This window comes from Microcystis wesenbergii FACHB-1317 (genome assembly GCF_014696875.1).
GTDB lineage: Bacteria > Cyanobacteriota > Cyanobacteriia > Cyanobacteriales > Microcystaceae > Microcystis > Microcystis wesenbergii_A.
The window spans coordinates 1-53965 of the sequence record NZ_JACJQV010000097.1 but is presented as its reverse complement, the minus strand read 5'-3'; the positions used below and the strand labels follow the sequence as shown (position 1 = coordinate 53965).

General features: G+C 42.7%; 71 protein-coding genes and 2 pseudogenes (1 of these 73 cut by a window edge). 37 read left to right on the top strand and 36 right to left on the bottom strand.

Features of this window, described 5'->3' with window-relative positions:
- Positions 1 to 89 carry the 5' end (the start) of an RDD family protein gene (locus tag H6F92_RS06575; RefSeq protein ID WP_190357217.1) on the bottom strand. Its footprint begins 460 nt before the window's first position, so only the first 89 of its 549 coding nucleotides appear in the window; its start codon is at positions 87 to 89; its stop codon lies off the left edge, out of view.
- A 414-nt stretch (positions 90 to 503) separates the two neighbouring features.
- Here H6F92_RS06575 and H6F92_RS06570 point away from each other — a divergent pair, with 414 nt between their 5' ends.
- Positions 504 to 863 carry a DUF6464 family protein gene (locus tag H6F92_RS06570; protein WP_002763426.1) on the top strand — a complete coding sequence of 120 codons (360 nt, stop codon included), beginning with the start codon at positions 504 to 506 and terminating at the stop codon, positions 861 to 863.
- A 67-nt stretch (positions 864 to 930) separates the two neighbouring features.
- A complete protein-coding gene (gene bioF / locus H6F92_RS06565) occupies positions 931 to 2088 on the top strand; it encodes an 8-amino-7-oxononanoate synthase (protein ID WP_190357216.1) in 1158 nt (385 codons plus the stop codon).
- A 127-nt stretch (positions 2089 to 2215) separates the two neighbouring features.
- Here bioF and H6F92_RS06560 read toward each other — a convergent pair whose 3' ends face one another.
- The gene (locus H6F92_RS06560) at positions 2216 to 2695 is read right to left on the bottom strand and encodes a type II toxin-antitoxin system VapC family toxin (protein ID WP_002738680.1); all 480 of its coding nucleotides are present in this window, start codon (positions 2693 to 2695) and stop codon (positions 2216 to 2218) included.
- A 351-nt stretch (positions 2696 to 3046) separates the two neighbouring features.
- Here H6F92_RS06560 and H6F92_RS06555 point away from each other — a divergent pair, with 351 nt between their 5' ends.
- The 3 genes from H6F92_RS06555 to H6F92_RS06545 all read left to right on the top strand — a co-directional run bounded on the left by H6F92_RS06555 (position 3047) and on the right by H6F92_RS06545 (position 4088).
- Complete coding sequence (locus H6F92_RS06555; protein ID WP_016514827.1) at positions 3047 to 3292, top strand: type II toxin-antitoxin system Phd/YefM family antitoxin; 246 nt, start codon at positions 3047 to 3049, stop codon at positions 3290 to 3292.
- Positions 3289 to 3687, top strand: a complete 399-nt coding sequence (locus H6F92_RS06550; RefSeq protein WP_190357215.1) for a type II toxin-antitoxin system VapC family toxin — start codon at positions 3289 to 3291, stop codon at positions 3685 to 3687. Before H6F92_RS06555 ends, H6F92_RS06550 begins: the two co-directional genes overlap by 4 nt.
- A gap of 152 nt (positions 3688 to 3839) precedes the next feature.
- Entirely contained in the window at positions 3840 to 4088 is a 249-nt protein-coding gene (locus H6F92_RS06545; protein ID WP_242030029.1) for a hypothetical protein, read from the top strand.
- A gap of 25 nt (positions 4089 to 4113) precedes the next feature.
- Here H6F92_RS06545 and H6F92_RS06540 read toward each other — a convergent pair whose 3' ends face one another.
- From H6F92_RS06540 to H6F92_RS06530, 3 genes are all read right to left on the bottom strand, one after another.
- On the bottom strand, positions 4114 to 4599 hold the full coding sequence (locus H6F92_RS06540) for a PIN domain-containing protein (RefSeq protein ID WP_190357214.1): 486 nt from the start codon (positions 4597 to 4599) through the stop codon (positions 4114 to 4116).
- Positions 4596 to 4841, bottom strand: a complete 246-nt coding sequence (locus H6F92_RS06535) for a UPF0175 family protein (RefSeq protein WP_002770883.1) — start codon at positions 4839 to 4841, stop codon at positions 4596 to 4598. Before H6F92_RS06535 ends, H6F92_RS06540 begins: the two co-directional genes overlap by 4 nt.
- 190 nt (positions 4842 to 5031) lie before the next feature.
- Positions 5032 to 5178 (bottom strand): PEP-CTERM sorting domain-containing protein, encoded by a 147-nt coding sequence (locus H6F92_RS06530; RefSeq protein ID WP_002738886.1) that lies wholly within the window; start codon positions 5176 to 5178, stop codon positions 5032 to 5034.
- A gap of 210 nt (positions 5179 to 5388) precedes the next feature.
- Here H6F92_RS06530 and H6F92_RS06525 point away from each other — a divergent pair.
- Positions 5389 to 6453, top strand: a pseudogene (locus tag H6F92_RS06525) (IS4 family transposase).
- Here H6F92_RS06525 and H6F92_RS06520 read toward each other — a convergent pair.
- The 12 genes from H6F92_RS06520 to H6F92_RS06465 all read right to left on the bottom strand — a co-directional run bounded on the left by H6F92_RS06520 (position 6430) and on the right by H6F92_RS06465 (position 14778).
- A complete protein-coding gene (locus H6F92_RS06520) occupies positions 6430 to 6753 on the bottom strand; it encodes a DUF5615 family PIN-like protein (protein WP_190357213.1) in 324 nt (107 codons plus the stop codon). The pseudogene H6F92_RS06525 and the gene H6F92_RS06520 sit on opposite strands and share 24 nt — an antisense overlap.
- Positions 6754 to 6756: 3 nt before the next feature.
- Positions 6757 to 6987 carry a DUF433 domain-containing protein gene (locus H6F92_RS06515; RefSeq protein WP_002779924.1) on the bottom strand — a complete coding sequence of 77 codons (231 nt, stop codon included), beginning with the start codon at positions 6985 to 6987 and terminating at the stop codon, positions 6757 to 6759.
- Between the two features lie 271 nt (positions 6988 to 7258).
- Positions 7259 to 7672 (bottom strand): hypothetical protein, encoded by a 414-nt coding sequence (locus tag H6F92_RS06510; protein ID WP_190357212.1) that lies wholly within the window; start codon positions 7670 to 7672, stop codon positions 7259 to 7261.
- 895 nt (positions 7673 to 8567) lie between these two features.
- On the bottom strand, positions 8568 to 8876 hold the full coding sequence (locus H6F92_RS06505; RefSeq protein WP_190357210.1) for a DUF2442 domain-containing protein: 309 nt from the start codon (positions 8874 to 8876) through the stop codon (positions 8568 to 8570).
- Entirely contained in the window at positions 8857 to 9093 is a 237-nt protein-coding gene (locus H6F92_RS06500; protein ID WP_190357209.1) for a DUF4160 domain-containing protein, read from the bottom strand. Before H6F92_RS06500 ends, H6F92_RS06505 begins: the two co-directional genes overlap by 20 nt.
- A 58-nt stretch (positions 9094 to 9151) precedes the next feature.
- Positions 9152 to 9286, bottom strand: coding sequence for a hypothetical protein (locus H6F92_RS25780; RefSeq protein WP_242030031.1), 135 nt, complete (start codon positions 9284 to 9286; stop codon positions 9152 to 9154).
- A 190-nt stretch (positions 9287 to 9476) separates the two neighbouring features.
- The gene (locus tag H6F92_RS06490) at positions 9477 to 9845 is read right to left on the bottom strand and encodes a clan AA aspartic protease (RefSeq protein WP_190357208.1); all 369 of its coding nucleotides are present in this window, start codon (positions 9843 to 9845) and stop codon (positions 9477 to 9479) included.
- The gene (locus tag H6F92_RS06485; protein WP_002752924.1) at positions 9842 to 10117 is read right to left on the bottom strand and encodes a hypothetical protein; all 276 of its coding nucleotides are present in this window, start codon (positions 10115 to 10117) and stop codon (positions 9842 to 9844) included. The genes H6F92_RS06490 and H6F92_RS06485 overlap by 4 nt, the downstream gene beginning before the upstream one ends.
- A 249-nt stretch (positions 10118 to 10366) precedes the next feature.
- On the bottom strand, positions 10367 to 10717 hold the full coding sequence (locus H6F92_RS06480; protein WP_223210736.1) for a clan AA aspartic protease: 351 nt from the start codon (positions 10715 to 10717) through the stop codon (positions 10367 to 10369).
- An 11-nt stretch (positions 10718 to 10728) separates the two neighbouring features.
- Positions 10729 to 11004 carry a hypothetical protein gene (locus tag H6F92_RS06475; RefSeq protein ID WP_045362926.1) on the bottom strand — a complete coding sequence of 92 codons (276 nt, stop codon included), beginning with the start codon at positions 11002 to 11004 and terminating at the stop codon, positions 10729 to 10731.
- Positions 11005 to 11569: 565 nt separating this feature from the next.
- Entirely contained in the window at positions 11570 to 11851 is a 282-nt protein-coding gene (locus H6F92_RS25425; RefSeq protein WP_199308146.1) for a hypothetical protein, read from the bottom strand.
- Between the two features lie 1475 nt (positions 11852 to 13326).
- Positions 13327 to 14778 carry a RecQ family ATP-dependent DNA helicase gene (locus H6F92_RS06465; protein ID WP_190357207.1) on the bottom strand — a complete coding sequence of 484 codons (1452 nt, stop codon included), beginning with the start codon at positions 14776 to 14778 and terminating at the stop codon, positions 13327 to 13329.
- 153 nt (positions 14779 to 14931) lie between these two features.
- Between H6F92_RS06465 and H6F92_RS06460 the strand changes: the two genes are divergently transcribed.
- The 5 genes from H6F92_RS06460 (at position 14932) to H6F92_RS06440 (ending at position 17216) form a co-directional block, all read left to right on the top strand.
- On the top strand, positions 14932 to 15117 hold the full coding sequence (locus tag H6F92_RS06460) for a DUF3285 domain-containing protein (RefSeq protein WP_190357206.1): 186 nt from the start codon (positions 14932 to 14934) through the stop codon (positions 15115 to 15117).
- A gap of 11 nt (positions 15118 to 15128) precedes the next feature.
- The gene (ybeY, locus tag H6F92_RS06455; protein WP_190357204.1) at positions 15129 to 15641 is read left to right on the top strand and encodes an rRNA maturation RNase YbeY; all 513 of its coding nucleotides are present in this window, start codon (positions 15129 to 15131) and stop codon (positions 15639 to 15641) included.
- Between the two features lie 28 nt (positions 15642 to 15669).
- Positions 15670 to 16158, top strand: a complete 489-nt coding sequence (locus H6F92_RS06450; protein ID WP_190357203.1) for a diacylglycerol kinase — start codon at positions 15670 to 15672, stop codon at positions 16156 to 16158.
- Between the two features lie 685 nt (positions 16159 to 16843).
- Positions 16844 to 17083 (top strand): DUF4327 family protein, encoded by a 240-nt coding sequence (locus H6F92_RS06445; protein ID WP_190357202.1) that lies wholly within the window; start codon positions 16844 to 16846, stop codon positions 17081 to 17083.
- Positions 17076 to 17216, top strand: coding sequence for a hypothetical protein (locus H6F92_RS06440; protein ID WP_190357200.1), 141 nt, complete (start codon positions 17076 to 17078; stop codon positions 17214 to 17216). The genes H6F92_RS06445 and H6F92_RS06440 overlap by 8 nt, the downstream gene beginning before the upstream one ends.
- Before the next feature lie 97 nt (positions 17217 to 17313).
- Here the strand turns inward: H6F92_RS06440 and H6F92_RS06435 are convergent, their stop codons facing one another.
- Positions 17314 to 18504, bottom strand: a complete 1191-nt coding sequence (locus H6F92_RS06435; RefSeq protein ID WP_190357199.1) for a class I SAM-dependent methyltransferase — start codon at positions 18502 to 18504, stop codon at positions 17314 to 17316.
- 270 nt (positions 18505 to 18774) lie between these two features.
- On the opposite strand from H6F92_RS06435, the gene H6F92_RS06430 reads away from it, so the two are divergent.
- The 3 genes from H6F92_RS06430 (at position 18775) to H6F92_RS06420 (ending at position 21004) form a co-directional block, all read left to right on the top strand.
- The gene (locus H6F92_RS06430; protein WP_190357197.1) at positions 18775 to 20061 is read left to right on the top strand and encodes an AAA family ATPase; all 1287 of its coding nucleotides are present in this window, start codon (positions 18775 to 18777) and stop codon (positions 20059 to 20061) included.
- On the top strand, positions 20058 to 20678 hold the full coding sequence (locus H6F92_RS06425; protein WP_190357195.1) for a retron system putative HNH endonuclease: 621 nt from the start codon (positions 20058 to 20060) through the stop codon (positions 20676 to 20678). The genes H6F92_RS06430 and H6F92_RS06425 overlap by 4 nt, the downstream gene beginning before the upstream one ends.
- Before the next feature lie 176 nt (positions 20679 to 20854).
- Positions 20855 to 21004, top strand: a complete 150-nt coding sequence (locus H6F92_RS06420) for a hypothetical protein (protein ID WP_002752187.1) — start codon at positions 20855 to 20857, stop codon at positions 21002 to 21004.
- A gap of 76 nt (positions 21005 to 21080) precedes the next feature.
- Here H6F92_RS06420 and H6F92_RS06415 read toward each other — a convergent pair whose 3' ends face one another.
- Positions 21081 to 21461: a hypothetical protein gene (locus H6F92_RS06415; RefSeq protein WP_185239760.1), complete on the bottom strand. Its 381-nt coding sequence runs from the start codon at positions 21459 to 21461 to the stop codon at positions 21081 to 21083.
- Positions 21462 to 21520: 59 nt separating this feature from the next.
- Positions 21521 to 21886: a phasin family protein gene (locus H6F92_RS06410; protein WP_151697234.1), complete on the bottom strand. Its 366-nt coding sequence runs from the start codon at positions 21884 to 21886 to the stop codon at positions 21521 to 21523.
- A 504-nt stretch (positions 21887 to 22390) separates the two neighbouring features.
- On the opposite strand from H6F92_RS06410, the gene hemB reads away from it, so the two are divergent.
- On the top strand, positions 22391 to 23377 hold the full coding sequence (gene hemB, locus H6F92_RS06405; RefSeq protein ID WP_147068762.1) for a porphobilinogen synthase: 987 nt from the start codon (positions 22391 to 22393) through the stop codon (positions 23375 to 23377).
- Between the two features lie 117 nt (positions 23378 to 23494).
- Here hemB and H6F92_RS06400 read toward each other — a convergent pair whose 3' ends face one another.
- From H6F92_RS06400 to H6F92_RS06390, 4 genes and pseudogenes are all read right to left on the bottom strand, one after another.
- The gene (locus H6F92_RS06400; RefSeq protein WP_190357194.1) at positions 23495 to 26140 is read right to left on the bottom strand and encodes a cation-translocating P-type ATPase; all 2646 of its coding nucleotides are present in this window, start codon (positions 26138 to 26140) and stop codon (positions 23495 to 23497) included.
- Between the two features lie 388 nt (positions 26141 to 26528).
- Positions 26529 to 26651, bottom strand: a pseudogene (locus tag H6F92_RS25775) (DUF4164 domain-containing protein); the annotation flags it as partial.
- A 142-nt stretch (positions 26652 to 26793) separates the two neighbouring features.
- Complete coding sequence (locus H6F92_RS06395) at positions 26794 to 27114, bottom strand: DUF4164 family protein (RefSeq protein WP_190357192.1); 321 nt, start codon at positions 27112 to 27114, stop codon at positions 26794 to 26796.
- 58 nt (positions 27115 to 27172) lie between these two features.
- Positions 27173 to 27376 (bottom strand): hypothetical protein, encoded by a 204-nt coding sequence (locus H6F92_RS06390; RefSeq protein WP_190357245.1) that lies wholly within the window; start codon positions 27374 to 27376, stop codon positions 27173 to 27175.
- A 352-nt stretch (positions 27377 to 27728) separates the two neighbouring features.
- Between H6F92_RS06390 and H6F92_RS06385 the strand changes: the two genes are divergently transcribed.
- The 6 genes from H6F92_RS06385 (at position 27729) to H6F92_RS06360 (ending at position 39325) form a co-directional block, all read left to right on the top strand.
- Complete coding sequence (locus H6F92_RS06385) at positions 27729 to 29438, top strand: serine protease (RefSeq protein ID WP_190357190.1); 1710 nt, start codon at positions 27729 to 27731, stop codon at positions 29436 to 29438.
- Positions 29439 to 29636: 198 nt separating this feature from the next.
- Positions 29637 to 30743, top strand: a complete 1107-nt coding sequence (gene gcvT / locus H6F92_RS06380; RefSeq protein ID WP_190357189.1) for a glycine cleavage system aminomethyltransferase GcvT — start codon at positions 29637 to 29639, stop codon at positions 30741 to 30743.
- Positions 30744 to 30886: 143 nt separating this feature from the next.
- Entirely contained in the window at positions 30887 to 32617 is a 1731-nt protein-coding gene (locus H6F92_RS06375) for an Rqc2 family fibronectin-binding protein (protein ID WP_190357186.1), read from the top strand.
- A 407-nt stretch (positions 32618 to 33024) separates the two neighbouring features.
- Positions 33025 to 34578, top strand: coding sequence for a TIGR04222 domain-containing membrane protein (locus H6F92_RS06370; protein WP_190357184.1), 1554 nt, complete (start codon positions 33025 to 33027; stop codon positions 34576 to 34578).
- 538 nt (positions 34579 to 35116) lie between these two features.
- Positions 35117 to 36826, top strand: a complete 1710-nt coding sequence (locus H6F92_RS06365; RefSeq protein WP_242030028.1) for a diaminopimelate decarboxylase family protein — start codon at positions 35117 to 35119, stop codon at positions 36824 to 36826.
- A gap of 687 nt (positions 36827 to 37513) precedes the next feature.
- Positions 37514 to 39325: a proline--tRNA ligase gene (locus H6F92_RS06360; RefSeq protein WP_190357183.1), complete on the top strand. Its 1812-nt coding sequence runs from the start codon at positions 37514 to 37516 to the stop codon at positions 39323 to 39325.
- Between the two features lie 390 nt (positions 39326 to 39715).
- On the opposite strand, the gene H6F92_RS06355 is transcribed toward H6F92_RS06360, so the two are convergent.
- The 5 genes from H6F92_RS06355 to H6F92_RS06335 all read right to left on the bottom strand — a co-directional run bounded on the left by H6F92_RS06355 (position 39716) and on the right by H6F92_RS06335 (position 41154).
- Positions 39716 to 39955 carry a hypothetical protein gene (locus H6F92_RS06355; RefSeq protein WP_190357182.1) on the bottom strand — a complete coding sequence of 80 codons (240 nt, stop codon included), beginning with the start codon at positions 39953 to 39955 and terminating at the stop codon, positions 39716 to 39718.
- An 85-nt stretch (positions 39956 to 40040) separates the two neighbouring features.
- Positions 40041 to 40316, bottom strand: a complete 276-nt coding sequence (locus H6F92_RS06350; protein ID WP_045356069.1) for a BrnA antitoxin family protein — start codon at positions 40314 to 40316, stop codon at positions 40041 to 40043.
- A complete protein-coding gene (locus H6F92_RS06345; protein ID WP_190357180.1) occupies positions 40279 to 40554 on the bottom strand; it encodes a BrnT family toxin in 276 nt (91 codons plus the stop codon). The genes H6F92_RS06350 and H6F92_RS06345 overlap by 38 nt, the downstream gene beginning before the upstream one ends.
- 109 nt (positions 40555 to 40663) lie before the next feature.
- Complete coding sequence (locus tag H6F92_RS06340) at positions 40664 to 40945, bottom strand: type II toxin-antitoxin system RelE/ParE family toxin (protein WP_004163793.1); 282 nt, start codon at positions 40943 to 40945, stop codon at positions 40664 to 40666.
- A complete protein-coding gene (locus H6F92_RS06335) occupies positions 40942 to 41154 on the bottom strand; it encodes a hypothetical protein (RefSeq protein ID WP_004163792.1) in 213 nt (70 codons plus the stop codon). Before H6F92_RS06335 ends, H6F92_RS06340 begins: the two co-directional genes overlap by 4 nt.
- 335 nt (positions 41155 to 41489) lie before the next feature.
- Between H6F92_RS06335 and H6F92_RS06330 the strand changes: the two genes are divergently transcribed.
- The 4 genes from H6F92_RS06330 (at position 41490) to H6F92_RS06315 (ending at position 42932) form a co-directional block, all read left to right on the top strand.
- Positions 41490 to 41816 carry a hypothetical protein gene (locus H6F92_RS06330; protein ID WP_190357178.1) on the top strand — a complete coding sequence of 109 codons (327 nt, stop codon included), beginning with the start codon at positions 41490 to 41492 and terminating at the stop codon, positions 41814 to 41816.
- Positions 41801 to 42034 carry a DUF2283 domain-containing protein gene (locus tag H6F92_RS06325; RefSeq protein WP_041803605.1) on the top strand — a complete coding sequence of 78 codons (234 nt, stop codon included), beginning with the start codon at positions 41801 to 41803 and terminating at the stop codon, positions 42032 to 42034. Before H6F92_RS06330 ends, H6F92_RS06325 begins: the two co-directional genes overlap by 16 nt.
- A 375-nt stretch (positions 42035 to 42409) precedes the next feature.
- Complete coding sequence (locus H6F92_RS06320; RefSeq protein ID WP_002760310.1) at positions 42410 to 42616, top strand: hypothetical protein; 207 nt, start codon at positions 42410 to 42412, stop codon at positions 42614 to 42616.
- A complete protein-coding gene (locus H6F92_RS06315; RefSeq protein WP_190357176.1) occupies positions 42603 to 42932 on the top strand; it encodes a type II toxin-antitoxin system PemK/MazF family toxin in 330 nt (109 codons plus the stop codon). The genes H6F92_RS06320 and H6F92_RS06315 overlap by 14 nt, the downstream gene beginning before the upstream one ends.
- 260 nt (positions 42933 to 43192) lie before the next feature.
- Here H6F92_RS06315 and H6F92_RS06310 read toward each other — a convergent pair whose 3' ends face one another.
- From H6F92_RS06310 to H6F92_RS26495, 6 genes are all read right to left on the bottom strand, one after another.
- Complete coding sequence (locus H6F92_RS06310; RefSeq protein ID WP_002769327.1) at positions 43193 to 43411, bottom strand: DUF2283 domain-containing protein; 219 nt, start codon at positions 43409 to 43411, stop codon at positions 43193 to 43195.
- 451 nt (positions 43412 to 43862) lie between these two features.
- Complete coding sequence (locus tag H6F92_RS06305; RefSeq protein WP_004163786.1) at positions 43863 to 44186, bottom strand: type II toxin-antitoxin system PemK/MazF family toxin; 324 nt, start codon at positions 44184 to 44186, stop codon at positions 43863 to 43865.
- Positions 44161 to 44364 carry a hypothetical protein gene (locus H6F92_RS06300; RefSeq protein WP_002797544.1) on the bottom strand — a complete coding sequence of 68 codons (204 nt, stop codon included), beginning with the start codon at positions 44362 to 44364 and terminating at the stop codon, positions 44161 to 44163. Before H6F92_RS06300 ends, H6F92_RS06305 begins: the two co-directional genes overlap by 26 nt.
- A gap of 178 nt (positions 44365 to 44542) precedes the next feature.
- The gene (locus tag H6F92_RS06295; RefSeq protein ID WP_190357174.1) at positions 44543 to 44761 is read right to left on the bottom strand and encodes a type II toxin-antitoxin system HicB family antitoxin; all 219 of its coding nucleotides are present in this window, start codon (positions 44759 to 44761) and stop codon (positions 44543 to 44545) included.
- Entirely contained in the window at positions 44761 to 45012 is a 252-nt protein-coding gene (locus H6F92_RS06290; protein ID WP_190357173.1) for a type II toxin-antitoxin system HicA family toxin, read from the bottom strand. The genes H6F92_RS06295 and H6F92_RS06290 overlap by 1 nt, the downstream gene beginning before the upstream one ends.
- A gap of 102 nt (positions 45013 to 45114) precedes the next feature.
- On the bottom strand, positions 45115 to 45240 hold the full coding sequence (locus H6F92_RS26495) for a hypothetical protein (protein ID WP_265795816.1): 126 nt from the start codon (positions 45238 to 45240) through the stop codon (positions 45115 to 45117).
- A 211-nt stretch (positions 45241 to 45451) separates the two neighbouring features.
- Between H6F92_RS26495 and H6F92_RS06285 the strand changes: the two genes are divergently transcribed.
- The 3 genes from H6F92_RS06285 to H6F92_RS26490 all read left to right on the top strand — a co-directional run bounded on the left by H6F92_RS06285 (position 45452) and on the right by H6F92_RS26490 (position 46263).
- Positions 45452 to 45769, top strand: coding sequence for a DUF433 domain-containing protein (locus tag H6F92_RS06285; protein WP_002769338.1), 318 nt, complete (start codon positions 45452 to 45454; stop codon positions 45767 to 45769).
- Positions 45759 to 46013 (top strand): DUF5615 family PIN-like protein, encoded by a 255-nt coding sequence (locus tag H6F92_RS06280; protein ID WP_190357244.1) that lies wholly within the window; start codon positions 45759 to 45761, stop codon positions 46011 to 46013. Before H6F92_RS06285 ends, H6F92_RS06280 begins: the two co-directional genes overlap by 11 nt.
- Positions 46014 to 46128: 115 nt before the next feature.
- Positions 46129 to 46263, top strand: coding sequence for a hypothetical protein (locus H6F92_RS26490; RefSeq protein WP_277882298.1), 135 nt, complete (start codon positions 46129 to 46131; stop codon positions 46261 to 46263).
- Between the two features lie 709 nt (positions 46264 to 46972).
- Here the strand turns inward: H6F92_RS26490 and H6F92_RS06270 are convergent.
- Complete coding sequence (locus H6F92_RS06270) at positions 46973 to 50485, bottom strand: LamG-like jellyroll fold domain-containing protein (protein ID WP_190357171.1); 3513 nt, start codon at positions 50483 to 50485, stop codon at positions 46973 to 46975.
- A 446-nt stretch (positions 50486 to 50931) separates the two neighbouring features.
- Between H6F92_RS06270 and H6F92_RS25770 the strand changes: the two genes are divergently transcribed.
- The 9 genes from H6F92_RS25770 (at position 50932) to H6F92_RS06225 (ending at position 53872) form a co-directional block, all read left to right on the top strand.
- On the top strand, positions 50932 to 51153 hold the full coding sequence (locus tag H6F92_RS25770; protein WP_242030027.1) for a ribbon-helix-helix domain-containing protein: 222 nt from the start codon (positions 50932 to 50934) through the stop codon (positions 51151 to 51153).
- Positions 51154 to 51275: 122 nt separating this feature from the next.
- The gene (locus H6F92_RS06260) at positions 51276 to 51554 is read left to right on the top strand and encodes a hypothetical protein (RefSeq protein WP_190357242.1); all 279 of its coding nucleotides are present in this window, start codon (positions 51276 to 51278) and stop codon (positions 51552 to 51554) included.
- Positions 51554 to 51817, top strand: a complete 264-nt coding sequence (locus H6F92_RS06255) for a type II toxin-antitoxin system RelE family toxin (RefSeq protein WP_190357170.1) — start codon at positions 51554 to 51556, stop codon at positions 51815 to 51817. The genes H6F92_RS06260 and H6F92_RS06255 overlap by 1 nt, the downstream gene beginning before the upstream one ends.
- 58 nt (positions 51818 to 51875) lie before the next feature.
- Positions 51876 to 52103, top strand: a complete 228-nt coding sequence (locus H6F92_RS06250; protein WP_045356058.1) for a hypothetical protein — start codon at positions 51876 to 51878, stop codon at positions 52101 to 52103.
- Between the two features lie 31 nt (positions 52104 to 52134).
- The gene (locus H6F92_RS06245) at positions 52135 to 52539 is read left to right on the top strand and encodes a type II toxin-antitoxin system VapC family toxin (protein ID WP_190357169.1); all 405 of its coding nucleotides are present in this window, start codon (positions 52135 to 52137) and stop codon (positions 52537 to 52539) included.
- Between the two features lie 210 nt (positions 52540 to 52749).
- Complete coding sequence (locus tag H6F92_RS06240) at positions 52750 to 53037, top strand: ribbon-helix-helix domain-containing protein (RefSeq protein ID WP_242030026.1); 288 nt, start codon at positions 52750 to 52752, stop codon at positions 53035 to 53037.
- A gap of 6 nt (positions 53038 to 53043) precedes the next feature.
- Positions 53044 to 53343, top strand: a complete 300-nt coding sequence (locus H6F92_RS06235) for a type II toxin-antitoxin system RelE/ParE family toxin (protein WP_190357168.1) — start codon at positions 53044 to 53046, stop codon at positions 53341 to 53343.
- Positions 53344 to 53424: 81 nt separating this feature from the next.
- Positions 53425 to 53652, top strand: a complete 228-nt coding sequence (locus H6F92_RS06230) for a hypothetical protein (protein WP_002797529.1) — start codon at positions 53425 to 53427, stop codon at positions 53650 to 53652.
- Between the two features lie 31 nt (positions 53653 to 53683).
- A complete protein-coding gene (locus tag H6F92_RS06225) occupies positions 53684 to 53872 on the top strand; it encodes a hypothetical protein (RefSeq protein WP_190357167.1) in 189 nt (62 codons plus the stop codon).
- Positions 53873 to 53965: the final 93 nt, after the last annotated feature.

Genomic DNA, 53965 nt, shown 5'->3' with positions numbered 1-53965 from the left:
TCGATCAGGAAAGCATAGGCGCGACGATCTAAGGGAATTTTCGGAAATTTTTGCGGTAGATTATCTTCAGGCGGGATCGGGTAAACCATAAAAGATCTGTTGTAAAAATCAAAAATTGTTGTTAGGGTTAGGAGTCAGTAGCCAGTAGTCAGGAGTCAGGAGAATTAAGAATGAATAATAATCAGTTAAATGGTCTATTTACAGACTTTATGCCATTTAATTCTTATTTTTGCAGTTTTTGAACCCTGAAAAATTAATTATGCAAGAGGTTTAAAGTCAATTCTCGGAAAAATCCTGCGGTTTATCTTCTACTCTAATCGGGAAATTGGCAATTCTAGGATAGTTGTCCCTTGTCTTTTTTCTCCCCCTGTCTCGGAGTCTTCTGTCTGGGAGTCTGCTTACCTAACCGAAGATTTTTGATTTTTGCAGGAGATATAATTATTAATCGACTCGGAGATCTAAGCTACCATTGAGCAAAGGTAGCCCAGAATACAGGGATAATCATGGAGCAAGATTCATTAACAACGGAGGTTATTCTAACCCATCCGCGGCAAAGTTTGGGAGAGATCCAATTGGATTGGATGCCACAACCGGGTAATTATTTGGCCTTAAAAGGACAAACCTACGCAGTTTTGGAACGTCACCACCAGTATCAATACAAGATTGGTGGCTATTGTTTACGCAAAATTTCCCTTTATGTACAAACTGCTCCCACTCCTAACGAAAAAAGTTTGATTGAAGGACGTTGGGTGATGGGGGATGCTAGTTGTCGTTTTAACGCCAGATCTGAACTGTTGCGCTGTGCGATTAACCCCCCCGGTCCCTGTCAAGATTGTCGTTTTTACGAAACTATTAACCCTTAAAAGAGCCTTTTTTCGGCAACAATCTGGCTATTTTCCCCTAGCTAACCGCTATATTGATCAATCGCCTATGAATCATCCTTATTCTTGGATCGAGGATAGCTTAAAAACCCTCCATCGGGCCAATTGGTATCGAAGGGTTAAAACCATTCAAGGCCGGGGCGGAGCCGTTATAGAATTAGAGGGTCGATCGCTGATTAATTTTGCCAGTAATGATTATCTGGGATTAGCAGCCGATGAAAGAATGATCGCAGCAGCCATAGCAGCCACACAACGCTATGGAACCGGAAGCACCGGCTCGCGTCTATTAAGTGGACACCGAGATCTTCATCGAGACTTAGAATTAGCGATCGCATCTTTTAAAAATAGCGAAGACGCGATCGTTTTTAGTTCGGGATATTTAGCCAATTTGGGGACAATTACCTGTTTAGTGGGGCAGAAAGACCTGATTTTAGGCGATCAATACAATCACTCTAGCCTCAAAAATGGAGCCAAGTTAAGCGGTGCCACGGTGAAAGAATACCAGCACAATAGTCTCGAAGATTTAGAAAATCAGTTATTAGCCCACCGTCATCACTATCGTCATTGTTTACTGCTCACCGATACAGTGTTTAGTATGGATGGGGATATCTGTCCCCTAGCGGGAATTCTCGCTCTAGCCGAGATTTATAATTGCATGGTTTTGGTGGATGAGGCCCACGCTACCGGGGTTATGGGGGAAAATGGCACAGGTTGCGTGGAATATTGTGGTTGTCAAGGACGGGAATTAATTCAGATGGGGACCCTGAGTAAAGCTTTAGGCAGTTTAGGGGGATATGTGACTGGAAACGCCAAAATTATCGATTTTATCCGCAATCGCGCCGCCACCTGGATTTATACTACCGGTTTATCCCCCGCCGACACCGCCGCCGCTAGAATGGCTTTAGAGATTATTCGTCTGGAGCCGGAACGTCGCCAACGCCTACACCAAAATGTTAATTTTGTCAAGAGTAACTTAAATAATTTTAATATATTGCCTTCGGAAGCGGCGATTTTATGTTTACCGGTAGCCAATCCGGGTCAAGCCCTAGAATTATCGCAAAAACTGCTAGAAAAAGGGATTTTTGCCCCCGCCATTCGTCCTCCTACCGTTCCCACCAGTCGTCTGCGGTTTACTGCTATGGCCACCCATAGCCTCGCCCATCTAGAGGTTCTTGTCCAGTCTATTGGCGAATCTTTCCCCACATAGAGAAAAAGTTTTTCGTGGGAAGTGGGGAACAACTAAGTTGAGCGGCGGTTAGCATCCTTGATCCCATCATCAAGCTCTCTAGCCTGGCCGCTCCAACGACTTGTTAGACTGGGCTTTCGCAATAAGTTTACGACTTCTCTGCCGCTTGCTGCCTCCTTTTTGCGTAGGTCTGCAAAGATTGCATCCAAGTCATACTAATTTGGGATAGCTTTCTTTGGATTTGAGCGTTTGCCATCTGCTTACAATTCCATGTTAGTAGATAGTCTAAGCCATAAACGGTTGCTAGTGCCATGTGTAAGGCATCATTAGACGCTTTGGGGGGTAGGTTGCTTTGTTGCAGGAATTCTTGTGCTAGAGCGATCGCTTCTTCGGTTAGATCGAGAAAAATCAAGGACTGTAGCAAGTTCTGTCTTTGAGTAGCAATTGTTGAATCTTCTCTCGATGCTTCATCTTCAACAATTTCCGAAACATACAGAACTAATAAACTACTATACTCATCCCACCAGTCTTGTGTAATCTTAATGTTGGCCGCAAGAATCAGGTTTTCTGTTGGTCTTGCGGTTAGATGACCCAAAATACTGGTTTCAATATAGACGGTTTCGCTCACGGCAATAAGAGAAAATCTATCCCACGTCTATCCTACTGCATTTAATCTTGGTTTTGAGGGAGTTGGGTTTCCTACCTACAAGATCAGCGATCTGCTACGCAGTGCCTTCGGCATCGCATTTAAACCCACAGTTTCAATTAATGTGCTATGCCACTTCCAGAGAGCTAACGGCTTAGCTGAGCGGCGATAGACAACCTCTGCATCACCGCTAAGATCTCTCAATTGTCCGCTGCTCCAGCGTGTTGTTATGCCGTGTTGCTTGTCAGTTACCCACAACTCTAAATTAACTTGCCCTTGCAGAATTGCCGTGACTAGATTAAACTTAGTTTATAGACTTAGTTCTTTTAGACTATGGAAACAGTAAACATTCATCAGGCTAAAACAAACCTTTCTCGGCTATTGTCTCGTGTGGAACTCGGAGAAGTAATCGTTATTTCAAACCGAGGTATCCCAATTGCTAAGCTTGTTCCATTTCGGACATCTTTAGATCGACGGTCTAGTTTAGGACAAGATCGAGGGATGTTGACCATACCAGATGATTTTAATGCTCCTTTACCAGAAGATATTTTGGGAGCATTTGAGGGTGGTGCGGAGTGAGACTTTTACTGGATACACAATGCTGGCTGTGGTGGTTTGTCCAACCAGACAAGTTAAGTGAGAATGTAATTGAACAAATTGCCAACGAAAGCAATGAAGTGTGGTTTTCTGTTGCCAGTGTTTGGGAGATGGGAATTAAAGTTTCAATCGGTAAATTACCACTGCCAGAGCAAATAGATAATTATGTCTCTACTCGAATGACCCAACTAGGAGCTAGATCGTTAGAGATCAATGCTTCTCATGCTTTGCGGGCGGCTGCATTGCCTTTACATCATCGTGATCCTTTTGACCGAATGCTGATTGCACAAGCTCAGGTAGAAGATATGACACTTGTGAGTGCGGATTCAACATTTAATCAGTATGAAGTGTCTTTGCTTTGGGCAGCTAGTTCTTAGTCATAAACACAGAATTTCACCTGCCTTCTAGATGCTCGTGAATCAAACTCTGTAACGCTTAAATGATTTTTGACTTTCTTCTTGGGGCAAGCTTTTGACTCTCCTAAATTTTAGTTTAGCAGATCCCCTATCCAGATCAGGAGTAAGGCTTTATGAGAAAAAGCACTAATCTCGAAAACCCTATAACCCAGTATAGTACCCTAAATCAACTCCTCCAACCCCATCTAGGGGTGTTACCCAATGCCTTCGGTATCGCATTTAAACCCACAGCTGCAATCAATGTGCATGGTGCGTTCCCCCAAAAATCGATCGCTGGAGCAGTAGGAGTCAGATTAGGGAACGCACCCTACAAGATCGGCGATCGTACTGCTACGCAGTGCCTTCGGCATCGCACTTTGTAAAATGGGTTGAAATATTGCAATAGAATCATTCTCCCGCAATGGTCAAAACTTTTCTGTAGAGTGTTTCGCTAATTCGGAATTCTGCCTTTAAGATTAGCTGATCAACAATCGGTTTAATATTCATAATCAATTCCTTTTGCTTGGCTTCGAGTAAAACGCCCAATATTCCAGTAATATTTAGCCCAAGAGATCGTGCAACTTTGCGTCCTTTTCTTTCATCCAAAATTAATATATCTGCGCCTAATTCTAGCGCTAAAATAATCCCTTCTGATTCTCCTCGGTCTAATTTATTGAGTAGTTGATTAACTTGGTTTTGCTGGGTGACGGGCCGTGTTTCTATCCAAGATAAGGTCATGATTTCAATCGTGCCAGGAACGGCGTAACCTAAACTCGCCATTTCCTCATAAACGGCTTGAGGAATGATAATTGTTCCATAGAGTTGATGCAAAAGGGTTAACTGGTTAACGGTGGCTAGGTTGGTAATGGGTGAGGTGTCACTCACGACGATCATAGTCTGCCCAGTTTTTGTAAGGTTTGGATATCTTCTTCTAATTCTTCAAGGTCATAATGGACACAAATCTCTCTTAGATTAAGTTCGTGTTGAAATTGGAGGAGGTTCATGCCTGCAAGATGACGGGCTTTGCCGATGCTGATTTTGTCTTGTTTAAAGAGCATGATGGCGATTTCTAGTTTTAGCTCGTCTTCGGAGAGTCCTGATGCGGTCAGTATGTCATTAGGAATAACTACGCTCATAATTTTTAGGGGTTGGCGATTGTCAAATCAGCGATGGTTTTATGATAGCTCGCTTGTGTCTAGTGCCTTGAGGAAGGTTTATGATTTCTCCAATCTCCATTAAAAAGAAGCAAATATCAAATAATCCTCTTTTAAATAGCAAAAAAAGAGACCATTGCGGCTCTCCTGTTGTAATCCCTTCAACTAACGCTTAGTTTTTGTCTGCTTGGGTGTGGCGGCGCTTGAAGCCAGCCCCCAGACCGACGACAGCCCCCAGACCGACGAGGGCAGAGGGTTCCGGGGTTTGAGCGGGAGGAGCGGCATCGCATTTAAACCCACAGCTGCAATCAATGTGCATGGTGCGTTCCCCCAAAATCGATCGGTGGAGCAGTAGGAGTCACATTAGGGAACGCACCCTACGGTGATCGCACCGTTAAGTCTCTCATTCTAATTTTGTCTTCTTCAATAACTGTAAAGTGTCCATACCAGTCCTAAGTACAGGACAAAAAGCTTGAAAAGTAGGCGGGAGTAGGGTTTTATGAGAAATAGCACTAATCTCGAAAACCCTATGAATCAGTATAGCGCCTTAAAGCAAGCCCTTCAACCCCATCTAGGATGGCATGGTGCCAGAATTTCCTTTCTCGCACTGTTTTTACTCGCCTTGCTCAAAGTCAAAACCGTCAATCTGAGCGAGTTAGCGGTAGGATTTGGAGGTAAAGCCCTCAAAGAGTCTAACTACAAAAGATTACAACGCTTTTTCCGAAATTTCGAGCTTGATTACCTTGAGATCGCCAAAATTGTCGTCGGTTGGGTGAATATCCCCCAACCTTGGGTATTGAGTCTTGACCGGACAACTTGGGAGTAGGTCCCGCATTGCTACAACATCTTGACTGTAGGCATAGTCCACGAGGGGGTGGCCATTCCCTTACTGTGGTGGATGCTCCCGAAAAAAGGAAACTCCAACAGTGATGAGCGTATGCGTTTCCTTGAGGAGATGCTAAAAATTTTTCCCGCCGCTGAGATTCGTTGTCTGTGTGCCGACCGGGAGTTTGTCGGTCAAGCTTGGTTACGTTACCTTCTTTTAGAACCTGACCTGCCTTTCCGCATCCGGATTCGGGCTACTGACAAGATTAAGCGGGGCGGAAAAACCTTGGCTGCCAAAGTTGTTTTCGCTCATCTGGCTATCGGAGAATCTCAACAACTCAAAGGGGATTGTCGAGTTTGGGGTAATCAGGTTTCCGTTGAAGCCTTGCGTTTGGATGACGGGGACCTCTTGGTCGTGATCGCTCCCCCCCATACGGTCGGACTCGTTCGCGACTATGCTCTCCGCTGGGGGATTGAAACTCTGTTTGGGATTCTCAAGACTCGTGGTTTTTGCTTGGAATCAACCCACTTTACTGACCCCGAGCGCCTGCGTAAACTTTTTGCCCTGTTAACTTTAGCCTTAGTCTGGTCTCTCAAGACTGGCTTGTGGCTTCATCAGCTTCATCCAATTCCCCTCAAGAAACACGGTCGTCGTGCTAAGAGTCTTTTTCGCTTAGGTTTTGACCATCTTCGTCATCTGATTCTTAACCCTTCTTTGCCTAATCATCGGGATTTTCTTCATTCCCTACAATTTTTGTCCTGTACTTAGATACCAGTCATCCCGCAATGAGATAACCTTGGCAACTTTCTCAGCGACTACAGATGCAGAAGGTACTCTTATTCTAAACAAAATAATACCAACACTGGCCGGCGACCTTGAACGAAAGGCGAGTTCTCCAAAATCTTGATCAAATGTCAAGAGAATACGATTTTCTGCCTGGGCGCGACTTAAAACTTCCCGGTCCGAGATTCCGGGGGATTCCACCCTAATCCACAGGACATCATGGCCATTTTGTCCTAGGGCTTCAACCGCATCAAGGGGGAAATTTTCGTTCGCTAGAAAACGCATCAGTTAAGCAGGAATAGCATAGACTTTCTCAGATTTGAGCATTACACTAGCATAGCTAAGACAAGCTTGAATATCTTCTACTGTAATACCTGGGTAGTTTCGCAGAATTTCATCAATACTCCAACCTTGGGCGAGAAGATCGATGATAAATTCAACCGCAATCCTTGTTCCTTTAATGATAGGTTTTCCCACCAAAATATCGGGATTTAGTGTAATTCGAGTTTCCCAGTCCATAGCTACATCATTGAAAGTGTTTTCAAAAAGGTAAAGGCTGCGTGGGACGCACCCTATATCTCGTTTTATTATAACAGGATTTGGTATCACAGTTTCAATCAATGTGCATGGTGCGTTCCCCAAAAATCAATCGCTGGAGCAGTGGGAGCCACATTAGGGAACGCACCCTACGGCGATTGCGATCGCACTACAAGATTGGCGATCGCTTAAAAGTCATCAAAAAATCACGTTAAAATGCTCGAAACCGATCCCTCATATTTGGTCGATCCTGTCAATGCGTAAGTCCTAGAGAATTACGTTTTTCTTCTTTAAGATACTTTTCTAATATAACCCGCTCTTTAAACCAGCCAATCTGGAAAAATCTAATAATACGAATAATTGATATACATGAGATAAATAAACAAAGAGACATAGGAAATAGCTCATTTGGAATCTTATTGAAGAAATTCCAACTTAGAAGAAGAGTGAGTAAGAATATAAAGAAATAATATAGGGCATCAGCTATGAAAATACCTTTCCAATCTTCAAAAATTAATATCTTGTTTTCGAGAGTATAAGTCGATTTAGCATCAAGAATTTTATCTCTCATCTCATTCAAATACTTACCAGTTTCTGTTGCAGGTCTAAAAAATGCCCATATAACAAAAAATATTGGTAAGAAATTTTCAAGAACATCTATTTTCATTGTTTTGAAAGTACCTCAAAAATTAAAACTATAGTCCTTGTAATTTTTAATGGCCGCAATTCCTGCAGGTACATATATTACAGGCTAACTACATATTATAGGTCAACTTTCTGTATAACACTCTCCAGAGTAACGATATAGTTCAACTTTCGGACTATCACCCCATTTAGGCGCAATTGCCAAAACTTTTCCCCATATCACGCCCAAAAGCGTGTTAGCCAGATTAGCTTACTGCAAACAGCCTCCTTTTAAGGAGACTTATCACAGAAGCCTTCTAGGAATCTAGCAAAGATTCTTGTATCTGGCTGCACTTTGTTGCAAAATTTCACTATTATTTCGGGTAAGGTATGGTAAATCCCTTGATAGATTCAATCGGGACTAACTTCTGTGAAAACCGCTATAGATCTCCTGCAAAAATCAAAAATCTGACCTTAGCTGAGGAGAATCCGAGACAGGAGGAGAAAAAAGACAGGAAAATTTAGTACAAAAGCTCTGCTCTCCCTGCTCTGGCGCTCCCTAGCTTACCAGAGGTCGATTATTCACTAAATGGTATCAAAAAATCGGGTCTAAAACCTCGTCTTTACTCGTTTTATTATAACAGGATTTGGTATCACAGCTGCAATCAATGTGCATGGTGCGTTCCCCAAAAATCGATCGCTGGAGCAGTAGGAGCCACATGAGGGAACGTACCCTACAAGATCGGCGATCGTACTGGTGTTTTTCAAAAAAAGCGTGAGATTTGCCATCTGGCAGGGTTGATCGCAGAGCGTCAAGAAAAGCGCGATCGCTCGTTGTTAAGCCTCTGCCTCATTGTCAAGGTTTAAGTAAATTTTGATATAAATTACAGGGCAAGAATGGAGGAGTTGGGGTGGCACAACAGAAACATTGTCCCCATTTACTCGGTTACAGTTTGTCTGCGAGTTGTTAACCATCGATTCAGGGAGCGTGAACTCTCGCTACTGCGCCGACCAGCTAATAGTCCTTCGATACCAATATGCTCATCTAGAGCGAGCCATTCGATAGCACATCCATCCGCTAAGAGTTGCCAATTTTGACGCTCGGCGGGGGAGGCGTGCAGTAAACGAGGGTACCATGTTAGCGGAACGGTGATGCTGCGACCGTCGGCTAGGTCGATTATTAATTTATCGTCGGTTAGGGTCACTTGATGGGCAATTGGCTCGGTTTCAAGGGTCAAAGTAATCATGCCATGGGGTTAGGATTGCGGGTTGATGTTCTGTTATTAGTTTAGCAATCTGGTTTAATTCATGTTCTTTGAATCCTCGGTTTTTCTCTAAGGTAATGGGATCAAGCCAATATTTAGCGAGTTTGCGATTGCGTTTGACATGGATAGGGGCTGGCTCTTGTTGATCTGAACTAAAAAAGATAAAACTGTAAGGCCCAACTTGAAGGAAGGTAGGCATGAGAAAAGCTATTTTAAAGGTATATTTAGCTCTATGCTCTTATTATATGTCAATTTCTCTAATTCACAATTACCCACAAAAAAAGAGACCCTTGCAGATATCCTGTTGTAATACCTTCAATTAAAGCTGAGTTTTTGTCTGCCTGGGTGTGGCGGCGCTTGAAGCCAACTCCCAGAGCGACGACAGCCCCCAGACCAACGAGAGCAGATGGTTCCGGGGTGGTGGCGGGAGGAGCAGCATCGCACTTTAACCCACAGCTTCAATAAATGTGCATGGTGCGTTCCCCAAAAATCGATCGGTGGAGCAGTAGGAGCCACATTAGGGAACGCACCCTACGGCTGCGTTGTTAGACCGCGCCTCACCGAATCTCTTCTAGCACTGGCTCATAAGGCTTCAATCTTGACCTTACCGCCCTCAATGTTATCGACCTGCAACCGATATCTGTAAAGCAGCGCCATTCCTAGTAGAGGCTCTGTTTCTGATTCTGCAATATCAATCTCTTGGTACTGCCCATCCCATATCACAGTCCCAGTGTACAGATCAAAATAAGTTTCACTGCCATCACCCAGCGTGACAAAATCAGAACCACTCCAAGGTAAATTTAATGTAGCGATGATTGTAGAGGGCAAAGATAAAAATCCATTGAACCCGGTATCAATCACCGCGTCAACCGCTTGCAGTTGCCGATTTGAGTTTCCGACTACAATCGTTAGCGTGGCTTCACGCCGCCAATTGACAACACCTTCCATCATGGATTTTTCTTCAAACTCCGTGCCCCGAAATGATAAACAGCGCGATGTCCGATACGAATGATCCAAGGTTGGGCATCGGGGTGACGTTCAAAGAGCCGATTAGTTGCAGGCACAACGTTTTCATCGACTTCAAACTCTCCAGTTTCAATGTCGATCGCTACAATCTTACCTTCATTACCGGCTTCGACTTGCTGCCGAATGCCAGATTCGTAGAGTTTTTGCCCTCGCTCGGCTAACTCATCTTTGGGATAACGCCGTTGACGAACTGCCATCTGGTTGACCTCAACTCAGTATTTTGCCTTAATTATACTTTGATTTATTCTAACGAAGTGCTCCCGCTCTACTACTGATGAGCCGCCTCATCGGAAGCCCCCCAGTGGTGCACTTCAAATTTGAATCGGCGCTTCAATCAATGTGCATGGTGCGTTCCCCAAAAATCGATCGCTGGAGCAGTAGGAGTCACATTAGGGAACGCACCCTACAAGATCGGCGTGCTGCTACGCAGTGCCTTCGGCATCGCACTACAAATCATCAATCGTTACCAACCCACCTTCCGTAAACTGAATCACAAGTTCATGGCTATCTAATAAAGCAGTTCCAACCAGGGGTCGCCGCCCTGTGGCAAATACACGAGTTTCTCGCTCCTCACCATTCCAGATAATAATTGCTTTGTGAAGAGGCAGCATTACTTGGCTGTTGTCTGCTAAATTCGCACGCATATCGTACCTGAAAGGAAGATTCAGTAATGCTACTGCTTCGGGTGGTAAACAAAGCTCATCTGTAAATCCTGTATCTACTACAAACTCAATCGGAAAGTCAGCGCGATTTGGAATCCGAAATGGGATAGTGATGAGCGGGTGTCCATTAGCCACAATACCTGAAATCACTTAACTACACGCGACCTGATACCCCCACCAAAAGCGGCAGCAACGTTGTAGCCAATTTTGATCCCAAAGAGCCGAGCATGGGGGTGTTTCTCGCTCAATAAGTCAGCAGCGTGTAAGCCATTTTCATCAACTTTGTAGTCACCTGTTTCAATGTCAATGATGACCATCTTGCCAATGTTTTCTTCAACTTCCACCTCTTGGCGGATTCTGCTTTCGTACAGTTTCTCCGCACGTTGAGCAACTTCTTCACGGCTTAAAAGGATTGCTTGCATATACTAACTCCCGATTACGGCTTTTCTATTTAATTAATATCCCCAGCGAGTGGGGACTAATGGGACTTAGGCATTTTCGGGCAGCAAAAAAGGCTCAAACCATTACGGGACAAAGGGTTAACCTCGATTTATGATTTTCCTTGATCTATCTGGGTTTCAGCGATTTTGGGCTTCTCGAAGTAAATCCCAAGCAGGGATTGGGGTTGAGGCTTTTCTCGATTTGTTTTTTGTCTAAGTCCCACTAAAACAATTATCTTTATTAATTCTAAAGGGATATGTGTTTCCATGCAATTAAGGTCCCCAGCGAGTGGAACGGTGGATCGAATCTAAACGTCGGTGGGATTCTAAGTGGTTTCCATTCAATTAAGGTCCCCAGCGAGTGGGAACTCCTATGGGTAGTATGATTGAAGATAAAGATAGCTTCAAATGTTTCCATTCAATTAAGGTCCCCAGCGAGTGGGAACAAAGCCATTAATCAACAATTACCCAATAAACAGATGGTTTCCATTCAATTAAAGTCCCCAGCGAGTGGGAACTTTACATTTCTTCAAATAATCAAAAAGGATTACTGATTAGATAGACTTAAAGTACAAACTCGTCGCAACATATTCTGACTAGCAATACTATCAGCGGGAACTAGAAAATATTGAGGCCAATAATCTATAAAAGTAGTGTAGGTTTTCCAGCTAGGATTAGCACTTAATTTACCATGATTACAGGACTTGGTATAAGCATTTCTTGTTCTGCCACCAATACTGTATTCAAAGATAACAACTTTTACCTTTGGGTATGTATCATTCTCGCTATAAAATCCATCTTCATTATTGAGAGTATCGTCAGCTAACATAATTTCAAATTTGACACTACGCTCATTTAATTTTATGATTTCACCGTTATTAGTTTGACCAAAATCTACCCACTTTTCTTGTTTATTTTGAGCTAATACAGGTGTTGTGAATATAGGTAGACAAGAAATTGCGATCGCTGTAGTGTATTTGATTAGTTGCATAATTTTAGAACCTCACAATGAATTAAATATAGTTTCCATTCAATTAAGGTCCCCAGCGAGTGGGAACTCAAATCACCTCAGTCTAAAAATAAGGGGGAATTAGTTGATGTTTCCATTCAATTAAGGTCCCCAGCGCGTGGGACGCACCCTACCAGATCGGCGATCGCACTACTTTTCAAGCTTTTTGTCCTTTACTTAGGTCTCAGACATGAGCTTTATTTTTACATGATCTAATCTTTCTGAAAGATTACCTTTCCTTATCCTTGCTTTATTATCAATTTCGTCTAAGTAGTCATGCAAAATAAATTTCCTAGTGAAGACAGGCAAGAGGCAATAGGCAAGAGGCAAAAGCTTTATCGAAATGTGTAATTAATTTTGCTTAGGTACTTATTTCTCCAGCCCATAATAAATAAACCTCAGCGTCACGGTATACACACCACTGCGATTGATGAGACCCTTTTGCCCTTGGGGCGGATCTGAAGCCAGCAAGTAGAGTCGGCCGCCCCGTATTCGTAGAAGCGCCCCGTCTCCCTGTCAGCAATGGCAGGCAGCCCGTAAAGAGAACGCATCTTATCCAACGGATCCCCCGGGCATAGCTGCATTGGGGTGCACCCTGCTGGATTGTCGCTATACAGCTGGGCGACCACATTTTCACTAAACCAGACTTGCACTTGAGGATAGTAATAGTGGGGACTCAGATACCCTAATTCTTCTACCTTGCGTAACGGTAAGCCAAGTTTATTTGTGACCTCGCTTGGCGAATCCCCGATCGCGATCCCACCTAGCGAAATTTCGCTCTCAAGCACAGTGCCCTCACACGCTAACGTAAGGGGAGTGGCAAGAGATAGGAGTAGGACGAGTGATAGTGCTTTCATGCCGCCTAACCACATATTATAGGTCAACTTTCTGTATAAAACTCTCTGGGGTAACGATATGGGTCAACTTCCGGTATATCGCTCCATTTAGGCGCAATCGCCCGAACTTTTCCCTATATTACGCCCAAAAGCGTGTTAGCCAGATTAGCTTACTGCAAACAATCTCTTTTTAAGGAGACTTATCACAGAAGCTTTCTAGAAATCTAGCAAAGATTCTTATATCTGGCTGCACTTTGTCACAGAATTTCACTATTATTTCGGGTAAGGTATGGTAAATCCCTTGATAGATTCAATCGGGACTAACTTCTGGGAAACCCGCTATAGATCTTCTGCAAAAATCAAAAATCTGACCTTAAGTGAGGAGAATCCGAGACAGGAGGAGAAAAAAGACATAGAAAATTTAGTACAAACGCTCTGTTCTCCCTGCTCTGGCGCTCCCTAGCTTACCAGAGGTCGATTGCGACGACAATTATCGCAATGACCACAGCGAAAATTATCGGCATTTTCCTGAAAACCAAAGGCATTTAAGAGAAAGTGCCAACGACAGCGACGGGTATAGAGGTAGGGAAATATCTCATTTTTGGGTTTAAAAGTCATCTTGGCTGAATTATGGCGATAAATAAGCCGATAATGAAAAGGATCGAGCCATTCTAGGCGATCGAGACTGTGTAAAAGGGAGAGAATGAGCGCACCATCGGGAAATTCGGCACTAATCGCCTCTACTTTGCCCTCTAGGGGAATTTGGGCTAAAATTTGCCAAGCTTGTCGGTATTGGCGTTCCTGTTGGGAGTTAAAAAATTTTTGCTGGTTTTTATCGCTATTATCTAACCATCCCGTCGGTTCACTAATTAAGGTGAGAGCCTGCATTTTACCGCCATCGCGACCACCGCGGCCGATTTCCTGTAGGTATTCCGATAGTAAAGCTGGGGGTTGGTAGTGGACAACCCAACGCACATCGGGTTTATTGATACCCATGCCAAAAGCTGAGGTACAGACAACAAAAGTTAAATCCCCCCGCAGCCAATTTTGTTCTATGTCCCGACGCTGAAAGGGCGATAAACCGGCATGGTAGGCACTGGTGCGATAATGGAGAGATTGCAACCATGTCGCTAAATTTTCACTATGGCGACGGGAACGAGTATAGATCAGGCCGGATTGTCGAGGTTGACTGGTGAGGAAGTTTAATAGTTGATGACGACGACAACCGGGGCTAATACATATTTTGGTGCTTAAGTCAAGGTTTTGACGGTAAGGATTTATTAAGAAAAGCTGCGGTTTTTCTAGTTGTAAGATGCGGGTGAGAGTCCCACGGGTGGCAGGGTTAGCGGTGGCGGTAAAAGCAGCGATCGCTATTTGGCTGCCGGTCGGTTTTGATTGCAGCAGAGCGGGACGGACAGCACCGAGACGACGGTAGGCAGGACGAAAATTATCGCCCCACTGGGTTAAACAATGGGCCTCGTCGAGGATGAGAGCGTTAATTTTAACGTGGGGAAGGGTTAATTTTGACCAGAGGGGCGGACTTAAGAGGGTTTCTGGGGAAAGATAGAGAAGTCGCAGGGTTTGATCTGCGATCGCGGTTAAGGTTTTCTTTCTCTGTTGTCGGGGGATTTCATTATGAATCAGGGCAACGGGTAATTTTTTGGCTAATAATTCCTCCACCTGATTTTCCATCAGGGCAACTAAGGGGGAAATCACTAGGGTTAAGCCGGTTTTTAATAAAGCGGGCAATTGAAAACAGATAGATTTACCGAATCCCGTGGGCATGACAATCAGGGCATCTTTTGCCGCTAAAATTGTCTCGATAATCTCCTGTTGGGGAAAGCGAAAGCTATCATAGCCCCAAATTTTCTGAAAAATAGTCTGGATGCTTTCGGTATCGTGGGAAGACATGGGTTAACTGCTGGGGTGTGGGGTGTGGGGTGTGGGGGAGTTGAGCGGTTTTGACTATCCCGGAAGGGTAACAATTCAAACTTTAATTTTTTTTGCACTTTTTTAATAATCTGTTACACTTATAGCGATCAATCCTTGTCTGGGGAATTACTGATGACTGAACCTGTTAGTGCCACCGACCCCGCAGTAGAAACCGCCACCGAAGCGCAACCCAGTTACGTTAAGCTGGCGATGCGGAATATGGTCAAGAAAAAAGGCGTCTCGTTAAAACACTTTTTTTTGACTACAGCAGCCCTATTAGGCTTTTTTGTCGGTATTTCCTATCTGACGCGTCCCTAGGATGAAATCTGGTGAGTGAGACTTTGCCCCTAGGGGTGGATTTATGCCTACAGGATAATTATTTTGATCCCGGAAATAGTCCTGTGGATGGGGAAACTTGGCACTATTGGTTGGAGACATGGTTAGGCTATCTATCGGATTATCTCCCCGTTGCCGCCGGTTATGAACTAAGTTTGCGTTTAACAGACGATCGAGAAATTCAGACCTATAATTGCCAATATCGCCACAAAGATCAACCGACGGATGTTCTCGCTTTTGCCACTCTCGAAGTGGATTTCCCAGTCGATGAGCGCATTTTAGAGACAGAACCTTTATATTTGGGGGATATTATCATCTCTGTGGAGACAGCACAACAACAGGCTTTAACACAAAATCATTCTTTGGTGCGAGAATTGGCCTGGTTAACTGCCCACGCTTGTTTACATCTTTTGGGTTGGGATCATCCCGATGAAACAAGTCTGTTAGAAATGCTATCTTTACAGGAAACTTTGTTAAAAACCGTCGAAATGCCGATACATAGTTAGTTATTTTTGTCAAGCATTATTGAGGAATATGAAGACAAACTATCATAAAGCCAACCAATCTACCAGCCTATCTAATCCCTATCTCAACAATAATTTTATCCCTCGATCGGGACAGGTGAGTGAGGGCAACAATTCGACTCAAAGAGAATACGCTTGGCAAGTCGCCTCGAATCTGTTAGTCAGTTTTCGCTACGCTTGGGCAGGAGTCCGTTATGCTTTTGTCAGTCAAAGAAATTTTCGCATTCACACCCTGATTACCCTAGTAGCGATTAGTTGGGGCTTATTTTTGCGGGTTGATGCCATGGAAATGGCGATTGTCACCCTTACCTGCGCTTTGGTGATGGTCTTAGAATTAATCAACACCGCCCTAGAATCAGTGGTAGATCTGACGGTGGGGCAATCCTACCATGATTTAGCCAAAATAGCGAAAGATTGTGCCGCTGGTGCCGTTTTAATCGCCTCGATCGCCGCTTTACTCGTAGCGGCTTTTATTTTTATTCCCCATTTATTAGTTTAAGTGGGAAGCTTTTTTCAGTGTTGCCAAAGGCACGGCGTAGCCGTCCAGTAAACAGTAAACAGTGAACAGTGAACTGAAAACTCAAATCTGATCACTGATAAGCTGTACTGATTTTAAAATGCGTAGGGGAAAATTAAGTACAAATGCTCTGACTTCCTCTCCCTGCTGCCAACTCCGGCACTGCGGTGCAGTCTTAACCAGTAATATTAGATAGGGTTTGCGGCAAAAAGTACGGGCGAAGCATTCGGATAGAAAATCTCCGGTTTCAGCGATAGGTTATTGCCCGAATGCTTCGCCCCTACAGGACACGGGCCGATGAAGATGCAAGGTTTTGAACCACGATTCTCTCAAAATTTTGCACCTGTTTCGCAAGAAAAGCCCCAAAACCCTTACCTTGCCTACATTTCACATTTATTCAGCAAACTCTAGATAGTCAACAGCTTAACTGATCACTGATAACTGATAACTGATCACTGATCACTGATTCGGTATAAGGGGACTCGACAGCTTTTAGCCGATAAATTTAACTTTTCTTAACCTAAGCCTAAACTGGCGAGGGGAGAGGGTTTCGCTATATATAAAAAATTGTAATCGTCGATACAGCAAAAAATCTCTTTTGTTTCCATATAGGTTAGAATATAGTTAGTGATAAGACTTCTTTTGTAGATCTTGCAGGAAATCTCCCATGAGTGCCATAACTTTCTCCACCGCTCCCACCGCTTATTCTATCAGGATGATTAAGGACGAAGTCCGTCAGATGGTAGAACGGGGGGTAGTGAGCAGACACCAACCGATCTACACCCTCTGTCAGTTCATTCCCCCCCGGGAGTGGGTTTGTGTTGAATGTGAACTAGAACGATGTGACTACCTTCTTAGAGATCAAATTGGTGACTTAATCGCCTCGGAATCTTGGGATAATGATTAAATTCTCCCGTTTGCCGATCCGGGGAAAAATCGGACTGATCAGAAATTTAGCAGCCTTGTCCACTTTCTTAAACTATTATAATTCAGCCCCGGTTAATTCTGGGGCTGAAACCATGGGGACAGGAGGGGGATAATTGTTGAGAAAAAAGAAGTTTTTGTAAGATTTAGCCAAGTTAGTTTAAAAGTTACCCATTGCCAAGGGACGCTATCTCTAACATCCCCGAATTTTCCCTAACTTAAAATCAGTAGTTGGCGCTGTTGTAAAGAACGCACAGCAGTTAATCCTAAAGCAACTTGAGCGTCGATTTCTCCCACGGTTAAACGACCATCACAAGCTTGTAAAAAAGCAAATTCTCTCTCCGAGAGATTAACCGGCCGATAATCGTAATCTAGAACACTTGCACTAGGCCAACCGTAAAGACAGGGATGAACTTCGGCCACTGCATTCTCTAGGACTTGATCCCGAGACCAATCGGCAGTCAAAATCGGTGGTTTAGCAAGGAAAAATTCATAGTGGGTGATTTCGGGGTCTAATAATTCCGTCAAGCGATAACGTTCCCTTTCCCCTAAATTTTGCGCTCTAGCCATCAATTCGGGGGATTTACCCAATAAACGGTCTAATTGCCAGTAGGAAGGGTTAGAAAAGCCAATAAAGGCTAATCCTGACGCATCAATCAGTTGAAAGAGGGTATCGATATTGTAGTCCACTTCCCGGGGGTGAACGTACATATCAGCGAAGGATTCATCGCGATGATTTTCCATTGACCAACGCTCTTTTTCCCGTTTCAAAATGCGATTATTTTCTGGTAGAGAGGCAAAAATCTCTCGGCCGACAGCGACCCCATCTTTATAATCCCCGCGTCGGTCTCCCTGCAAAAGTGCGATCGCAGATTGCATTAACTGGATTTCCCAGCGTCCCAATTGTGCATAGACGAAAATGTGCAGCAGACCACCGGGGGCCAGTTTTTGCGCGAGGGATTGAATACCTTTAATCGGGTCCGGGAGATGGTGCAGCACCCCGACGCAGTTAATTAAGTCAAATTCTCCGGGGAGATTAGTGGCCGATTCAAGGGGTAAATGGTGAAAATCGAGAGAACCTCGGTGCTTTGCTGCGACTCCCGAACGATTACAGCGTTCTTTGGCAATTTCTAGAGCTTTTTCACTGATATCTATCGCAACTACATGAGCGAAAGGGTTGAGCGCGAGCAGATATTCGGTTCCCGCACCAGTACCACAACCCGCATCGAGAATCCGGATATCCTCTCGTTCGGGTTTACGGTGAGAACAAAAGTTATAGGCAGCAATCCAATTCCAGCGCCAATTGTAACCCGGAGGAGGTTCATCTAGGAGCGGTTCGGGGGGGAAAGGATAGGTATTGTAGAGACGTTGTACAGCAGTGCGAATAGTAGCGTCGTCGGACATGAAAATTGGCGGAGTTTAGGATAACACTCGATCGATTGTCTCACAGAGGGCAGCGATCGGGAAAGTCAGCCGGGGTTTTTTTGAGTTAGTCGAGGGTAAATGATAAATAATCATTATGAATACCCGGTTCTGTGCCAAAACTAGATATTATTTTTTCTATTCCTTGTCCTACTGTCTCTTAACCCTATCTAAGTTTTACTGGCAGTTATTCGAGAGTCATTCTCTAACAATTATCTCAAATATAAGCAAATCTTGCCGATACAAAAAACCATGAAAATTAAGTCTATAAAGCTTATTAATTATCGAGGTGCAGTCAGTTTAAACATCGACTTTCATCGGCAATTAAACGTATTTATAGGAGTTAATGGGGCGGGAAAATCTACCATTTTAGACAGTTTGGCTATTATGCTTTCATGGTTAGTTAATCGCCTAAAAAATAATAATGCCAGTGGACAACAGATTAGCAAAACCGAGATTAATAATGGTCAGGGTACGGCTATAATTGAAATCACTGGGGTGACGGAAGATAGTCAAGAGATTACTTGGAAAATAGTAAAAACTAGGACTGGATATATCCACGCTGGAGAACGGAGTAATTTTAGCCAATTAAATGAATACACTCAACAAATACAACGACAAATTACTGAACATCAAGGACAAATTAACTTACCTTTATTTGTTTATTATTCTGTTAATCGAGCAGTGCTGGATATACCAATGAACTTAAAAATTAAAACAAAACATCAATTTGATTCTCTAAGTGCCTACGAAAATGCTTTAACCAGTGGGTCAGATTTTCGCACTTTTTTTGAATGGTTTCGCGAACGTGAAGATTTAGAAAATGAAAATAGAAAATATCAGTATGATCTAATTAAACCGGAAGGTTTTTGTTTTCCCGATCCCCAATTGGAAGCGGTTCGGGAAACGATCGAACGTTTTCTACCCGATTTTACTAATCTTAGTGTCCGTCGTAATCCCTTGAGAATGGAAGTAACAAAAAAGAATAAAATAGTTACTGTTAATCAACTTTCTGATGGAGAAAAATGTCTGATTGCTATGCTTGGAGATTTAGCTCGAAGAATGGCGATTGCTAATCCTCAAAATCCTTATCCCTTAACGGGTACTGGCGTTATTATCATTGACGAAATTGATTTACATTTACATCCTCAATGGCAAAGATTTGTAGTACCTAAATTACTAGAAGTTTTTCCTAACTGTCAATTTTTTATTTCCACCCATTCTCCTAATATTATCACTCATGTTCAACCAGAAAGTTTACACTTCATGGAACAAACAGAAATGGGAATAAAAGTTCATCCCGTGCAGGAGTCCTACGGCAAAAATGTTGATCGAATTTTAGAAGATTTGATGGGATTAGAGACAACTCGTCCCAAGGAAATCGCTGAAGCTTTGAAAGATATATATGAACAAATTTCTCAAAATCAATTAGAGGCAGCTAAAAAGAAAATCAATGATCTCAGAGCTAAAATTCAAAATGATCCAGAATTAATTAAAGCTGAAGTTATTATTCGACGCAAGGAAATTATCGGAAAATGAAGTATATTAGGAAAAGACAAGAACCACCGGAGTTTAAGAATTGGAAAGAGCAAGCTAACTCAGATTGGCAGCCCGACTTTAGAAATTTAGCGGGAAAACCAAAAGAAATACTAATTAAAGCTTTGATGACAGAACAGGGGGAAATATGTTGTTATTGTGAAAATCGATTGATTGATGGTGAATACCATATAGAACATTTTAAACCTCAAAGTGATCCCACTGTTGATCCCTTAGATTATGCCAATTTGCTATGTTCCTGTCAGGCAAATCTTAGGACTGGTGAACCTCGGCGCTGTGGTAATCTAAAAAATAGCTGGTTTGATGAAAATCTCTTAATCTCTCCACTTAATCCCGATTGTGAGTCTCACTTTGCTTTTAACTATGATGGCACAATTAAACCTGCACAAGAAGATGATCAAAAAGCAATTAATACTATCGAAAAGTTGGGATTAAACCTCAATAAAATCAAAGCACTTCGTAAGGCAGCCATTGATCCTTTTTGTGATGAGGAGATAGATAATGCTCAATTAACAGTTTTTGTCAATGAATATTTATGCTTAGATGATCAACAAAGATACGGTGTTTTATTTAACAGGCCTTTTAGTTTACAAAAATAGAAGAATTATTATAAAAGTTTAAATAAACAAGAAAAAATATAAAGTCTTATGAAGATTATTCAAGAATTATCTCAAAAGTCAACAATTGATGAGATTCTGGCCAGATAATGGGGATGGAGGGGTGAATTAACCTGATCCGAAAAAGAGATTATTGTCGAGAGTCGGAGAGAAAAGCAATGAATATCAAGGATACATTACACAATTTTGTCCAGTACCTAACAGAAGCTTTCGCTCGCATTTTTAGTCCCAACAATGATGAATATCCCGATGTGGGGATGCAGCCTTTTGATTCTGAACCTTACCATGCTCCCAAGGGTAATTCTTAACTAAAAATGACAGATAATTGCTTTGAAATAAAATCAGGTAGGGTTATTATCCCTACCTAATTTTCTGGAAAAATAATTAATCCTCTGCTTGCCAATCGGGACAACTATCACTATCCCAACCGTAGGGATGGAAACCGCAGACGAGAAGATTGCCTCCGTAGATATAACCGTGATAATTACGGCAACCGATACAAGCAGGATGGGTGTTAGGATCGGGGTTAACTTTAGGAGTGAGGGTAAAATCCGAGGGTTCATCTAATTCCGAAAATAGGGATTCATCGAGGTTAAAAAATTCCTCTAATTCCTGGGGTAAAACCTCTTGAATAAACTGTTCCAGATCGATGATAATTTCCTCATTGATTTCTTCGATAGTTTGGGTAACTTCTTGGAAAAAATTTTCAATTCCTAGCGCCACAGTTTCGATCACTTCCCAAAAATCCTTCTGCCAATCGTCCATGTTTATACTTGCATCCCTTGTCTGGTAATAATTAATTATTTGTCGCTAAAATCTAGGTTTTAATCCTGTTGCAGTTTCCGTAATTCCTCCTGAAGACGTTCCACCTTTTGCCGCAATTCATCTACTTTGGGATCGGCTGCTTTGGTGTCCTCCTCATCTTCAATAATTTCTATCCGTCGGGGTTCATGGGGAATATTAGATTCGTTAGCTGCCACCGCTTGCTGTTGTGCCTGTTTCACCAACTCATCAACGTATTTCCTCGCTTCTTCCGCATTTATTTCGCCGCGAGCAATCATCTCATCGGCTAATTTTTGGGCTTGATTTCTTAATTCTTGTAAATTTACTTCAGCTTTTTCGGCGGCATAAGCGGCAATGCCTACACCCAAATAAACTGCTTTTTTGACTAAATCACCTAAGTTGACCATAGCAAAAATCCTGAATTGATCGCTCTTACTTCCTAGAATAAACGATCCTTCTCCCAAATGGAGATGGGTTTTGGGAGTCAGTGAACAGTGAACAGTAATCAGTAATCAGTGAACGCTTGCGCCGCTAATGTAACACTGTGAACATTTTTCAGCCAATATCCAAGAGAGCCATCGGTGAACTGAAAACTCACATCTGATAACTGATAACTGATAACTGGTAACTGATAACTGATCAGGTAAAGTTTTGTAAAGAGATGGGGTGGTGGCGACAGCAAAAGTGATCGGTATAAAGATTAAATTTTAGTCAAATTGCTGGTTTTTCGCCCTCAAAATGATGATAAAGCCTCATTAGGTCATTTTTGACCTAAATAGGTTGATTAAGCTCAAAATAACTAAATCTTGCGGATAGCTGCTGGCAGCCCGCAGCCGGCTGAATCGATTTGTGTTCATACTCAGCAAAGATTTAAACTAAAGACCAGATTCCCGATTTAATCACAAAAAACTATGTTTCCTATTCATCGCCCCCGTCGTCTGCGTCAAACCCCTCAAATGCGCCGTCTGGTGAGTGAAACCGTCTTGACAGCCAATGACTTTATCTATCCTCTTTTCGCCACGGCGGGGGAAGGTATTGCCTTAGAAGTCAAATCGATGCCGGGGGTGTACCAATTATCAATCGATAAAATTGTTGACGAAGCCAAGGAAGTGCGGGATTTAGGAATCCCAGCGATTATTTTATTCGGGCTGCCGGAAAGTAAAGACACAGAGGCGACGGGAGCATGGCACGATCATGGTATTGTGCAGAAAGCGGCCACAGCAATTAAAGAGGCAGTTCCCGATCTACTCATTGTCGCCGATACTTGTTTGTGTGAATATACCAACCACGGTCATTGTGGTTATCTACAAACGGGAGATTTAACCGGCAGGGTGTTAAACGATCCTACTCTGGGATTATTGCAAAAAACCGCCGTTTCTCAGGTAAAAGCGGGAGTGGATATCATTGCACCGTCGGGAATGATGGATGGTTTTGTGCAGGCAATTCGTCAAGGATTGGATGAGGCGGGTTATAGTGATACACCGATTCTTTCCTATACGGCTAAATATGCTTCTGCCTATTATGGTCCGTTTCGGGATGCGGCTGATTCTACCCCCCAATTCGGCGATCGCAGAACCTACCAAATGGATCCGGGTAATGCCAGGGAAGCCTTAAAAGAGGTGGAATTAGACGTATTAGAGGGAGCAGATATGTTAATGGTAAAACCTGCTCTATCTTACCTGGATATTATCTGGAGAATCAAGGAAATGACTAATTTACCCGTGGCTGCCTACAATGTGTCGGGGGAATATTCAATGATTAAAGCGGCGGCGTTAAATGGCTGGATTGACGAAAAACGAGTGACTTTAGAGACTTTAACCAGCTTTAAACGGGCGGGTGCCGATATTATCTTAACCTACCACGCTAAGGATGCCGTGCGCTGGTTAGCAGAGGGTTAAACTTGATGATTTAACCCACCATGCCGATTATTAAGTAGGTAGGCACAATTCATTCAAGCAACTACATAGCGCACTGCTGCAACAATTTGTAACCGATCGTGGAATCTATGATGCCTTTTATTTTTGGATGTTCAAGTGCCGACGGTTCCACAGTTTTAGTCCTTCAAACCAGAAAATACTGACAACTCCAGAAACTAAGCTGACCAGCAAATCATCAGTATGTAGAAATGAAAAGCTGAACAGGTGTCGTAGCAGGGGAACATAGAGAACTAATCCCAAAAACAGGAGTCCACCGCCGATCACCCACCACAAAGCCTGATTAGGAGCTTGGAGCATTTCTGGAATCGTTCGGGACCAGGAACGATTGGTTAAGATCATAGCGAGGTTGGAGATAATCAATGTCGTAAATGCTAAGGCACGAGCATCAAATTCACTATTGCCGTTGTTATAGGCGATCGCGAATACAATAAGCAGTACCACTAAAACGCTGATCCCTTGAAGCAAGGCCAATCGCAACGTCCGACGACTGAACAAGGGTTCTTTGGGATTACGGGGGGGGCGACGCATAATATCGCTTTCTGCCGGTTCAGCTTCAAACACAACCGTGCAGGCTGGATCGATAATCAAGTGCAGAAAGGCAATGTGGATGGGGAGTAGCACCAAGGGCCAGCCAAACATGACTGGAATCAACGACATACCCGCGATCGGAACGTGAACGGCCAAGGTATAGGCCATCCCCTTTTTCAGGTTGTCAAAGATACGTCTTCCTAGTTTGACCGATTCGACGATGGATGAAAAATCATCTTTCAACAGGACCAAATCGGCAGACTCGCGCGCTACATCGGTCCCCCGTTCACCCATGGCAATGCCGATATGAGCAGACTTAAGAGCCGGGGCATCGTTGACACCATCACCGGTCATGGCCACAATTTCCCCGGAGCGTTTCAGTGCATTGACAATCAATAGTTTTTGTTCGGGGACGACACGGGCAAAGATGTTGGTGCTTTGAATGCGATCGCGCAGTTCCGACTCACCCATTTGCTCCAGTTCCCTACCGGTGATCACCTTGTCTAAAGGCCTGAGTCCAATCTGACGGGCAATATTCTGGGCTGTTACGGGATAATCACCCGTAATCATGACAACGCGAATTCCCGCACCATAGCATTCAGCGATCGCAGGTGCCACAGTAGGACGCACGGGGTCTTCCAGGCCGATGAGTCCGACAAATTCAAACTCAAAGTCGTGTTGTTGAACAGGTAAGCGATCGTCAGATTCTAAGTAGGCTGGAGGCCCGGATGACTCAAGAGCGTGGGTTTTGGGTAATGTTCCTATTTTGCGTCCTTGGGCAACTCCCAGAACTCGCAAACCTTCTCTGGCCATTGCCTGGATCTGTTCGACCAGATCCTGTTGTTGAATCGGGCTGAAATGGCAGAGATCGGCGATCGCTTCTGGGGCTCCTTTTGCCGCAACGGTAAGCTCCCCCGTCAGGGATTCCCAGACACAGGACATGGCCAAGAGATCGGTGGACAGGGGATATTCGTGCAGTAGTTGCCAATCGCTATGCAGGTGTTCAGTCTTGGCTAGGTAATCCCAACCAATTTGCTGCAACGCTTTCTCCATCGGGTCAAAGGGATCTTTGCGACTCGCTAGAATGCCAAACTCGATCAGGGGATGAAGGACTTCGGGCAAGGGTTCGCGCTCGTGGAGCGTCACATCGTACAGATAAGCATTGGAGCCGCTGTAAACCAACAATTGTTTGACGGCCATTTGGTTCAATGTCAGGGTTCCAGTCTTATCGACACAAAGAACGGTGACAGAACCCAGGGTTTCAACCACTGGAATGCGACGAGTTAGTACCTGTTTTTGCGAGAATCGCCACGCTCCCAGAGCCAGAAAGATGGCCAGCACCACCGGAATTTCATTGGGCAAAATTGCCATTGCCAGCGCTAATCCTGCCAAAAAGCCCTGTAACCAATCGGCCCGGGTTAATCCATAAATCACGACCACCGCCGCACAAATGGCAAGGGCGATCATCGTCAATTTACCGACAATGCGACGGGTTTCTTTTTGTAAGACCGTGTCTTCCGGTTCAACCGTTTGCAGAGCCTTGCCAATTTTTCCCATTTCAGTGCCTATACCCGTTGCTTGCACCTGGGCAATGCCCTGCCCTTGTACCGCCAGAGTACCAGAATAGACGGTGGGTAAGTCGTCTCCACCCGGTCTCAAGGTGGCTGAAAGGTGCTTCGGGTCTTCTTCCCTGTGGATGGTGCGTTTCCTGACCGGAACAGACTCTCCGGTTAACAGCGATTCATCAATCGTCAAGTGAGTGGACCACAGCAAAATCGCATCCGCAGGAACGCGATCGCCCTCCTCCACCACGATCAAATCGCCCTGTACCACTTCTCGGCCGGCAATTCGCTGTCGCTCCCCATCTCGAATCACCAAGGCCCGCGGACTGGATAAGTCCCGCAGTGCTTCTAGAGAACGTTCCGTTTTTTGCTCCTGGTAAAGATTGATGCCAATAATAAAAAAGACAAACCCCAACAAAATCAGAGCTTCTTGTGCATCACCCAAAAAGAGGTAGATGACACCACAGGCAATCAGGAGCAAGAAAATCGGCTCTTGGATAATGTCTAGGGCGATGGTTAAAAAAGTACGATGCTGGGTTGAGGGGAGTTCGTTGTAGCCGTGCTGTTTCAAGCGCTCACTAGCTTCTTGACTAGACAACCCGTTAAACTGCCTATTTTGTATATGTGCAACCATAACAATTACCTAGGTTTTTCACACAGGCTATTCTCGCACATAGAGAGCGGGTAATTGGATCGGGCTTACTTCTGTCTGAGATTAGATCAAATCTTGGAGAAGGTTGTCAGGAAAGCAACGGCGATCGCACCTGCCCAAAGAATAATTAGGGTTGGCTGAAAAAGTTTTTCGTGGGGATAGGGTGTGGCCCCCCGACCCCCCCGACATCGGGGGGGTCGGGGGGCAGGGGGGGTGTGGGGTTTTACCCATTTTCATCTGGTAAATTAGCTAATTTTCAGGGAAAAAGTCCCGGAATTTTCCCCCCGATCCCTCCAAGGGTTGGCACTTTTTGAGGGAAAAAAAGTCTAAAAGTCTTACCCAACAAGGTTTTTAGATTTATTCAGCAACCCCTATTTAACTGTTCGTCGATTTGGTCAAATTTTTGGTTAACATCTTTTTGGAGATTGTCAATTTTCCCCTCAATCCTCGTCAAAACAGCTTCTAGGTAATAGATAAAGGTTTCGTTAGACATGGTATCAACTTCCATTAAATCATATTTTCTCGGTCCGCTATCGGGGACTATTTTAAGACTAAACCAGTTCGAGGTTGTCTGAGAAGATCGTTTTTCTGGGATGACAAAACTTGAAACTGTGACTAATAGCCACGGTTTAATTCTAGGGATTACCTGAAAAAAATACTTTCCAACCAGCTGTAGCGATCGCACTTGCCAAAAGAATAATTAATGTCCAAACCTGATTTTTTTGGGTTCCTTCCACTGATTTTAGGCGATTATCGATGCCCTCAACCTTTTCGGTTAACTTGGCCTGTCCTACCTCTAGCTTATTTAACCTTTCGTCGATTTTGTCAAATTTTTGGTTAAAATCTTTTTGGAGACTTTCAAATTTTTGGTCAACATCTTTTTGGAGATTGTCAATTTTCCCCTCAATCCTAGTCAAAACAGCTTCTAGGGAATAGGTAACGGTTTCGTTAGACATGGTATCAACTCCCATTAGATCATATTTTCTCGGTCCGCTATCGGGGACTATTTTAAGACTAAACCAGTTCACCGCTTTCTTGTAAAGAGTGGAGAGGTTGATAGATTCCCTGCTGATTTAATAATTGGTCATGGCTACCGATCTCGACAATGGGACCATTATCTAAGACGACAATTTGATCAGCTGCTCGAACGGTACTGAGACGATGGGTGATATTTACCCTGTCAGAAGAGGACGACGAGAACTTGGCAACATTCGGCACTGTCTCAAGAACAGGGAATTAGTGCAAGGTGAAGGGGAAAATTGGCACTAGAGCTATGTTCAGAGATTTTCAGCGATAGTTTTAACGTCTGGCGGTTTCCTTTAAAATAATAGACACAATTGCCTTTGTTCAGTTGTCGGTCTTCGGATATAAAAATAAAATAAGAATTGGCTAGGACATATTTTAAAATAGCAATTTTCTGGCTTTAACTGGCATCTTGCTCGTTTTGAGCGATAATTGTCTGGCCAACAGCCACGACTTTAACTATTGCCCTCATCCCCTATAAGTACATAGACAAAATTAATTACACCTATCGAACCACCTCTGGCCTGTTGTCTATCCTAACCAAGAAATGAAAAGAAAAGAGCTTAAAATCGGTCGCCGCTACTCTAGCAAACCCCTGCAAATATTTTTAATTATTGCCTTCATCGTCGCCGCTCCCTTTGCTATTTTTTATCTTATTGCCTTGGCTTATCTCTGGCAAGGCGATCGACTTTTGGCCGCAGGGGAGAAGGAATCGGCTCTGTCTGCTTACCGAACAGTTTTATCTTTTGACGAAAATTCTAGTCAAGCCCATATAAAAATCGCTCAGGTCTTGCAAAGTCAAAAACGCTATTCTGAAGCCTTACAAGCATATAATCGTGCCTTTATCGTTAATAATAAACCACCGATGGAACCCTCCCAAAGTAATCATTTAGTCGCTTTGGGAGATATCTTCGCGCAAGAGCAAAAATGGTCAGAGGCGATCGATGCTTACCAAAAAGCAATTATCATTAAACCAACTTTTAAAGGGCAATTTCAGCTAGGAAAAGCTCTCTATAGTTTACAACGTTGGGATGAAGCGGCGAAAGCTCTGCAAGCAGCGGTTTTTCTCGATCCTAGTCAGGGAAAAGCCTATTTTTATCTGGGAAAGGCCTACAGTGAACAGCAACTCTGGCCAGAGGCCAGTTATGCCTATCAGCAAGCTCTAGAATTGATACCTAATCAGGGTGAAACCTACAAAAAATTAGGAGAAACCCTAGGAAAACAGGGAAAATGGCAGGAAGCAGAGCAAATCTATCGACAGGCTTTAATTTACGCCCCTAAAGATGGGGATATTTATAATTATCTGGGCGAAGCTTTAGCGGAACAGGGAAAACTAGGGGAAGCCATGGCAGTTTTTCAACAGGCGCGGCAAATTAGCCCCAAAAATGCCGAGATTTACGAAAATCTCTGTTATACCTATATCAATAGCGGTCAGATCGATGAGGGTCTAAATTGGTGTCGGCAGGCCGTAGAAATCGATCCCAATTTATCAGAAGCTAGATTTATTTTACAGGAAATCCAACGGGGGCGATTAATTCACGATCATCCCGAATTATTAAAAATGCCAGAGATAATTCCCAGTGTTAAGAGTGATCCTCTGGTGAATTTAAAACGCTCAATTGTTAAAATTGTCATTCGCGGCCAAAATAAAAATGGCATCGGCACTGGTTGGTTATTAAAACGAGATCAAGATACAGCTTGGATCGTGACTAACCGCCATGTGGTGACGAATTCCCGTCAAGAAATCGAGGCAGAGGCGCGCATTTTTGTCGAGTATTATAGCCAACCCCCCCAGGGAAAAATTCGCCAGCGTTCAAAAGCTAAAATTCTCCACATTACCACCCCTAACGACTGGCTGGATTTAGCAGTATTAGAGGTAAAAAATCCCCCCCCAGATTTAAAACCTTTAGCTTTAGCACCCCTACCAATTGCCGCTAATCAACCAGTAATCTCGATCGGTAATCCTTTTAATCAAAAAGATTGGACTGTCAGCAAAGGCACTGTTAATGATAATAACCAAAAATCCTTAAGTTTATCCATGTTTGTCGTTTCTGGACAGTCGGGAAGTCCAGTTTTAAACGATAAAAATCAAGTGGTGGGAGTGATTTCCCAGGCGAGTTTATTTTGTGCCAATTCTTCTACTCCTAAACCCCTAGAAAATGCCGTTAAATTGGGCTGCGGTTTAGCAGTTCCCATTGACAGAGTGCGAGAAAGGTTAAGGGAGTGGGGAACTTTTTCAGTTATCAGTAATCAGTAATCAGTGGATAGTGGATAGTGGATAGTGGATAGTAGTTAGTGGATAGTAGTTAGTGGATAGTGATCGATCACTGGTCACTGGTCACTGATAACTGATAACTGATAACTGATAACTGGTCACTGATAACTGATAACTGGTCACTGATAACTGATAACTGCTATGCTACTCTAGGCAGAAAACCATTCGATCGAGAACACCGTGGCTAACCAAGAAGCAACTTCCCCCGCTATTCGTACCCCCTTATATGACCTAATTGCCCAACAAACCAGCAAATTTACCCCTTTTGCGGGTTGGGAGATGCCGATACAGTTTAGCGGCCTAAAAATCGAACATAATGCTGTCCGCAACGGTGTCGGGATGTTTGACATCTCCCACATGGGCAAATTTATCTTAACTGGAGATAATCTGGTTCAATCTCTCCAAACCCTAGTTCCCTCTAATTTAGCCCGTTTAAGGGCAGGAAAGGCACAATATAGCGTGTTACTTAACCCAGAAGGTGGCATAATCGATGATATTATCTTTTACTACCAAAGCGAAAGCCAAGGCGTATTAATTGTTAATGCCTCAACCACCGATAAAGATCGAGAATGGATTTTAGGCAATTTAGAGGGGTCGGGGGTCAAATTAGAGGATTTATCGCGAGAAAGGGTCTTAATTGCCCTGCAAGGACCAAAGGCAGCCACAATTTTACAGCCCTTGATCGGGGAAAAATTAAGCGATTTTGGGCTATTTAATCACTGGGAAAGCCAGCTTTTCGGGGAAAAAGTTTTTATCGCTAGGACCGGTTACACGGGAGAAGATGGTTTTGAAATTATGGCCGCTCCTGAAATCGGACAGCAACTTTGGACAGAATTTTTAAATTTAGGGGTGACTCCCTGCGGTTTAGGGGCGCGGGATACCCTGCGTTTAGAGGCAGCTTTAGCCCTTTATGGACAGGATATCGACGATAGCACGAGTCCCCTAGAGGCTGGCTTAAATTGGTTGGTTCATCTGCCAGAAAAAGGCGATTTTATCGGTCGTGATGTCCTCGAAAACCAAAAACTTAATGGTGTCAATCGCCTCTTGGTGGGATTGCAGATGTCCGGCAAACATATCGCCCGTCACGATTATCCGGTAGTATTTGCCGGGGAAGCGGTGGGTAAAGTCACCAGTGGCACTTTATCACCAACTTTAAACACAGCGATCGCTTTAGCCTATCTTCCCACACCTTTCGCCTCGATCGGACAGGCGATCGAAGTAGAAATCCGCGGCACCACCTACCCCGCTACCGTCGTTAAAAAACCCTTTTATAAAAGTAAAAAGTAAAAAGGTGATGGGGGTTAGGTGGCTTTTCAGTGAACAGTAATCAGTAATCAGTCAAGAAAAAACGGCAACTGCTAGATAACACTGTCCACTTAAAACTCAAATGTGATAACTGATAACTGATGACTGATAACTGATAACTGAAAATGCAATCCCTAGACTTTACCACCCTCAGTGCCACTTGTGCCGAAATTGCCGCCGCTTGGCTGCCGGCGAGACTAGAACAAGTGTATCAAATTGATCGCCAAACGATCGCCCTCTATTTACGAACCTTCGATCGCAAGGGATGGTTAATTATTTCTTGGCATCCCCAAGGAGCGCGGCTGCATATTGGTGAGCCACCGCCAAAAGTCCCTGATACCTTCACTTTCAGCGATCAATTGCGTCATCAACTCAATGGTTTTGCCCTGACAAAATTAGCATTTGTTGCCCCGTGGGAAAGAGTCATCGATCTACAATTTGCCCAACGTCCCGATGAGCCGGCGCTGTGGCATTTGTATATAGAAATTATGGGCAAATATAGCAATGTGATTTTAACTGCGGCTGACAATCAAATTGTCACCGTTGCCCATCAAGTCAATGCCACTCAGTCTAGTGTTCGCACCGTACAAACGGGACAAATCTATCAACTACCCCCCGTTTTATTGTCAACAGACCCCAGTTTAGAAGAATCCTTGAGCAGTTGGCAAGCCAGAGTTAGTTTAATCCCTAAAACTATCGAAAAACAGTTAGTTAGTACCTATCGTGGGGTTAGTCCAGTCATCGCTCGATCGCTGTTGCAAAAAGCCAAGATTAACCCGAAATTAAACACGGATCAGTTAGATAATACTGATTGGGAAAAGCTCTTTTCAGCTTGGCAAGAATGGTTAAAAATCCTTGAAAATAGAACTTTTCAACCGGGATGGACAAGCAAAGGTTATACAGTGATCGGTGGGGAAATGCTGGCAGCGGCTAAAGATGTCCAAGAATTATTAAACCGTTATTATAGCGACCAAATTAATCAAGAAAGCTTTCGACAACTACAGCAAAAATTAAATCAAAAAATCACCTATTTACTGACTAAACTGCAAACTAAAGCGGCAGGATTTCAAACAAGACTAGCAGAATCTGCTCATGCTGATCGCTATAAAGAGCAAGGGGATTTATTAATGGCCAATCTCCAGCAAATACAGCAGGGAATGACTAGCATTACTTTGGCGGATTTCCAGACAGGAAAACCTGTAATTATTCCTCTCGATCCCGAAAGAAATCCCGTACAGAATGCCCAATATTTGTATAAACAACATCAGAAATTAAAAAGAGCGCGGTTAGCGGTGGAACCTTTATTAGAGGAAGTGGTTAGTGAAATTAATTATCTCGAACAGGTGCGATCGAGTTTAAGTCAACTAGAAAATTATAGCAGCGGCGAAGATTTAGAGGCATTAGACGAGATACAAGAAGAATTAATTCAACAAAAGTATCTAGAAAGCAATTACCAGCGTAATCGGACGAATAATAAAGAATCCGAACCCATGCGCTTTACTACTCCCTCTGGAATAGAATTATGGATTGGCAGAAATAACCGTCAAAATGATCGGCTAACTTTTCGTAGCGCCAGCGATTACGATATCTGGTTTCATAGTCAAGAAATCCCCGGTAGTCACGTTTTACTCCGTTTAACCCCCGGTACAGTTCCAGAAGCCGCCGATCTGCAATTTGCCGCCGATTACGCCGCTTATTATAGCCGCGCTCGCCATAGTGAACAGGTTCCCGTCGTCTATACCCGTCCCAAATACGTCTATAAGCCCAAGGGCGCCAAGCCAGGTATGGTGGTTTACAAACAGGAAACGGTAATCTGGGGCTGTCCTCAGAGGGTTGAGGATTACCGCAAAAAATAATTTTTTACCAAATTGTTTACTTTTTTTTACACAAAATGAGTATTGTCTGTTACAATTGTTACTATAGAGACGAATGCAGTTCAGGCGCTTGGGAACGCAAGAACTATATTTCCTCGGATTACAACAACAAACAACAGCAAACCAGTGGTAGCAGCCGATAGTCTCGGGAAAGACACAAAAAACCGACTATTCAGGTGATATTAAAGCGACCACTGGTATTTTATCCTCACCTAACCGGTTCTGTCAGTTTCCTCAACTTTCTTTTCGGTTTCCGAGACTTATTGCCCAGTTGAAAGAGGGATAGTTAGCATCCAGCTTTTTGTAAAGAAATTTAAACTTCACGCATAGTTAAGCCTCTTCGGCCTAAATAAACGACTAGAAACAGTTTTTTTCGGGAGGCCCGGTTTATGGATAGCCCATTAGGGACGATGAACTTTCAACAGACAGAGCTATACAAAAGAATTCAGGCATTTGCCTTGGATCGGCCAGATAGTCAATTATCTTTCAGCCAACGATTAGCAAGAGATAACGGCTGGTCATTGGGCTATACTCAGAGAGTGATCGAGGAATACAAAAAGTTTATATTTCTAGCCGTTGCAGCAGGACATCCAGTCACGCCATCCGACCAAATCGATCAAGTTTGGCATTTACATCTGACCTATACGCGATTGTACTGGCAAGAGTTCTGTCCCAAAATTTTGCAAACCACATTACATCACGAACCGACTCGTGGGGGTTCATCCGAGCAATTAAAATTTGGCAGTTGGTATAGCAAGACGCTAGAAAGTTACGAACAGTTTTTTGGACATATTCCTCCAATAGATATTTGGCCTAAACCCAAAGACCGATTCGGGCGAGATTTGCATTTTATCCGGATCAACACTCAACAAAGCTGGGTTTTGTCAAAACCTAATTTCCCAGTCTCCGTCAAACCACAACTGCGAAAAATAGGCATCTTTACCTTTTTAGCCTTCCTTTCACTGATGATAACTGGCTGTCAGATAATCTCCCAAATTCCTAACCCAATGAATTTTACAGGTCCGGAATTTTTAACCTTCTATATTTCCCTAGGAGTGATGGGAATCGCTTTGGCAGCCTGGCTACGTTTTTCCCTGTGCCTAGTTAGCACTAATACAAAGCAGCAACCTGATTTAAATACTTACGAGATAGCTTTCTTGGCGGGTGGCAATCATCGCCTGATTATGGCCGCAATCACCAGTTTGGTAAAACAAGGCTATGTGGAGGTATTAAAAGAAAAATCACCATTTGGAAGAACACAAAGCAAACTGGTGGTGACAGGAAAGAGCGATGCTATTGCCGATCCTGTAGAAAAGGCGGTCGCCCAAGATATTTTGGCCACTGATGGGGCAATTAAACAGGTTTTCCAGAAGTCTACAGGAATGAAAGATAGCATTCGTTCCCGCCTAGAACAGCTTGGTTTGTTTCTGAGCGATGCCCAAGCATTGAAAGCGCAAATTTATCCATCATTGATTGTGGTTATTCTTCTAGGAATAGGCTTGTGCAAAATGGCGGTGGGAATTTCTCGCGATAAGCCCGTTGGTTTACTTCTCATCTGTATATTTGGGCTTCTAGTTTTGGGAGCAAGGTTTTTTGTCAAACCACAGCGTCAGCGCAGCCGTTATGGAGAGATCATTTTTAATGATTTAACAAATCGCTTACAACATTTAAAAACAGCCAATAGCAGCGATTCTGAACTTGTACTTGCGGTGGCGTTGTTTGGAGCAACAGTTCTGATGGCGGATATGGCTTTAGCAGACCTGTATCAAATGCTGACTCCCATAGCCGCTGCTAGTAGCGGCAGTGGTAGCGGCAGTGGTAGCGGCAGTGATGCCGGCAGTGGCGGCAGTGATGCCGGCAGTGGCGGCAGTGATGGCGGTGGCGGCGGCAGTGATGGCGGTGGCGGCGGTTGTGGCGGTTGTGGTGGTTGTGGTGGTGGTTGATTGAGTTCAAGGCTATTAACAGCCGCTCGCTCGTTCCGTTGAACATTCCCGCCACCGTAGCCCTATTAATTTTTGCCTTAATCTCCTCTCTGGTTTGATTGCTTAAGTAGGGTTGGCTTAATAAGCTAAAACGCATCTAAGATGGGTTTTAGCTTACAAGTAGTTGTGCAAAATTAATTTCCCTGCAGCCAGAAGTGTAACCTAAATTATCCATCGGTCAAGCGTCAAAACATCTAGGCTTTGCCTTGATCCCAGTAATGTAAACTTTGATTATAGAGAAAGACTTCTAGCTCCGATCCGATGTTACATTAATAATTGAAGCTAAAAAAAAAGGTTCTTCCTTACTTGGTATGGTTCGATAGGGTGGCATAACGACGATAACAGCGATCAACCTGAACGCTCATATTTCCTAGAGTAGAGAACAAGGGAGTTAGGCAATTGCAGCTAGGGTTCAATGCTTCTCCAACCAGTCCCAAGTAGTGGGGGGAAATACCTGAGAATCGATCAACTGATCGCTGTTTGCGGGTGATGCTAGGCGTTGGACAAAAGCGAGATTATAGAAGGGATTATGGAAACTTGGACGCGATCAATTGACATCGAGGAGATAGCAAAACGCCATGGGTCTCCTCTCTACATACTGGACGTCGGTCAGCTTCGTCGGAACCTGTCCCACTTTGTGGAGCTTGTCGGCAGTCCATCTCAGGTTGCCTACCCGATCAAGGCTAATCCGTCGATGGCGATTCTGAATGAACTGGCATCCCTGGGATGCTCCGCAGACTGCTCTTCTAAATATGAAGTTGAGTTGGCCCTTTCTTGCGGATTCCCGTTGAATCGGATCACATACAACAGTCCAGCACCCGACCGCCAGCTAATGGTAGATCTCCTCGATGGAGGCTCAACAGTAGTTGCTGACTCCCAAGCTATATTAGATGACCTTCAACATAAGCTTTATGGCAAGGATTGGAGTGGGAGCTTGCTGGTTCGGGTTAACCCAGAAAAACCGGTGGAATATTTCCACAATACTGATTGGCAGGATCTGGTTTCTCACGCCTCGCCTAACAGTAAGTTTGGCATCCCATCCGAGGAATTGCCAGATGCTCTGGCCAGTTGCAAACTACCTATAGCTGGCTTGCATATCCATATTGGAACTCAGATGGATAATGTATCGGCATTTAATAATTCGGTTCAGTTTATTCATCATTTGAAAAACTTAATCGAAGCCAGCTCGAATCATTGCATGAGAAAACTAAATCTTGGCGGTGGGTTTGGCATTGACTTTCATGACGGGCAACAGTTTCCAACAATCCCAGAGTACACAGAAGCATTAAAGAAACACTTGTTACCCGGTATTGAGTACATAGTCGAGCCTGGACACGCACTGGTTGGTAATGCCGTCGCCTTGTTGACTCGTATCCGCGAGCTTAAGCAGATGCGGGGCAGACGTTGGGCTATTGTTGATGTTGGCTCCGACCAGCTAATCAAGGTGACTCTCCTCTCATGGAGCCACCAAATTATCGATCGCAATCATCGCACCCTGCCTACTCAAGGGAACGATGCTATTGGAGGGCCACTTTGTTTTGCCGGCGATATATTGCTACCATCGACCAATTTAGAAGGCCAGAGTCCTGGGGATCCATTGTTAATCCAACACGCAGGAGCATATTGCTATTCAGTAAGCAATCACTTTAATGGGTTTCACGGGCCCGGGCATATAACCATAGATGAAATGGGTCAAATAGAAACGGCTTACGCTGCTGAGGACGTATTTGCCGATCACAGTTTCTTGGGATTTTCCAGGCCGACGCACCCCCCTTCAGAAGTGCTAGATCATGAAATTGATCTCGATATCATTGAAAGACTAAGCAGTGACTATCTCAAGCAGGGAGAATCTTCAGATGGCTACGCATTTACCAGAGTCCAACTCATAGCGCCAAGAACTTTGCAGTTCATGGTGAAGGCGAAGAGTTCTTTAGGGGCGATATCAATCCCATTCGCCGTCCGCATCGCCTCGGATGCCACAATCATTTCAGCTTTGTATCTTGTCGGCAAACAGGCCAAAGATGTTTCAGTTTGGGGAACAAGAACATATTTGAAGTCAGACACGATAATTCGTACCAGCCAGCCATTGAGACTGGTTGTATATATAGCGCCCAAATCAAGCCTCCCTGTGGATAAGCATACTACTCACCTATCTCACTGGGACCTCGGCAACGGGAAGTTTAAGGGATCGTTCCGATTCACTTTATAAAGTTCTTTTCGTTGCCTTGCTCACGATATTTACACAAGCAGCTCGGCACTGTGTTTCTATGATGCCATCAACTTTTAGCTATCACCTTGAGGGTGGGAGCTTTTTCTTGCTTTAGCGGCAGTTTGTCTTTTTCCCTAGCGGTGATTGCTTCTTTGGTCTGTTGAGTTAGTTAATTCTTCTGCGCTTTCTTTGACTACTGTTGAGGTCACTGCTGCCATAATTTTTGAATAATAAGAGTTATGGTCGGTCAAGCGTCAAAACATCTAAGCTTTTCCTTGATCCCAGTAATGTAAACTTTAATTAAGAGAAAGACTTCTAGCTCCGATCCGATGTTATATTAATAATTGAGGCTAAAGAGAAAAGCTTCCCTGACAGATCAACTGGCAAGGTTATAAAGGTCAAGTTCACAAAGGAGTAAACCCTGTTAAAGTTACATTCTGTCTCGATAACGACGATAACAGCGATCAACCTGAACGCTCATATTTCCTAGAGTAGAGAACAAGGGAGTTAGGCAATTGCAACTAAGGTTCAATGCTTCTCCAACCAGTCTCAAGTTATGAGGGGAAATACCTGAGAATCGGTACACTGATCGCTGTTATTGTTTGTCAACACAAGTAATTGATAATTGCAGTCGCTCTCCTTTAATGAGATAATAGAAAGTCTTCTGTTCAAAAGGATATCGGTAGGATGCGACTCTCTCAACAGCTTTTTGTCACCCTCCGGGAAGACCCGTCCGAGGCGGAAATCCCTAGTCATAAATGCTTAGTCCGTGCCGGTTACATTCGTCGCATTGGCAGCGGCATTTACGCCTATTTACCCCTGATGTGGCGGGTTTTACAGAAAGTCTCCCAGATAGTCCGGGAAGAAATGAATAAAGCCGGCGCCCAAGAATGTTTACTTCCCCAACTGCAACCGGCGGAACTCTGGCAAGAATCAGGCCGTTGGGACACCTACACAAAAGCAGAAGGGATTATGTTTGCCCTGACGGACCGGCAAAACCGGGAGTTAGGATTAGGACCGACTCACGAAGAAGTAATTACTGCCGTCGCTCGTGATTTAATTCGTTCCTATCGACAATTACCGGTTAATTTATATCAGATTCAAACTAAATTTCGCGATGAAATTCGCCCTCGTTTTGGTTTAATGCGGGGACGGGAATTTATTATGAAAGATGCCTATTCTTTCAATCTCGACGAGGAATGTTTAAAGAAAACCTATCGAGCGATGGATATAGCTTACCGCAATATTTTCCGCCGTTGTGGGTTAGCTTTTCGGGCAGTAGAAGCCGATTCTGGAGCGATTGGCGGTTCCGCATCCCAAGAATTTATGGTCTTAGCTGATGCTGGAGAAGATGAGGTTTTATTTACTGCCGATGAAAAGTATGCGGCTAATGTGGAAAAAGCAGTTTCTTTACCAGCAGATAAAGTGGCTTCTCCCTTTAAAAAGTTGGCTAAAAAAGAGACTCCTAACACCAACACGATCGAAAGTTTAGCTAAATTTCTCGATTGTTCTGCCACTGCCATTGTCAAAAATGTTCTCTACGAAGTGGTTTATGATAGCGGCATAACTGTTTTAGTTTTGGTGAGCATTCGCGGTGATCAAGAGGTCAACGAAGTTAAACTACAAAATGAATTAGTTAGACAGGCGAGCCGTTACAATGCTAAAACAATTTTGGCTTTAAAAATACCCGATGCTGTCGCTCAACAGAAATGGGCAACTCAACCCTTACCTTTAGGTTATATTGCTCCCGACTTAGAAGATAATTTGCTCAAAAAAGCCAGCGATATCGCTCCTAAGTTTTTACGTATAGCAGACAACACAGTGACAGACTTAGAAAACTTTATCACTGGTGCTAATGAAACCGGGTTTCATGTAGTGGGAGCCAATTGGGGTCAAGATTTTATCTTACCAGAATTAATCGTCGATCTACGCAAAGCCCGGGTAGGCGATCGAGCTATTCACGATCCCAATCAAACCTTGCAAAGTGCTAGAGGAATTGAAGTCGGTCATATCTTCCAATTGGGATATAAATATTCTCAAGCCATGAATGCTTTTTATACTAATGAAGCGGGAGAATCTACCCCCATTTGTATGGGTTGTTATGGTATAGGAGTATCGCGTTTAGCCCAGGCAGCCGTAGAACAATCCTACGATAAAGATGGCATTATTTGGCCCGTAGCTATTGCCCCCTATCAAGCGATTGTGGTTATTCCTAATTTAGCCGATGCCGAGCAGGTAAAAACCGCCGAAAGTTTATACAATGAGTTAAATCAAGCTGGCATTGAAACCCTCTTAGATGACCGGGATGAACGTGCAGGAGTTAAGTTTAAAGATGCGGATTTAATTGGGATTCCCTATCGCATTGTCACGGGTAAATCTCTCAAATCGGGTAAGGTGGAATTAGTCGAAAGAGCCAGTAAAAAAGCGTCAGAAGTGGCAATTAATGAGGTAGTTTCCTATTTGAAAACTGCTATTTCAAAGGTAAAAGCTTCTGATTGAGTGATTAAATATACAGATAATTTTGCTTGTTTATGGTCTGATGAGCGAAGATGACTGGTTGAAGGCATCAAAAACTGTTGCCCTGTTTTTAGCATAAGTTGCTGTTTGCTTCGTTTTCTCTTTAATTCTATCAGCTAATTTCAAAAGATTGACTCTGTAATTCTGGCCTGCTCAAAAGCTTGGCGATGATCTAATCCCTCCTCTTGCCGCAATAAGGAATCAGTGATCGTATTTTTTTAGGAACGTAGAATATCGGACAAAATATCTACAATTAAGACTGGTAATTAGGGCAAAGATAATGTGTTGATAGCTTCCAATTTGATTGGTTAGGCAATAAGCAGGGCGAACTTTACTGGAAGATAAATCGTCCCAGGTAAAATTAAAACGATTTTACCCTTCATTGCTTACCGGTTGTCCATCGTTTAGAGTATAAATATCTTCTTCGGGATCATGCAGAAAAGCAAAGCTAGGGTTATGGGAAACGCTATCTAGCCAGTTTTTTTCCTTCAGTTCATCCTCCGACATCAAAAGAATGACGCGCACAAACCGATCTTTTTCTTGGGGAATAGGATGATCAAGTTGAATTTGCCCTTGGGTGTTGAGGATACCAGTGGTTTCAATCGCACCCATAGCAAAGTCTAAAGGGGGCGATTCGACTCTAACATTAAAAATTATGGAAAGTGGAAGTAGCTACAGCGATCGCATTTTTTATTGGTTATTGGTGCGCTTCCATATAGGCTCGGAGCAACTCATTGATCTGTGTTTGATAGCCTTTTCCCTGAGATTTAAACCACTCGAATACATCATTATCAATGGAGAGAGTAACTTCAGCTTTGGCCCTGATTACGGGGACACTTCGCCGCACTACGGCTCTCCCAAACATTTCGGGTGTAATTTCTGGACAGTCTGACAAATCAATATCTTCATCGCTCATTGCGTCTAATCGTTGCCAATCAGTTTGAGAGTTGCTTAAAGTAGGTTCGTTGTTCATATTTCGTTGCCTTTCTTGCAGAAATAATACGAGTGTAATCCTCACGTTCGGTATGGACAACGGCAATAATTCGCCCTTTTAGTAAACCCAATGTAACAAAACGCTGCTCTCCATAATCGAGACGATCATCTTCAACCGTTAAAATGTACCCATCGAAAAAGGCGGGAACATCGGCAAAATCTATACCGTGTTTACGAAGATTAGTAAGTCGTTTTGCTTCATCCCATCGGTATTCCATAACTGAACGACTGTTACAACAATCTATTGTAGTTGCCAATTGTTGTCACCGCCACGCTCCAAGTTATTGGGATTGTGATATGGATAGTAAAATAATCTACAAGATCACCCTAGTAAACTTCATCGTGGGTTCCAAGAGATTCCAAAAGAATGGCTTGCTGATTTTCATGATCAACAAATTTAAAGATAATTCTCAAATCGTAGCCTGCATTACAAGCATAGGATTCTTTGAGTTCCCCTTTTAATTTGTGGGTTCTTAATCTAGGTTGAAAAGGGTCTATTTGCAATAATTCTAAGGTGTCTTGAATATTTTGAGCGAACGAAGGCTGTTTTTTGATAATTTTACGAGCGTTTCTAATAAACACATTGGAGCGCAATAACACAAAACTCATGCAAGGATCTCTTCCATTAGTTGTTGAGGGGTTGCGGATTGGCATTGACCTTGAGCGTATTCCTGTTGAGCTTCTTCAATGTCTTTAATTAATTCGGCTCTTTTTTGGTCTCGCAGGCGACTTTTCAAGATGTGAATAAGTTGTTCTTGAGCTTCTGGGGGAAGTTGTTCGGTTGCGTCTAGTATTTCTGCAAAGGTGGCTTGAGTCATGGTTTTAGTTGGTTATGGTGGTCTTTGGAGCTAATTATAGCAGTAAAGATAGGATGGGTTAGCGTGGCGTAACGCATCCTACAATATCGGCGATCGCACTGGATGAAGGGGTTTCTCAGGCGATCGCCAAAGGTTTAAGGATGCGAGGGATTGATGTTACAATGTCTTCAGAGGAAGGACTGATTGGGGCTTCTGATCAAGAGCAATTAGTCTATACTTTGTCGCAAGGCTGAGTTGTTTTCACGTTTCATGTCTCTGATATTGGAAGCAGCGATCGCCGATGATTAAGTTTTGGTTTTTAAATTTAAGATCAGTTTTGGAGACATGAAGAAAATTTGGCAAGGTCTTTTTTCTGTAGTTATTTAGAGGTAGAGGTTGAATTAACCGATGAGCGAGAACAGCATATTATTGATCGCCATCCAGGGACATTACCCGATTATGAGGAGCAATTAGCCCAGACTTTAGCTGATCCAGATTTAATTCGTTCTAGCGATCGCGATGAAAAGGCGTTGTTATTTTCTAAGTGGTTTTCAACGATTCGGACGGGACGATTTTTAATTGTGGTGGTGGTTTCCCAATCTAATCTTAGTCGTCATTGGATCGTGACTATATACACAGCCCGAAAAATTACAGGGGGAATAATGGTATGGAAAAAAATCTAACTTTTCGCTATGACCCGACGGGAGATATTCTTTATGTAGATGTCTGTTCTCCCTATGCAGATCAAGAGTCGGAGGAGATTGGGGATGAAATTGTCGCTCGTCTAAATCCGACTTCTGGGGAGATTGAGAATTTGGAGATTTTATTTTTCTCGAAACGCTGGAATCAACCATTTCCGTTACAATTGCCGATTGATGCTGCTTTTCGATTAGTGGGATAATTGAATCCTTTAGAAAAGTGAAGCAGTTATCAGCAGAAATACATCAGGATTGAACGAAAATTGAAACAATACGGATTAATGTCAGGATTTGATGGGGTAAAAACTTAACATTCTTTACAGGTGTATTTAGGTTGGGATGGAATTGACATTTCTTGGGTGTACCATGTTAGTCATTAGTGATCGCCAAAGGTTTAAGGATGCGAGGGATTGATGTTACAATGTCTTCAGAGAAAGCACTGATTGGGGCTTCTGAATGAGGAACAGTTAGCTGATGCTTTATTGCCAAGCCGAGTCATTTTCACTTTTGATGATGGCGATCACTGATGCTTCTACACTCTGTGCTAACATTTTCAATATTATAGGTGCTTTTGTTTTATGAAAAATCAGTTATTAAAATTAGCTTTTGAAGTAGAAATTGAAGAAGGGGAGCAACTCAATCTTCCCAGTTCTATTGTGCAAGGAATTGGTAAAGGCAAGTGGGTGATCACCATTCAGCCCAAAACCTTGGTTAGCGATCGCCTTCATTCTTCTTTTCTGAACAGTTATGCCCCAGAAGACGAAGGTTTATATGACGATTATTAAAGGAGGTGAGTTCTGGGTTGCCAAAATTCTATTTACTGATGGTACATCATCAAAAAAAAGACCTGTGTTGATTCTTTGGGTTGACGGAGATGACGTGGTTGTAACGGCAGTAACCTCAGCAATGCCCCGAACACAAACAGACATATTATTAAAAGATTGGGCCAATAGTGGTTTGAGGGTTCCCTCTACTGTACGTTTATCCCGTCTTGATTGCTTGGAAAAAAACTTACTGCTTGCTAAATTGGGAAGGATTTCAAACGAAGATGCTGTCTATCTACTTAGAGCTTGGGACGATTATATTAAACCTCAATTTTAGGCGATCATCGCAATTTGGATTTAAGTGTTTTGAAAAGGGGCTCTTCTGGTTTTTGTGTGGAAACGAGGTCTATACTGATAGAATATCCGCAAAATAGTCCTAAAAGTCTTGCCCAGTAACCATTTCACGATTCCATCAGCAAAAATTATCACACAAAGTCGAGAAGAGCCTTAAGGGAATGGGTTAAAAGTTGTGGTCACTAAAAATCATTTAGAGTAACACGCCGATCGCCGCTTCATTTCTCCCTAATTTACTTAAACTTATGCAGATGTCTTCAGGGGGACGAGGGGGAGTTGATTGATAATAAATTCACCGAGTTGCACTTTTTTGCTGGCATTATCAATGTCTAAACCGACTAGGTTCCCTAATTCATCGTAATCGGCAACGACTCCTTCTGAAATTTCTTGGCTATCAACACTGGATTTGTCTGCAAGGTGGATATAAAGGGAGTCTGTTTCTGGGTAGTAGTTAATCTTCATGGTCTAAAGGTCCGGTCTGGAAAGGCGTTGTGGATAGTCAGCTTATCTTCTAGAGTAATGACTCTCAGGTATCGATCGCCAAATTCTTTTATCTGCGCCCAAAAGCGAAAACGATTATCTTCTTGAGGTTCACAGCGAATAAGGTTTTCGATGGGAGCATCTCACCTTTGTAACCCCTAAATCAGGTTTTATGTCAAGCTATTTTGAAAGTCTTGCTAGAAACCAGTTTTAGGGACAAGTATAATTACTCACTTGCATAAATGAGATGCTCCCGTTTTCGATAACGTAAATACACCATTCTTTTTTGAGGTAAGGGCGTTTTGTTAAAACATCATTTTCAAAAAGGGAAGTGGGTGATCACCATTCAGCCCAAAACGTTGGTTAGCGATCGCCTTCATTCTTCAGTCCTGAATAGTTATGCCCCAGAAGACGAAGGTTTATATGACGATTATTAAAGGCGGAGCCAATCTTTCAGCCCGTTTTCAATTAATTTCATCTGTGATTCCGATAGCATTCCAAGCTTTTTCACAAAATAGGGTGGAGGAACGGTTACAAAACCCTGAAGTAGGAAGGCACCTTTTCTTTTCAGAAAGGGAAGGTCGATCTGAATCTCATATTGGGAGCCTCTGATACTAGTTGTATGAGGAATCACACCAATCAAAGCTCGATCCTCATCTCCATAAGGTTCACTCACAACAAGAGCGGGGCGTACTTTTGCTGCTATCCCAAAATCAATCAACCAAACTTCGCTACGAACTGGCTTCGGATTCCCCATCTGCTTCCTCCTCTGCATCTAGACGAGCAAACGATTGAGCGGCAAAAAGAACTGCATCATCATTACTCCAATCACCATAGTCTCCAGTCGGACTCAGGCTGGCTGAAAGGAACTCAGATTTTTCTCTAGCTGAAAGTTTTTTGAACTGTCTAAGAAGTGTTACAACGGCTTCACTCATGGCTTCAACTGATCGCTTGTAGATTACTTTCTATCCATTAGGTTAGCACAGCGATCGCTCTTTCAAAAACCAAAACAATCGCGGTTTTAACGTTTAATCAATAGGAAGACGGCGATCGCCAATTAATCGATGGTTAATAATTATTCATTAAAAAGCGCGATCGCTCCTTAATATTGAGCTAATGAGAAGATAAGGAATAGGTCGGTTGATTAGGAATTTTATTGAGGGTTTGACAATCCATTAAATATTGTTCAATGGCGGTTTTAAAGGCCTGTTCTAGCTCATCAACGGAAAGACCGTCGAAAACGATAATATCTTCTATATTGATAACACGACCAAAAAATAAGCGATCGCTTTCATCGTATTCAATCACAGCTTCATAGTCTTTGTATCGCATTAATCTACTCCTGCTTTAATTAGAAATTCACGAAGAGCTTTAACTTGGTATCTTTTTAGTTCTTTTTGAGGGTGAGGGGAATGAATATTAAGGGAAATTTTGTTTAGGTCAAATCGCACTCTTGAGCCATCACCTTGAGTAATGATACCTCCCAATGACTGAATTAAGTTAACGACATCATCCCAAACGATGTTACGGCGGATGGGATCAACAAAAATAGCATCATAGGTTTTTTGCTGTTTTTTGTTCATTCGCTAATTATAGCTTGATTACTGACTTAATATTTTAACAAGAAAAATGATCGTCTTTTTGCTCTTTACTCTAAATCAAAACAGCGATCGCAATTTTAAAGTTTAATTAACAAGAAGATAGCGATCGCTCTGGATGAAAGTGTTTCTAATGCGATCGCCAATATCTTGCGGTGGTTCGGTGAAGCGGATTTGTCCATCCTGATAAATGCCTTCGATGGTTTTTAGCATAGTTTGCTGTTTGGTTGGTTTCCTTTTTAATTTTAACGGCTAATTTCAACGGACTGGCTCTGTAATTCCTGTCTGCTCAAAAGCTTGGCGATGATACAAGTATTCCTGATGCCGCAATAAAAGGCGCGTTAAGTAACACATCCGACACGAGCAGTGATCGCATTTTTAAGAAAAATGCTACAATCCATAGAAATAAATTAAATTAACGATTATGTCATCTTTAGTTTTTACACAACACATTGAAGTAACACCTGGTGTTTGTGGGGGCAAACCTCGTATTGCGGGTCACCGTATTAAAGTACGAGATATTGTCATCTGGCATGAAAAAATGGCAATGTCTCCTGATGAAATTGTTTATAATTACCCAACAATTACTTTAGCTGATGTTTATGCGGCTTTAGCGTATTACCATGATCATCGAGAAGAAATTCGCCAAGATATTGAAGCCAGCGAAAATTTTGCTAAACAGTTACAAGGGGATCAGCCTTCTTTGGTCGAAAAAATTTTAAAGGGGAATAATGGCCAATAAGCTGAAGTTTCATCTTGATGAAAGTGTCTCTAATGCGATCGCCAAAGGTTTAAGGATGAGAGGGATTGATATTACAACGTCTCCTGAAGAGGGATTAATTGGGGCTTCTGATAAAGAGCAATTAGGGTCTGCTGAAAAAGTTTTTCCTGGGGGTAGGAGTCAGGAGTCAGGAGTCAGGAGCCGGTCGTTTCGGGCTTTGTTGCCATTGTTTTTTGTACTAAGCTATGTACTACAAGAAGGATAATGCAAGGTTTTTGAAAGTCCCAATCCTATTTTCTTGCACTAACATCGGACTTTAACAGGTCAAAAGCCTTATTTTAAAAGGGTTTTACCATTATTCAGCAAACCCCAATTAGCTTATGCTTTGTCGCAAGGCCGAGTTGTTTTCACTTTTGATGATGATTTTCTGGTTTTGTCTTCAATGGGATTGGAACATTGTGGTATTATTTATTCGCGTCAAGGTCAATCTATCGGAAAGATTATTAGCAATTTAGTTTTGATTTGGGAATGTTTAGACCCTGATTATATGTATAGAAATGTTGAGTTTTTATAAAAATCACAATTAAGAGAAAAAGGGCATATTGGGTAAGGCAGTTTACGGGATTGAATCTTTATGTTGTGATGATACCCATGACAATCCAGGCCGGTATGGGTTAGGTTTAAAACCGCAGGATTGGCCGTTTTCTAGGGTTTATCGGTTTATCAGGGGCTTTATCTGACCGATTGGGGGAATGGTAGAAATTCCCATTATTCCTGATAATATTGACGATGAATAACGGTAGGAGGGGTTAGGGTAGCGTAACGCATATAAAACACAAAAGGCGCGTTAAGAAACGCACCCTACAAGATCGGCGATCGCACTGTTGGGTTGGTTTCCTCTTCAATTTTAGCAGCTAATTTGAAAGGGCTGGATATACCATTAATTCGAGATGAATGAGATTATGCTTTACACTGTGATTATATTCGTTATTATCCCATGCGGTAGGGGTTTTATTTAAAATTCCAAGATTGCCCTGTTTTTCCGTATCTATTAATTGATTGTTGAAGGTTTTTATGGATCTGATTTGGGTACGATAACAACTCCTGACGGTATGGGCAATGAATAATGCGGGAGATGTTACGGAAATGTAAGGCATCGCAATTTAGATTTTAGTATTTTGAAAAGGTAAAAGGTGCATGGGATGCACCCTACGCGATCGGCGATCACTCTAAAGTATAGAAAACTGGACGATGATCTGCTATCTGATCATATTTAGAGAAGAAGACATCCCCCACTATTTTTTGAGCATCTGGTTCACGGACGACATAATCTAGGTGTTTTCCAGATTTTGGCCGTGTTATGTCATTAGGTGGACAAATAATGGGATTTATGAGAGGTACTTGTTGATTAAGTCTGCCCTGTAATTCATCAGGTTCTACGTTAAAATCACCTGCTACCCACCATGGAGAATTGCTAACTTCCTGATATGCTCCCTTCAACAATGTCACAGCATCTCCACCACCACCACTTGCTGCATGAATAGAGAAATAATGGCTTCCGAGATACTGGATACCAATTAAAGGACGTAGGTTGTCATTCAAAGGAGGAATATAAAGACTAGAAAAAATCATTCTTGAAACTATCGCAAGATTAACTCGATTACCTCTTGTGTCCCAGGGATAATAAAGAATCTGTACAGGAAGACGGCTTCCTGCCCTAGTCACCCTTTCTGATTCCGGCGAAGCGTTAACTTTCCAAGAATATCTACAAAGTCCTCTTATCCCTTCAACATCCTCCTCCATCAATTCCACATTTGAAGGAAGGGTTCCGCATTCTTGCAAACAAGCAATGTAAACCTCGTAAGGAAATTTTTTAACACCTTCTTGATCTTCTTGTTGAGTAAACCAGTGTGAAATCGGAGTCCAGGGGCTACGGCCGCTATTATCAAACTTAGATCCTTCAAAATTCCAAGTAACTAAAGCAGGTATTTTCTCGGTCTTTCTTCTTTTAGTTGTGGTGGCTACGATGGGCATTACCTCTTCGTTTACCATGTCTTCAACTACCATGTCTTCAACAGACCTTTTTCTCGTAAATATCTTAGTCAAATCACTAACAAAAGTTCTTCCACATAGTTTTTCTTGTTCTTGCGTTAATGGTATTTGTTGAGAACCTACGCTAACAGAATCTTGACCTAATGCTACCGTGGTAAAAAGATATAACAAATCTTTCGCAGGAACTGATACATTATCGGTTTTATTCCCAATTAAAATGGCATCTGTTATTCCAGTAAAGGGAGGGACAAGTTGATCTATTGCGTCATTCTGAACATTATAAGTGTCAGCGATAGTATCAAATACATCCTTAGAAGGAACTGTACCAAGCTCACAATGAAATTTTACGCCTTCTGGAGCATTAATAGAAATATTCCATGATCCAGATTGAGGATTGTTGATAATCAAGCAACGTATTGAAGAATTGGATGTGATCGCCAACGAGTTTTCATTTTGGATATCATGATTGTAGCTAGTTCCATCTGGTGCTTGAATATTTAGAACCACATCTACTGGAAAATCAATGGAGTTATCATTTTGGGTGAGAACAGCGTATAAATAGGGAGTATCTGCGTCAATCTTAATTTGAGAGGTATAACTTACACTTTCATTCTGGTAATTACGAAGATTGTCATAAACACCGTAATAATAGGAATTTTGACCATATTTTTCAAATGAGAAGTCACCAATGCCCACTTGCCTACCTAATAAGTCACTTTTTTTCTCAAAGTCAAGCTCTTTATCCAGTGCAATTGTAGTTCCGATAATATTAATACCCACTGCTACAGTCGCACCTAATACTGCTACAGGTAGAGTAATAGTTCCCAAGGCTAAGGCTGCTAACGTCAATAGTCCTGCGGCTGTTGCCCCAGTCCATTTTGCCACATCAGTCCATCCCGATGAATCTGAAGTTGAAACCTCACTATTTTCCAATGTGAAAAAAGCTCGGGTAGGAGTAGCGGGGACATCCACATAAAGCTCTTGTAGGGCATTACCAATAGTGGGAGCAACATCCTTAGAAGGAGTCGTCTGAATACTCAATAAAAATGGTGTCGAAGTAGGACATTCAACAGCAAACTTCCAGTCACCTGCTTGTGGGTTCTTCACTGTAAATGCCCAAACCGAATCACCATTCATTTTCACAAAAAGATCGTCTGTATTTGAGTCTTGCTCTAGTTGTGTTCCATCAGGACGAAAAACCTTAACTAAAGCCCCTTCTGGAAACGTAACCGAAGACTTAGATTTATCAAGGGCAACGCCATAAAGATAGCTTGTCCCTTCAGCAATTTTCAGCGTTTGCTGACGTTTTGCTTCAACAAACTTAACAGATCCTGCTCCTGACCCATTGTTTCTTGTTGGCGAAGAATCATCAAAATTTTGATCCAACTTCCAAAAACCCACCAAGCCCTGATCGTTCGGTGTGACCTCGTTGAAACGAGTGCGCTGAATTTCAGCCTCATCCAAAGCTCGGTTCCAAATCGTAACATCCTCTATGATTCCCACAAATTGCCGATTGGCTTCTCGTTCGTTGTCACAATTGCCAATAACAACCCGATCAAAATTATGAATATCAAAGTAGGGTTGAATAACAGATATTCTGGCATTATCTATTTCAATGTTAACTAATCCTGCGATTTGACCATCAAAGAAAAATTTATACCAATCTGTACCCGGTTTTCGAGTAAATGCTATGTGATGCCATTGACCATCAAGTGCATCTTTGTTTACTCTAGAACAAAAAACATTAAAATAGCGACCGTCATTATTCCAGAATTTCATTCTAAACCAGCCATTTTCCTCTAAAGCAAGCAACCATCCTCCACTGGTGACTGCATTAGACTTACAAGACACAATTGTTCCAGGTTGAGTTGTCTGAAAAATGGCTGTAATGGTGAATTCTCCAAGACCAAAATTATAGGCAGAATTAGGGGGAATTGTGATCATTCCACCGTTGTCAATCTGAATGCCATGATCTTCTACGAGATTTTCGCTGAGATCAATGGCACAATACGAGTAGTTATTGATGGTTTCTGCCCACACACAGTGAAAAATAGGAACCCATGACACAGGTCCAACAGGAATAGCGGGATTATTGATACGGGATGTATCTAAAAAGTTGCGATTCATTTCCCAGAAACCCACTAAGTCTGGATCTTCTGGTGTAATCTGATTAAACATTGTTCGTTTAATCTCAGCTTGATTCAACGCTCGGTTCCAGATAGATATATCTTCCAGAATCCCAACGAACTGCAACCTTTGTTGATCGCAGTAACCAATAACAAGTCGATGTGAATTGGAAACATCTAAGGGAGTCGGCCTATTCGATTCTGGGGTAACTGAAATAGAGATTCCATCAAAAAAGATAGAAATTTTCCCGTTTTGGCGTATAGCTGCTACGCTGTGCCATGTGCCATCAAGGGCACTCGTTGGTTCAGAGACAGCTTTGTAATAGCCAAAGCCATCATCCGTATTTAACTGAATAGCCCCATTAGCCTTTAAGTGAAGCCACCACCCTCCATTCCCTTCCCCACCTTCAGCAGGCTTGCGGGAAATAATCATTCCTGACTGTGTTGTTTGAAATAATGCAGTAACTGTGAAATCATGCTCACCAAAATCGTAGGCATTATTACTGGCAATTACCAGCATAGTCCCTTGTTGAATACGAATTCCATAATCAGCTTCCATATCTCCAGAAATCTCCTTTTTTTTTATTTTCCGTATATTACACCCAGACAGAGCGATCACCAGAATTTTTTTTTAATCCTAATGATAATTTATTTAGTCTCAACACCCAACGCAACCAAAGTTTACCAACTTAAGGAAAAAGTTCGTAAAATTCACCAAATCCCTACCCTGCCTAACTTCCAGCCCCTCAACCCTCCCGCAAAAATCCTTAACTTGGGAAAAATCCCCAACTTTACCAACTTAAGCCCAAACTTTGTCAGAATATCCTGACAATCTCCCCACTCTCCCAACCCCAAACTTCTACTTCATACCCAAGACACCAAAAACAACTATGCCAGCATCCCACCTTAGCCATCTCCACAGACCAGAAACCCACCCCACCGCAGAAACGAGAGAAACCTCTTGCCTCGGCAACCCTGGGATGATTCCATAGCGATAAACCGATAATGAAAAAAAGCCAAGCCTTAACGACCCTGAAATTAACCTTAAAACCCGAACACCAAAAGCTGATCGAAGCCAAACTAAATACGGGGCGTTATGCCAATCCAGATGAAATCATTGCCGAAGCTTTGCAATTACTCAGTAAACGCGATTGCTATCAACAATGGGCAATCGAGTTTGATCCCCCTCAATCCCCCGTTCGGCTGAGCTCACGGCCGAAGCCTTAAAAAAGGGGACTTTCTTGAAGAGGCGAAGGAATTGATGGAGAAACCGCGATACAATCAGCGATCGCCCGATAAATCTCTATAATATTCTATAATATTGAGTATTCCCCCATCCAAAACCAGCCATGACAGCCAAAGAACAACTCCTACAGGAAATTGAAAAAAGCTCCGAGCCGCTTCTACAAGAAGTTCTCCACTTCCTCTTAGCGAAACGCTCAGAAACTATCGAATCCCCCGAACTTGATAATGATGAATTAGACCTAAGCAGTGACGATCCCGATCGCGGTCAACCCGTAAAAGACTCCTTTCAGCAAAGTTTATTAGCAATACAACAACAACGAATCGCAGGCAGACCGACAATTTCAGAAGAAGACATTTCTCAACGCTATGGAATTTCTATCTAATGGCTTATTCTGTTAAGTATGAACCCGAAGCCGTTAACGATCTTGATCAATTAACACAGACAACACGAATACGAATCCTCAAAAAAATTGAATGGCTAAAAAATAATTTTGACCAAATTTCGCCTCTGTCTTTAACAGGAAATTTGTCTGGTTTTTATAAGCTCAGAATAGGTGATTATCGGGTTATTTACGAATTCGATAAAGAAAAATATATTATTTATGTAAACAGAATTGGCCATCGTCGAGAAATTTATGAAGAATAACGGCGATCGCCCGATAAATCTCTATAATCTGGAATATCCCCACCAGCCCAAACTACCCATGACAGCCAAAGAACAACTCCTACAGGAAATCGAAACCGCCTCCGATGAAACCATTGACCAACTCCTCAACTTTTTACATCAAACCCAAACCACCAAACCAAAACAACCCTTTTGGCAATTTATCGAAGAACTCACCGCCGATATTCCCCCAGAAGTCTTAGAAACCCTACCCACCGATGGAGCCGAACAACACGATCATTATCTTTATGGCACACCAAAACAATAACAATGAAACTCATCTTTGCTGATACTTTTTATTGGATGCCTTGATTAATCCCAGGGATAACTGGCACTTTATTGCCTTAAATTATGCCCAGAAATATACAGATGATTATCTAATAACTACCGATGGCATTGTAGATGAAACACTCAATTATTTTGCAACTAAAGGTGCGATTATGCGTCGAAAAGCTCTTGCGACCTACTTTCAAATCCGTCAAGAGCCGAACATGGAAATTATTTCTTATACGCCTCAACTCAGACAAGCTGGAATTCAACTATTTGATGAACGTCCTGATAAGGGCTATAGCCTGACAGACTGCATTTCTATGATTGTGATGAAACAAAGGAGAATTGCAGAAGTATTAACCCATGACAAACACTTCACCCAAGAAAACTTTCGGATTTTGTTCCAAGATTCTAATTTTAATAACTTTACTTAGAATTTGATCACTTAGATCAGGATTCCATTCTGTAGCTCCACAGCATCAGGCATCGTCAGGAAATTTATTAAGCATAACGGCGATCGCCTAACCCTAACTTTCAAGAACAATATAGACTCTTTTCTGCCGAACCTCTTAAATTCAGACTAAACTAGACTATCATTGCAATATCATAGACTTAGTTAAGAAAATTGTTAGAGAACCTTAACCATGCTCAAACATTATGAAGCCTTAACAACCATGAAATTAACCTTAAAACCCGAACACCAAAAACTGATCGAAGCCAAACTCAATACAGGGCATTATGCCAATCCAGACGAAATCATTGCCGAAGCCTTGCAATTACTCAGTAAACGCGATCAATATCAACAATGGGTGGAAGGCATTGGCCAAAAAATTGATATTGCTGCCGAACAATTAGATCGAGGCGAAGGAATTGATGGAGAAACCGCGATCGCTCAACTCAAAGCAAGACTTCAAAAAAACTGTGAAGCTTAAATATTCATGGATCAATACATCATTTCGACCGAAGCCATTCGAGATATGGAACAAATTCTTGATTATTTGGCTAATACCAATATTAATGCGGGCGAGAAATTCCTAGAAGAGTTTAGCAAAAAGTGTCGTTATCTTAGCCAATTTCCTCTAATGGGGCGCAGTTATCGAGAGATTCGTCCCTATTTGCGTGGCTTACCGATGAAAAACTACATTATTTTCTATCGCTTAACTGAGCAAGGGCTAGAAATTATGCGTGTTGTTAAAGGAGAGCGAGATTTAGAAGCTTTTTTCTTTGAAAACCACTAAAAAATAAAGGCAATTACTTTTTTCAACTGTTTATAATAGAGAGCGCTATAATCTGGAACATCCCCCCATCCCAAACCAGCCATGACAGCCAAAGAACAACTCCTCCAGGAAATCGAAACCGCTTCCGATGAAACCATTCACCAACTCCTCGATTTCCTCCATCAAACCCAAACCGCCAAACCGAAACAACCCTTTTGGCAATTCATTGAAGAACTCACCGCCGATATTCCCCCAGAAGTCCTAGAAACCTTACCCACCGACGGAGCCGAACAACACGATCATTATCTTTATGGCACACCAAAACAATAATAATGAAAGTCATTTTTGCTGATACCTTTTATTGGATGCCTTGATTAATCCCAGAGATAACTGGCACACTATTGCCTTAGATTATGCCCAAAAATATGCAGATGATTACCTAATAACTACCGATGGCATCATAGATGAAACACTCAATTATTTTGCAACTAAAGGTGCGATTATGCGTCGAAAAGCTCTTGCTACCTACCTTAGAACTCTTGCAAATTAATTATATGTTATAATGATGGGTTAACTAATTTTCCCAAAAAAATTAGTTAACCCGTACATTTGTCCTGAATGAAAACTTGAAGTTTAACTTTTA

Excerpts from the sequence above, each read along its gene's own strand:
- H6F92_RS06410 (WP_151697234.1), bottom strand. The coding sequence starts at position 21,886 with ATGGTCAACTTAGGTGATTTAGTCAAAAAAGCAGTTTATTTGGGTGTA.
- H6F92_RS06435 (WP_190357199.1), bottom strand. The coding sequence starts at position 18,504 with ATGTCCGACGACGCTACTATTCGCACTGCTGTACAACGTCTCTACAAT.
- H6F92_RS06370 (WP_190357184.1), top strand. The coding sequence starts at position 33,025 with ATGGATAGCCCATTAGGGACGATGAACTTTCAACAGACAGAGCTATAC.
- H6F92_RS06570 (WP_002763426.1), top strand. The coding sequence starts at position 504 with ATGGAGCAAGATTCATTAACAACGGAGGTTATTCTAACCCATCCGCGG.
- H6F92_RS06530 (WP_002738886.1), bottom strand. The coding sequence starts at position 5,178 with ATGCACATTGATTGCAGCTGTGGGTTTAAATGCGATGCCGCTCCTCCC.
- H6F92_RS06230 (WP_002797529.1), top strand. The coding sequence starts at position 53,425 with ATGACAGCCAAAGAACAACTCCTCCAGGAAATCGAAACCGCTTCCGAT.
- H6F92_RS06490 (WP_190357208.1), bottom strand. The coding sequence starts at position 9,845 with ATGATGGAAGGTGTTGTCAATTGGCGGCGTGAAGCCACGCTAACGATT.
- H6F92_RS06290 (WP_190357173.1), bottom strand. The coding sequence starts at position 45,012 with ATGAACAAAAAACAGCAAAAAACCTATGATGCTATTTTTGTTGATCCC.
- H6F92_RS06255 (WP_190357170.1), top strand. The coding sequence starts at position 51,554 with ATGGCTTATTCTGTTAAGTATGAACCCGAAGCCGTTAACGATCTTGAT.
- H6F92_RS06555 (WP_016514827.1), top strand. The coding sequence starts at position 3,047 with ATGGAAACAGTAAACATTCATCAGGCTAAAACAAACCTTTCTCGGCTA.
- H6F92_RS06540 (WP_190357214.1), bottom strand. The coding sequence starts at position 4,599 with ATGATCGTCGTGAGTGACACCTCACCCATTACCAACCTAGCCACCGTT.
- H6F92_RS06325 (WP_041803605.1), top strand. The coding sequence starts at position 41,801 with ATGGAAAAAAATCTAACTTTTCGCTATGACCCGACGGGAGATATTCTT.
- H6F92_RS06400 (WP_190357194.1), bottom strand. The coding sequence starts at position 26,140 with ATGGTTGCACATATACAAAATAGGCAGTTTAACGGGTTGTCTAGTCAA.
- H6F92_RS06515 (WP_002779924.1), bottom strand. The coding sequence starts at position 6,987 with ATGGACTGGGAAACTCGAATTACACTAAATCCCGATATTTTGGTGGGA.
- H6F92_RS06320 (WP_002760310.1), top strand. The coding sequence starts at position 42,410 with ATGAAAAATCAGTTATTAAAATTAGCTTTTGAAGTAGAAATTGAAGAA.
- hemB (WP_147068762.1), top strand. The coding sequence starts at position 22,391 with ATGTTTCCTATTCATCGCCCCCGTCGTCTGCGTCAAACCCCTCAAATG.
- H6F92_RS06485 (WP_002752924.1), bottom strand. The coding sequence starts at position 10,117 with ATGGCAGTTCGTCAACGGCGTTATCCCAAAGATGAGTTAGCCGAGCGA.
- H6F92_RS06500 (WP_190357209.1), bottom strand. The coding sequence starts at position 9,093 with ATGCCTACCTTCCTTCAAGTTGGGCCTTACAGTTTTATCTTTTTTAGT.
- H6F92_RS06295 (WP_190357174.1), bottom strand. The coding sequence starts at position 44,761 with ATGCGATACAAAGACTATGAAGCTGTGATTGAATACGATGAAAGCGAT.
- H6F92_RS06285 (WP_002769338.1), top strand. The coding sequence starts at position 45,452 with ATGTCATCTTTAGTTTTTACACAACACATTGAAGTAACACCTGGTGTT.
- H6F92_RS06475 (WP_045362926.1), bottom strand. The coding sequence starts at position 11,004 with ATGCAAGCAATCCTTTTAAGCCGTGAAGAAGTTGCTCAACGTGCGGAG.
- H6F92_RS06305 (WP_004163786.1), bottom strand. The coding sequence starts at position 44,186 with ATGGGGAATCCGAAGCCAGTTCGTAGCGAAGTTTGGTTGATTGATTTT.
- H6F92_RS06460 (WP_190357206.1), top strand. The coding sequence starts at position 14,932 with ATGACTGAACCTGTTAGTGCCACCGACCCCGCAGTAGAAACCGCCACC.
- H6F92_RS06360 (WP_190357183.1), top strand. The coding sequence starts at position 37,514 with ATGCGACTCTCTCAACAGCTTTTTGTCACCCTCCGGGAAGACCCGTCC.
- H6F92_RS06430 (WP_190357197.1), top strand. The coding sequence starts at position 18,775 with ATGAAAATTAAGTCTATAAAGCTTATTAATTATCGAGGTGCAGTCAGT.
- H6F92_RS06415 (WP_185239760.1), bottom strand. The coding sequence starts at position 21,461 with ATGGACGATTGGCAGAAGGATTTTTGGGAAGTGATCGAAACTGTGGCG.
- H6F92_RS06465 (WP_190357207.1), bottom strand. The coding sequence starts at position 14,778 with ATGTCTTCCCACGATACCGAAAGCATCCAGACTATTTTTCAGAAAATT.
- H6F92_RS25425 (WP_199308146.1), bottom strand. The coding sequence starts at position 11,851 with ATGTTAGCTGACGATACTCTCAATAATGAAGATGGATTTTATAGCGAG.
- H6F92_RS06340 (WP_004163793.1), bottom strand. The coding sequence starts at position 40,945 with ATGAGTTTTGTGTTATTGCGCTCCAATGTGTTTATTAGAAACGCTCGT.
- bioF (WP_190357216.1), top strand. The coding sequence starts at position 931 with ATGAATCATCCTTATTCTTGGATCGAGGATAGCTTAAAAACCCTCCAT.
- H6F92_RS06235 (WP_190357168.1), top strand. The coding sequence starts at position 53,044 with ATGGATCAATACATCATTTCGACCGAAGCCATTCGAGATATGGAACAA.
- H6F92_RS06280 (WP_190357244.1), top strand. The coding sequence starts at position 45,759 with ATGGCCAATAAGCTGAAGTTTCATCTTGATGAAAGTGTCTCTAATGCG.
- H6F92_RS26495 (WP_265795816.1), bottom strand. The coding sequence starts at position 45,240 with ATGCTAAAAACCATCGAAGGCATTTATCAGGATGGACAAATCCGCTTC.
- H6F92_RS06375 (WP_190357186.1), top strand. The coding sequence starts at position 30,887 with ATGCAATCCCTAGACTTTACCACCCTCAGTGCCACTTGTGCCGAAATT.
- H6F92_RS06355 (WP_190357182.1), bottom strand. The coding sequence starts at position 39,955 with ATGGGTGCGATTGAAACCACTGGTATCCTCAACACCCAAGGGCAAATT.
- H6F92_RS06350 (WP_045356069.1), bottom strand. The coding sequence starts at position 40,316 with ATGAACAACGAACCTACTTTAAGCAACTCTCAAACTGATTGGCAACGA.
- H6F92_RS06240 (WP_242030026.1), top strand. The coding sequence starts at position 52,750 with ATGCTCAAACATTATGAAGCCTTAACAACCATGAAATTAACCTTAAAA.
- H6F92_RS06250 (WP_045356058.1), top strand. The coding sequence starts at position 51,876 with ATGACAGCCAAAGAACAACTCCTACAGGAAATCGAAACCGCCTCCGAT.
- H6F92_RS06395 (WP_190357192.1), bottom strand. The coding sequence starts at position 27,114 with ATGTCTAACGAAACCGTTACCTATTCCCTAGAAGCTGTTTTGACTAGG.
- H6F92_RS06310 (WP_002769327.1), bottom strand. The coding sequence starts at position 43,411 with ATGAAGATTAACTACTACCCAGAAACAGACTCCCTTTATATCCACCTT.
- H6F92_RS06270 (WP_190357171.1), bottom strand. The coding sequence starts at position 50,485 with ATGGAAGCTGATTATGGAATTCGTATTCAACAAGGGACTATGCTGGTA.
- H6F92_RS26490 (WP_277882298.1), top strand. The coding sequence starts at position 46,129 with ATGCTTTGTCGCAAGGCCGAGTTGTTTTCACTTTTGATGATGATTTTC.
- H6F92_RS06510 (WP_190357212.1), bottom strand. The coding sequence starts at position 7,672 with ATGAAAATAGATGTTCTTGAAAATTTCTTACCAATATTTTTTGTTATA.
- H6F92_RS06520 (WP_190357213.1), bottom strand. The coding sequence starts at position 6,753 with ATGCGTTTTCTAGCGAACGAAAATTTCCCCCTTGATGCGGTTGAAGCC.
- H6F92_RS06420 (WP_002752187.1), top strand. The coding sequence starts at position 20,855 with ATGAATATCAAGGATACATTACACAATTTTGTCCAGTACCTAACAGAA.
- H6F92_RS06385 (WP_190357190.1), top strand. The coding sequence starts at position 27,729 with ATGAAAAGAAAAGAGCTTAAAATCGGTCGCCGCTACTCTAGCAAACCC.
- H6F92_RS06440 (WP_190357200.1), top strand. The coding sequence starts at position 17,076 with ATGATTAAATTCTCCCGTTTGCCGATCCGGGGAAAAATCGGACTGATC.
- H6F92_RS06545 (WP_242030029.1), top strand. The coding sequence starts at position 3,840 with ATGAGAAAAAGCACTAATCTCGAAAACCCTATAACCCAGTATAGTACC.
- H6F92_RS06335 (WP_004163792.1), bottom strand. The coding sequence starts at position 41,154 with ATGACTCAAGCCACCTTTGCAGAAATACTAGACGCAACCGAACAACTT.
- H6F92_RS06505 (WP_190357210.1), bottom strand. The coding sequence starts at position 8,876 with ATGATTACTTTGACCCTTGAAACCGAGCCAATTGCCCATCAAGTGACC.
- H6F92_RS06425 (WP_190357195.1), top strand. The coding sequence starts at position 20,058 with ATGAAGTATATTAGGAAAAGACAAGAACCACCGGAGTTTAAGAATTGG.
- H6F92_RS06445 (WP_190357202.1), top strand. The coding sequence starts at position 16,844 with ATGAGTGCCATAACTTTCTCCACCGCTCCCACCGCTTATTCTATCAGG.
- H6F92_RS25770 (WP_242030027.1), top strand. The coding sequence starts at position 50,932 with ATGAAAAAAAGCCAAGCCTTAACGACCCTGAAATTAACCTTAAAACCC.
- H6F92_RS06260 (WP_190357242.1), top strand. The coding sequence starts at position 51,276 with ATGACAGCCAAAGAACAACTCCTACAGGAAATTGAAAAAAGCTCCGAG.
- H6F92_RS06300 (WP_002797544.1), bottom strand. The coding sequence starts at position 44,364 with ATGAGTGAAGCCGTTGTAACACTTCTTAGACAGTTCAAAAAACTTTCA.
- H6F92_RS06315 (WP_190357176.1), top strand. The coding sequence starts at position 42,603 with ATGACGATTATTAAAGGAGGTGAGTTCTGGGTTGCCAAAATTCTATTT.
- H6F92_RS06345 (WP_190357180.1), bottom strand. The coding sequence starts at position 40,554 with ATGGAATACCGATGGGATGAAGCAAAACGACTTACTAATCTTCGTAAA.
- H6F92_RS06535 (WP_002770883.1), bottom strand. The coding sequence starts at position 4,841 with ATGAGCGTAGTTATTCCTAATGACATACTGACCGCATCAGGACTCTCC.
- H6F92_RS06450 (WP_190357203.1), top strand. The coding sequence starts at position 15,670 with ATGAAGACAAACTATCATAAAGCCAACCAATCTACCAGCCTATCTAAT.